This window comes from Geitlerinema sp. PCC 9228, from assembly GCF_001870905.1.
Classification (GTDB): Bacteria; Cyanobacteriota; Cyanobacteriia; order Cyanobacteriales; family PCC-9228; genus PCC-9228.
Window position 1 is genome coordinate 1 of the sequence record NZ_LNDC01000173.1, and the last position, 50,324, is coordinate 50,324.

The window sequence follows — 50,324 nt, forward strand, 5'->3', positions numbered from 1 at the left end:
ACGGAGTCTGCTACGAGACCAAGGCTGGACGAACCGAACGCAATCAACACGAATGTCGATTTTTGTCCAGTGATTGGGTTAGTCCTTCTGGCAATGGTTTGCGTTTCTCAATTAAGTCAATAGCGCGACGTACGCTTTCCGGTAAAATCACCACCAAACTGCCTTCCGAAGCCTCATCCAGAGCCACTTCGATCGCTCGCGTTTCTTCTAAAATCGACTCGTATTTCGCATCTGGATTTTCTTCGCGAATCCCCTGACAAATCAGGTCGGCAACCTCACCGCGATCGCGACCGCGGGTATCGTCGTCTTCTTTCACCAAAATCCAATCAAAAATTTGCGCCGACAAATGCCCCAACTCAATAAAATCACCATCGCGGCGATCGCCCGGGGCACCTACCACACCAATACGCTGGCCAGACCAGCTTCTGACAAACTCACCCACCGCCTGATAGCTAGCGGGGTTGTGAGCGTAATCCACCAAAGCGTGGAACTTGCCCAAATCGAACAAATTCATCCGACCCGGGGTTTGACTGGTGGAAGCCCGGAACGTGGTCAAACCGAGGCGCATTTGCTCCCAAGTAACCCCTTGTACGTAGGCTGCCCCACATGCCGCCAATGCATTTTCAATCATAAAACCAGCTTTGCCACCCATGGTAAGCGGAATATTTTCCACCTTTTCAATGCGTAGCAACTGATTTTCCTCTCTAGGGGGAGCAGGAGGTTGCAAAATCGATAAATAACCATTTTCGTAAACCACAGCCGTCCCACCATTGGCCACAGAATTTTGAATAATTTCGCTATCCAAATGGCGACTAAAAAATATCACTTTCCCCAAAACCTTCTCCGCCATTTTAGCGACCCGAAAATCATCCGCGTTCAAAATGGCATAACCGTTGCGGTGAACTGCCTCTGCCACCACCGCCTTCAAGTCCGCCATTTGTTCGATAGTATTAATATCGCCAATCCCCAAATGGTCGGCACTAACATTGAGGACCACCCCCACATCGCAGCTTTCAAACGCCAATCCAGAACGCAAAATCCCACCTCTCGCCGTTTCTAAAACCGCTACTTCCACCGTGGGGTCGCGTAGAATCAAATGGGCACTTTGGGGTCCGGTATTATCCCCCGGTTCCACCAACCAATTCCCAATATAGGTACCATCTGTGGTGGTATAGCCCACCGTTTTCTGGGTTTGTTTCATCATGTGAGCGATCAACCGGGTGGTCGTGGTTTTGCCGTTGGTCCCGGTAATGGAGATAATGGGAATTTGGCAAGGCGTTCCCGGTGGAAACATCATATCCACCACCGCACCACCTACATTGCGGGCCTGGCCGTGGCTGGGACACGCATGCATGCGAAATCCCGGCGCTGCGTTTACTTCAATAACCACCCCATCCACTTCCCGCAGTGGTTTGCTAATGTCCTGGGTAACCACATCAATACCGGCAATATCCAAACCAATTAGCTTGGCGACCCGTTCAGCTAGCCAGACATTTTCGGGATGGATTTGGTCGGTACGGTCGATGGCGATGCCGCCGGTACTGAGATTAGCAGTGGCGCGCAAATAGCACACTTGCCCTTCTGGGGGAATGCTGTCGAGGGTATAGCCTTGTTTTTCTAAAATGCTGGTACTGGTGCGATCGACTTTTAGTTTGGTCAGAACATTATCGTGACCTTCGCCGCGTCGGGGATCGCGGTTGGTTTCTTCGATGAGTTCGGTGATGGTTGATTGGCCGTCTCCCACCACATGGGCGGGGACTCGTTCCGATACGGCTATGACTTTGCCGTTGACCACCAAAATCCGATGGTCGCTGCCGAAGTGAAAGCTTTCCACAAGAATGGAGCGGGTTTTGGAAGCTTCTTTGGCTTGGTCGTAGGCAGCTTCGGCTTCCTCCATATTGTCGATGTTAATGGTAATGCCGCGTCCGTGGTTGCCATCTAAGGGTTTGATCGCCACGGGAAAACTGCCCACTTCTTCAACGGCATCTTCAAGGTCTTCAAAGTAGTGAATGACAGTGCCCCGGGGAACCGGAATGCCGGCTTCTGCGAGGATGCGTTTGGTGCCTTCTTTGTCGCAGGCGAGTTCTACACCGAGAATGCTACTGGTGTCGGTGAGGGTAGCTTGTAGGCGTTTTTGGTAAATGCCATAGCCCAACTGCACCATGGAGCGAGCTTTCAGGGGCATCCAGGGAATGCCTCTGGCTTCAGCTGCGCGAATAATGGTTTCCGTACTCGGTCCTAGGGCGGCTTCCTGTCGTAGTTCATCTAAATCTTGTAAATCCTGTTTTAGTTCGCTTTGCGGGTAGCGACCGGTATCGACAATGCTTTGACACATGCGTACGGCTGCCCGCCCGGCGTAGCGACCGGCTTTTTCGTATACGTATTGAAACACAACTTGGTAAACACCTGGTTCGGAGGTTTCGCGGGTGCGTCCAAATCGAACGGGCATCTGTGCGAGTTGCTGCAGTTCTAGGGCTACGTGTTCGACGATATGCCCCATGAGCGTTCCTTCTTTCAGACGTTCTAAAAATCCGCCCCGATACCCGCGGGAACACTTGTGTTCGTCCAAACTAGGCAGCGTTTCTTTGAGGGCTTCGTAGAAACCGGGAAGGTCGCTAGAGCGTTTGTGCGCCAAATCTTCTAAATCCAGGCGCATCACAATGAGTTTGCCATAGCGAATACTCCAGTAGTTCGGACCGCGTAAAGTTTGGACTCTTAGAATTCTCATGGGTGACTCCGGCAATGTAATGCTTGAAGCAAGCGATCGTAAACGAAATTAAGCATTATTCAATTAGTCTGAGCTGAGAGGGAATGGTAAAACTGTTCGCTGCGAACAATTTCCCCTACTTAGCGCCTGTGGCTCGATTTGGTTCTGGTAGCGGCTGGGGGATTCAATCGCCGGAGAAAGAGATTTCGCTGGGAACGACGCGCCGTTCTCGCCAGTGGTAGCGATCGCCGTGGGTGAGAATGTGAACGCACAGGTTAGCGAGGCTGAGGGGGTCGCTGGCGCTAACGCGCGGTTCGTTGGTGTGGGAAAGTTCCAATGCGTCGATAGCGGTTACCGTTCCCCGACCAACCACTTGCAAAACGCCGTCGCCTTCAAACATGGCACAGGTATCTTCATCGATGCCAATGCCAATGCGATCGCGGTGGCAGGCAATGGCACTGAGCAATCGGGCCATGCGGTTGCGGTTGTGGAAGTGTTGGTCCACAATCACTTCTGGAATAATTCCCAATCCCGTAGTCATATCCACCAGAGAACGGCAGGGAGATTCCCCAGAACCGCCACCAGCAATCATGTGATGCCCCATCACGGCTGCCCCAGCACTGGTTCCTGCCAAAATGACTTCTCCCCGATGTACTTTCAAGCGAATCTTTTCCATAATGGGAGTATCGGCCAAAATCGCACACAGACGTAGCTGGTCGCCGCCGGTAAAAAAAACGCCAGTTGCTTCTTCTAGTTGTTCTTCCCAGATTGGATCGGCAGCGCGATCGCGCTCGCGAATATCCAAAATTTCGGCCGATTTAGCTCCCATATCTTCAAAGATGGTGCGATATCTTCCCCCGGTTGCTTGGGGTTCCCGGGATGCGGAAGGGAGGATGGCTATTTTGGCATCTCTACCACCGGCACGAGTAAAAAATGTCGATAAAATTTCCCGTCCGTGTACTTTATCTTCAGCGCCGCCGATTGCCAGAATGGTGCGTTTGAGGGAGTTGGGATTGTCGGCAAGCATAGGGTTGGTTTCTAGCTGCATCATTGTACGAACTCCGTAACCGGGGGTTGTTTCCACATAAACAGTTGGCGAGCGAGCAATGTGTTCTCAAGACCAAGTGGGCTGGACTGAAAAGCCATTTCGCTGGCCAAGTACCAACAGAATGACTATTTTATTATGGGGAGTCCCCTCTAAATGTTTTCTAGTTTACCGGGAAATGACCGTAGGTTTTGAGGAAAGTTGATGGTTGCCTTCTGCGACGTCATAACCAATTGGCAATCGGGGTATGGGAAGATAGAAAAATGGATCCCAAACATGGCAGACGTTGGTTGTCTGTTTCTTAGGTGTATATTAGACCAAAACCCAGCTATGGCAAACATACTCGACCAACAGTGGCCAAACCATGCCCCAGCGACCCCCGTCGTCAAGGTTGAAATTCAACTGCCAAAATGCATCCACGGGCAAGTATTGGTTTGTCACTGACCTCAACGAGAAGTTGGGGCTTGGAGGATTGAGATGAAACCAACGAGCAACCCGACAAAAACGACTTTTGATGCAATGCCTTGAGGGAAACCAGCTCCACCCACATGGGGCGTTTGCCCGCTAGCTAACATACGGGAATGGCAAATCAAGCCCCCGCAAATTTGCTAGTTTCCCAGTTAGCAAAGTACAATCCCTTTCGGCTTTCTTACTGTTTTCGCTCCCTTTTCATTTAATTGGCGTTCCATTTCAGAAAACTATCCGTGCGTATAGACATAATCACTATATTTCCTGACTTTTTTCAGTCTCCCTTACAAACCGGACTTCTAGGAAAAGCTTTAAACCGACAAATTGCGCAAGTGAATTTGGTCAATCCTCGCGATTTTACCCACGATAAACACCGGCGGGTGGATGACGAACCCTATGGCGGTGGGGCGGGTATGGTGATGAAGCCGGAACCGGTCTTTGCGGCTATCGAATCGTTGCCGGTATGTGCGCCGCGCGAAATTATTTTGCTGTCTCCTCAAGGGGAAACGGTCAACCAACCTTTGCTGTGGAAACTTGCCAGCAGTTACGAACAGTTGGTGATTGTTTGTGGCAATTATGAAGGGATTGACGAACGCATTACCCACATTGTCACCCGGGAGGTTTCTTTGGGGGATTTTGTGCTGACCGGCGGCGAAATTCCGGCTTTGGCGATTGTGAATGGGGTGGTGCGATTGCTACCAGGTACGGTGGGCAAGAAGGAATCGCTGAAAGCAGAAAGTTTTGAGGGTGGATTGCTCGATTATCCCCAATATACCAGGCCGGCTGTTTTCCGCGGTTGGGAAGTGCCACCAATTTTGCGTTCCGGCGACCACAAGGCGATCGCGCGTTGGCGGCGACAAAAACAAATCGAACGCACCCGCCAGCGTCGCCCGGATTTGTGGGAAAAAATAAAACTTTACATCGACCCTAAGGACAACTCGTCTTAAATTACGCTATGAATGAGACAGCTTTGTATTCAGAAAAATAATCACCTTCAAAGTATGTATTGAAAATGAAACGCAAATTTCCAGTTTGGCTGTCGGTGGCGATCGCTTTGGTATTTTTTGGAGATATTTCGCGAACCCCAAACCCATCTCCCTCTGGTGCGATTTCCTTAGAAACGCCCGCAGCATCCGCTCGCAGCAGTGGTGGGCGCTCGCGCGGGGGTTCATTCCGACGCAATTCTTCCCCCTCAACCAGTTCCGGTTCCAGCCCCCAGGGCACTTCTTCTTCCTCGAATTCCTCCCACAGCCCTTCCCAAAGGTCTACTTCCGGATCGAGCCTACGAGGTGGGTCTTTCCAAGAAAGTTCTCCTACCCCCAATCGCAGCAGTTCGACGTCAGAAAGCGACAGTCGCCAAAATCCTACCAATTCCCAAACTTCCCCTCAGCGCACTCCTTCACCAAACCGTTCCACCACGCCCACCTCCCCCCTACCGTCTTCGCCGAGTCAGAACCATTCGCCCACCCAGACCGTTCCCAACCGCGATCGCGCGATTGACGAAGCCGAAACGCGATCGCAATCGCCGAACACCCACACTTCCAGAACGGGGAGTTGGATCTTTCTTGCTGTAGGAGGTGGCTTGTTCGCAGTTGTATTTTTGGCGATCGGGCGCGGTTTTCTCGTTTCCCTCACCAGCAATTCTGAAAATACAGATGGGGAAAGCGGTCCATCAGAGTTAGAAAACGAAGTGGTTACCGTGAGCAAACTGCAAATTGCTTTGCTCGCGATCGCCCGAGACGTGCAGCAATAACTCACAGAAGCCAGCAGCAAAGCCGACCTAGAAACCCGAGAAGGACTGGCAAATTTCCTACAACAATCGGCTCTGACCCTGCTACAAGCTTCCGAATACTGGCGCTATGCCCGCAGCGAATCCCAGACATTTCCCAACCGCAGCGCAGCAGCAAGATTTTTTGAAGAATTATCCATCGCCGAACGCAGCAACTTTTCCCAAGAAACATTTCGCCACGAAGGGGGTGAAATTGAAACCAAAGAAGTACAACCCGACGCCGAAGAAGGTCCCAGTGCTTACATTGTGGTAACCTTACTCATCGGCACGGAAGACGACCAACCCTTATTCGATACAGTTTACTCGCCAGAAGACCTAGAAACTGCCTTGAAAAAGGTAGCCGCCACCACTCCCGAATATTTATTGGTATTTGAACTTCTTTGGTGCCCACAAGATGCCAGCGATAGTCTGACTTACGAGGAACTCCTGACCGAATATACCGACATGCTGCAAATTGCTTAACCCACTTCTTCGCCTTCTATAGAGGCATTTTGGTTGGTGGAATACCAGAATCGCCGCAACCAACTGGCGACCACGTAAGTAGCCCGACAATCGTCTTCGTTGTAGCGTACGATCGCATCCAAAGCCTCGCGATCGCCGAGTTCCAACCACCGGTCGTACCAGCAGATACATTGGGCACCATTGGCTTGATTGGCGCGCCAGTCAAACCCCATCCAACGGGCGATCGCTTTTAAAGCATAGCTCTCCACCGGTAACACCACCGTTTTCGTCACCCACTTGTGTACGTCTACACAACGCTCCACCAACGGCGACCACCACTGCACCGGCGTATGGTAGCGTTTGGCTAATTTTTTAATAATTTGCACTTCGTACTCGCAAAAGTGAAAAATAGGTGCTTGGGGATACCGCCAAGCCAGCTCCAAAAATTGCTGCCAACAATCTCCCTCCTCAGCTGGCGTTTTGGCAATACAAGCATGGAACGTTTCCGTGTTGGTTTGCGTATTGACCACCAACACCCCGTGCAAAAAAATTAAATCCCGTTCCGGTTCTGCCTCCACATCAAAATAAAATTCTACCGGTGCGTGGGGAAAATGGCTGGGATGAAACCCCGGCACCGAAGGCAGGGAAATGGGTTGCTGGTGTAAAATCGATTGGGCTTGGCGCACAATGGAAGCCGCCACCTGTGTGGCAGCAGCGGGATTTTTGCCAGCGGTCTCCTCCAGGCAAGGGGCAATGGTTTCGGGATTGGCGGTTGCCAAACGTTCCAGAGTCGAAATATTGAGGGTTTTTAAATACTGGTAGCGTTTGGGGGTTACCCCCGGAACCAACGAAAGGTGGCGCGATTGGCTGGCTACAGCGTAGCAACTGCTGTACCAACGACAGGTATCGCAAGGGTAGCGGGCCATAAAAACTTCTGGAACCTGGGATTGATTTAAACTAGCAAGACAGGCATCCACCAATTCCCGTACCTGTGGCAACCAGCGGCGAACAGCTACTCGGTAGTAACCGCGATCGCGCAGCAGCAACCAAGCCTCATCAATCGCCGTCTGTTGAATAGCATCTAAAATAGAGACTTGATACGCTAGAATCGTGCGATATTCCCGTTTGGGACGCCTGCTATACTTAATTTCTAATGGAACGTAGTACCACTCGCCAAAAATAGAAGGTCCTGGCTGTTTGATTAAGACATCCGGACAACCAGCTAGAGGGCTTGCGGTTGACGCTTGCCAAAGAATAATGCCACCGTAGATGCGTTCTACCCCTTGACGCATCAAGGCAACAGTTGCATCTGCTCCTGCCCACCAATCACCGTCGGGATATACTGGTCGTACGGCGGACATAGCACGTACGTGTTCTTGACGATGTTTCTGGGAGGCTTTTTGCAGCCTGCGTACCCACTCATTTTCTGAGTCCAGGCTATTGCGATCGCCGTACAAATTTAAAAACGAACGGCGAGAGCAGCGTTGGTAATCAACTAGAAGGTCGTCAGTGAGCATTGGCCATCCCGACCGGGGATTATATCTGAAGTTTCCATTTTCCAGCAGTATGCTATTTAGTATCGTGACGCACTCCCGACGCCGATGCAAGTCAACTACCTGACGCCGACCCGAACGGATAGGGTGCGAGCTGGAAAAAGTCCGAAAGTTGACCAGGCTGAGTCTTTAACAGATGCCGCCATCAAGCTGAATAGCTAGGATATAGCTCTCGGTGAAGAAGTTCGTTTTTGCAAAAGCAGCAATCTTTTTTTGGGATGGGATAGGGGGGTGGTTTGGTTCTATGGTTTTCCCAAAAAGAAACAAACCAGCTATACAGAATTGTTGCCGATGGCTGCACATCCTTAATTGCTCCCTGCTACGCTATGTGAAGAACTGCTCGTATTTACCAGAAATCTAGCAAAGATTACTAATTTTAATTGCACTTGGATCGAGATATGCCCAGGTCATACCCGAACAATCCCATGCGTTCTGCCCAGATTTTACAAACTCGTGCCCATCTAGCAATTTTTACCGCAGTGGGGCTGGTCGCGATCGCTACGGCTGTAACCGTACAAAAACTGGCTTGGCAGCTGTCGAAAAGTTCCCAAATTATCGAACAAATCAACGAACAGCAGCAAAACGCCCAGCAGCTCAATCAAGCCATGTTGGCTTTGCAGGCAGCTTCCAATCCCTCGGAAAAAGAAAATACCATGTCCCAGCTCCAGGATGTCTACGAAAAGTGGCAATTTCCGCAGGAACCTCCGCAGGGATGGCGTCAACCAACGGTTTCCTGGCAAACCCTCGATCGGAGTTACCGCAGCATGGTTCAAGAAGCCGAATCCGCTTATTTTTCCGTCAAAACATCGGAAACCATGCCGCAACAAATGAATTTTTCCGATCGCATCGCCAAAATTGCCCAAAATCAATCTCAGTTCGACCGAGCTTTAGAAACGTTAAAACAAGAACACCAACAATCCATTCGCATCAACACCCGCCGCTTGCAAATTTTAGGGGGAACTGGCAGCGGTTTGATTTTACTACTCCTCGGCGGGCATGCTTGGTGGTTTTCCCGGAGAACCCACAGCCAGTTACAAGATTATCTCACCACCTGGCAAGCGGAGTACCAAAGTACTCGCGAGAAAGCCGATACCCTTGAAGAAAAGGTAGACGAACTGGAAGAGCAACTACAAAACGCCCAAACCGCTACTCAATTAAAATCCGATTTTATCGCCAATATGAGCCACGAACTGCGTACTCCCATGAACGCAGTCATTGGTATGACCGGGCTGTTGCTGGAAACCGACCTCAACGCCACCCAACGGGAATTTGTAGAAACCGTACGTAGCAGTGGCGAAAGCTTGCTTGCCATTATTAACGATATTTTAGATTTCTCCAAAATTGAAGCCGGTAAATTAGAGCTAGAAAACCAACCTTTTAACCTGCGCGATTGCGTGGAAGAATCCTTGGATTTGGTGGCACCCAATGCTTCTAAAAAAAATCTAGATTTGGCTTATTATATTTCCGAAGATACACCCAAAATGGTGGTTGGGGATATTACCAGAGTACGGCAAATCCTGGTGAATTTACTGAGCAACGCCGTGAAATTTACCGAGCAGGGAGAAGTGGTGGTCAATGTTTCTGCGGAATGTTTGGGCAATTGGTCGCTACAATTGGAAGCCGGTAGAACATCGAGCAATCAGGAAGAAGAAAACAGCGAGCAACCGCAAGAGAGTACCCGGGAAAATACCCTCAACCTGCACAATACGTACTATCAAATTACCTTCTCAGTGCGGGATACGGGCATTGGTATTTCTAAAGATAAAACCAATCGCTTGTTTCGATCGTTTTCCCAAATTGACGCTTCCACCACGCGCAAATACGGCGGTACAGGGTTGGGATTGGCAATTAGCCAGCGCCTTACCGATTTAATGGGCGGCAGAATGTGGGTAGAAAGCGAACTCGGTAAAGGTTCGACTTTTTACTTCAATATTGCTGTAGCGCGCGCACCCAACCAACCCGAATCGGGGGATGATAAAAATCCCCCGCAATTGGAAGGCAAAAATTTGCTCATTGTAGATGATAATATCACCAACCGGCGCATTTTGAGCATGCAAACGGCGAAATGGGGGATGAAAAGCTTGGGCGTGGAAAGTGCTTCGGAGGCGCTGAACTGTTTGCGACGCGGCGATCGCTTTGATGTGGCGATTTTGGACATGCAAATGCCGGAAATGGACGGCATTACTTTAGCCAAAGAAATTCGCAGTTTGGAAGCAAATGGCAAGCTCCCCCTAGTGATGCTGACATCGCTGGGGCATCCCAGCCAAACCGATAAAAGGAATTTTGCTGCCTTTTTGCTCAAACCCATCAAACCATCGCAGCTTTATAACATTTTGATGGGGATTTTTGCCGGGCAAGCCAGCCAAAGCAAACCCCAACCTTCCCGGGTGGATAGTCAACTTGCCGCGCGCTTGCCTTTGCGAATTTTACTGGCGGAAGACAATGTGGTCAATCAAAAAGTGGCTTTGCGCATGTTAGAACGCATGGGCTATCGCGCTGATGTGGCCAACAACGGTAAAGAAGCCCTCGAAGCTTTGCAGCGCCAGTCCTACGATGTGGTCTTGATGGACGTGCAAATGCCGGAGATGAGCGGTTTGGAGGCAGCACAACAAATTTGCCAGCGCTGGCAAGACCAAAGGCCGCGCATTATTGCGATGACGGCCGGGGCTATGGAGGGCGATCGCGACCGTTGTTTGGAGGCAGGCATGGATGATTATATCAGCAAACCGGTCAAAGTTGAAATTTTGCAGCAGGCTTTGTTGGCTTGTCGTTCTGCCGCGGCTGACGACGAAGTTCAAGGAGAAGCGGAAGTGGATGAGAGCATGCTGGAACGATTGCGCGATAGTTTGCAGGAAGATGGCGAACCCGATGTGGTTACAGAACTGATTCGCCTGTTTGTCCAGCATACCCCCCGCATGCTGCATTCTATGCGAGAAGCGATCGCCCAACAACAGGCAGAAACCGCTTTAAAAACCTCCCATGCCTTGCGCGGCAGCAGCAGCAATTTGGGCTTGACCGGTATGGCGAAATTGTGCAGTCAGCTCGAGGAAAAAGTGCAAGTCCAGCAATACAAAGAGGCTACGGAATTGCTCAATCAGATCGAGCAGGAATTTGCCCGGGTTCATAGATTGCTGTAATGGGATAGACAACCATTCTTTTGCGCGGCCAGGTTCCCAATTCCTATAAACTAGAAAGAATATGCTTGCAGTTTTTTCTATTCCATAGCGGTCAATTTTCTTCATGAGTGCTATTTCCTTTTTAGAACAGCAAAGAGAACAATTTCCAGCTTTAGCCAACAAAGCCTATTTCAACTATGGCGGTCAGGGACCGCTACCGCAACCGACTCTCGCAGCGATCTACAATGCTTACGAACAAGTACAGCGGACGGGACCTTTTTCCCAAGCCACCAACAGTTGGGTTGGCCAGCAAATTCGGAAAACACGGGATGCGATCGCCAGGGAACTCGGTGCCAACACGGAAACCATTGCCCTCACCGAAGACGTGACCGTTGGGTGCAATATTGCCCTGTGGGGATTGGACTGGCGCGCGGGCGATCGCCTTTTAATCACCGACTGCGAACATCCCGGCGTCATCGCAGTGATTCAAGAAATCCAGCGTCGCCATGGCATCCAGATCGATACCTGCCCCATCAAAGAAACCCTCAACGAAGGCGATGCCGCAGCCCTCATCTATGCTCACTTAAAACCGCAAACCCGATTAGTGGTTTTGAGTCATCTCCTGTGGAACACCGGACAAATTTTACCCCTGAAAGAAATTGTGAGAGCCTGCCGGGAAAACAGTTCGGATACCCAAGTTTTGGTAGATGGTGCCCAGTCTGTAGGATCCATGCCGTTGAATTTGCCGGAAACCGGGGTGGATTTTTACGCCTTTACCGGTCATAAATGGTGGTGCGGTCCTGCCGGTGTAGGGGGATTGTACGTCAGTGCGGCAGCGCTCCAACAACTTTCACCAACTTTTATTGGCTGGCGTGGAATTACCCTAGACGCCACCGGGCAACCCACCGGCTGGAAATCGGGTGGGCAACGCTACGAAATTGCCACCTCCGCCTATCCTCTGTATGCCGGTTTGCAAGAAGCGATCGCATTTCACCACCAATGGGGAACCCCCCAACAACGCTTCCAACGCATCCAACAGCTCAGCAGCTACCTTTGGAAACGCCTCAGCCAGCTTCCCCAGGTGACCTGCTTGCGAACTTCGCCACCGGAAGCAGGATTGATATCTTTTCAACTTACCAACGGGCGATCGCACCAAGAATGCGTAGAATATTTAGAAAAACATCGAATTTTCGTACGAACCCTCCGCGACCCAGACTGCATTCGCGCTTGCGTGCATTATTTAACTTTAGAGTCAGAATGCGATCGGTTGGTGGAAGCGATTGAGCGTTTTTGAGCAGCATACCGAGCATGGAAACATTCGGGCATGGGGGCATCGGGGGGTGAGAAACAACGATGAATTATAATTCCATAATTTACGAAATAAAGACGGGAGCTTGCAGGCCCTGCCTCTTTCCTAGCAGAGAGGAAAAGCGACCCGTGCGGCGGTCGCCACCGTCAAAAATATACTACAATTGCATGAAAAGTACGTCCACAATAGGGCGGAAAAACGCTCGCCGAGGGTCCCTGTGCGCCGGGAATGGGCTAGTTCTCTTCGCGAATCCACCTAGGTACACCCAACGAAGCAAGAATCTCACGAATAGAATTCGTGAGAGCGTCAACAATCTCCCACCCTCGACACGCTCGGTACGCTTTCCCTAATACCGAATCCGAGGGTCAATCAGAGCGTTGAGAACGTCGATAACAATAGAAGCAACCACCACAATGGCGGCAAAAAATACCACAATCCCCTGTACCGTGGGATAGTCGCGTTGGGTAATTGCTTCGTAGAGACGGCTTGCCAGACCCGGCCAGGAAAACGTGACTTCCGTGAGCACCGCCCCCCCCAACAAAGCCGCAAAGGTTAATCCCAATACGGTAATCGCCGGAATGAGGGCATTTTTGAGAGCGTGAGCGATTACAATGCGCCGTTCGGGAATGCCCCTGGCTCTCGCTGCCTCTACATAGTCCGCTTGTAAGGTTCGCCGCAAATTCACCCGTATAATGCGCTCGAAAATTCCGCCAATCAATAATCCCAGGGTGAGACTGGGAAGTGCCAAATAGTGTAGGGAAGTCAATAATTTCTCGATATTGCCCGCTAGCAGACTATCCACCACATACAACCCTGTAATGCTCTCTGGCGGTGGCATAGTGGCGGGAAATCGCGTTCCTAAGGGAAACCAACCTAAGTTGACCGCAAATACAAACTGCAACACCATGCCAAACCAGAACATGGGAATAGAATAAGTAACGATGCCGTAGAGGCGACCGAAAAGGTCCGTTTTGGTATTGGGATGGGAAGCGGCAAGGGCACCAATGGTGGTTCCAGCAATTACAGCAACCAGCATCCCCGCAATCGCAAGTTCTGCCGTGGCGGGGAAATAGTCACCAACAATTTGCCAAACAGTTTCGCCGCCGCTGGTGGCAGATTCTCCCAAATCCAGTTTCAGAAGATGGCCCATGTAATCAACATACTGCTCCCACAAAGAACCCGCCAATCCCAACTGTTCCCGCATCTCCTGTTTAAAATTGGCTGGCGCGCGCGGCCCTAAAATTGCATCGACGGGATCGCCGGGGGTGGCTCGCAGCAATAAAAAGACCACAGTGGTAATTACCCACAGCATCAAAGGGGCTAACAGCAGGCGCAGCAGAATGTAAGATTGTAAGGCTTGGCTACGGGACATGGCATTTTTGGGTTAGCGGCGAGCTGAGGTTTTGCGAATGGTCCACATGGGCAGGGGTTGGGTTGGTTCCAAGCGTACGCCACGGATGTGGTTTTGTGCAAAGGCGTAGTCTTTATTTTGCCAGAGGGGAATAAAAGGGACGTCGCGGGCTAGGATTTCTTGTAGTTTGGCGAACTGTTGCTGTCGCTGTTTGCGATCGAGGGTTTGGCGCGATCGCTCGATGAGTTGGTTGGCGCGGCGGTTGTAGTAAAACGATCCTTGGTATTGACTGGCACCTCTGGTACATCCGGTTTCCGGGGAACCTTCCTGACAGGAGAGAAAGGGTTGGATATAGTTATCCGGATCGAAAAAATCCGCATACCAACTGACCAAAAAGGTGGGATAGGCACCTTGTTCTAAATAACCGTAGCCAGTGGCGGCATCTACATTGGAAACTTGAATTTTTAGCCAACCATCTAGGTCGCGTTCGGCAATTGCTTGGATGGTTCTGGCAGCAAGGCTACGGGCAATAGAACCGGTAGGATACCAAACTTCTAATTGTAGGGGATTGTCCCGGGAAAAACCAGCTTCGGCTAGCAGTTGCTTGGCTTTTTTACTATTGCTATTTCTGTATTTTTCTTGGAAGACCGGTTGGTAGGCGTCAAATTTGGTGGGAATTAGGCTGTAGAGGGGATCGGCTTGTCCGTAAAATACCCGTTCGGTTAAAATTTGACGGTCGATGGCGGCTGCGATCGCCCGTCTGACAGATATTCGATCCAATGGTGGTTGGTTGATGTTCAGGGTCATGTAGGTGATGGTGGTACCATCAGCTGCGATCGCTTGCCACTGACCTGCCTCGGCTTTGGCTATTAAACTGCGAATTTGTTCTGGGTCCAACGATTGATAGGCCACATCCACAGCCCCAGTCCGAAATGCACTGTATAGGTTGGCTGGGGTGGAAAATCGCTGCACCACCACCCCCTGATTTTGGGGCGGATCCCCCCAATATTGCTCGAATGCTTCTAACCTCACCCCATCAGTGGCAAAATTAGCTAGTTGGTAAGGACCGGTTCCCACCAGGGTTTGGGGTTGAAATTTCCCCGGACCAATTTCATAGGCTTGGGGAGAAACAGCACACATGCCGGGAAAGGTCAACAAAGCCGGAAACGCCGCAAACGGCCTTTTTAGGGTGATTTTGATTTCGTATTTTCCCGTTGCTGCGATCTTTTCCACATCTTCCGCTAGCAAAAATGACGGACGCCCTTGATTTTGGATAAATCTTTTCAGGGAAAAGACCATCGCTTGGGCGTCAAACGGCGTGCCATCGTGAAAAACTACGTCTTGGCGCAAAGGAATCGTGTAGGTAAGACCACTAGCACCAATTTTGGGCAAATCTGTCGCTAGCTGCGGTTGCAATTCGGTGGTTCCCAGTTTATAGGTATAGAGGGTCTCACATAGGTTGTTTAAAACGATCGCCGAAGAAAGTTCGTAAGCATCAGCGGGATCGAGGGTACGCGGGTTTAGCGTGGTTCCAATGGTAATACGACGATCTTGCGCCGCAGTAGCGGCAGCACCATCGCTGCTTGGTGGGGAACTATGTTCGCTGATATCTGGCGTACAACCCACCGAAAAACCACCCATACAAAGGATGATTCCCCATAGGCAAATTTCCCGCCAGGAACTTTTCCATGTTTTCCAGAATTTCCCCACTAAACTTCTATTGGCTAGCACGAAACTTTTCATCTTGTCCTATAAGTTTGCTTGGAACAGTTTGCAGGTATCAAACTAGGTATTTTGAGGTACAGTACCAGGAGGGAGGCCATCGCCAGTCCGGTAAAATTATGCGATCGCTGCCAAAAGCAGGATAAACCAGCATAATACGATACCTCGCCCCCATTCAACCAGGCTTCGCCGTTTCTCAAACTAGAAAAATTTTCTCAGCGATCGCTGCGTTTGGCATACGTAAAAATAGACGAAACTATACCAGTTCTAAAGGAAACCAATCCATGAATAGGAGTTAGAAGCACAACCAAGACTTCTCCGTTCTATCTTAATTGCTTAAAATTTTGTATAGTACGAGGTCAAAGCAATGGATATTTGTGGATCTGCTACCGCCAGCTTTCAGCCGCAAGCTTGAGATCCGCAATTAGGCGTATTTTAATTCGGCCAAATCGCCGATTTCATTTATCTCTCACCTAATCTATCTTCTTGAAAAGAAGGTACTGAGGATCGCGCTATTTATCGTTTTATGTAGCAGATATTTGTTGGCAACTGCAGTTCAACATTCGTATCTTGCTTAGCTAGTCAAGCCCAATGGGGCCATCTCCTGGTCAAACTTTTTTCTCCAACGACTGTATTCCATAGGGAGTTGCTTCTAGGGAACCTAAACTTACAAGTGCCGTGTCATTACCTTATGCTGTCTCGTTTGCAGCTATTTTCAGGAGTGCCAATCATTCAATCGCGCAAAACTATTTATTGAGACAATCTACTAGTCTATCCCAGCACCAGCCGCCAAGGGAAGGCAGGTAGTTAAGTCAACTTCAGTTAGTATTGGAGGTTTCTACGGTGCATTCTGCCAATCTAGACATTCACTCTACCTACAAACTCAGTTACAACTACCATCACTCTCTCTATGGGAGTTCTAAAGCTAGAAAACGCCGTCTGGGAAAATGGAAGCCAACTTGTGGCTGTGAATGGCCCGACCGTCATAAGTGCGGTTCTTGCCCTTACCTACCAGCTTACGAAGTAATGATAGGCAGGCGGAAAGAATACTATTCGCACCACGCTTTTACCGTTTCCAAATTAATTTCACCCATTGAATGTGCCGAGTACATTCAAAACAGCGAAGATTTGGGGTATCAACCTGCCAATTTAGGTGACGAGTCTGCTGAAACTGACCATTATTCTCAAATCCATAACTACCAGCAAGCAGTTTATCAGGATGTGGAATTCGCTAATTTGCTTTGGCAGCGAATTTCCCCTTATATTCCGATAGCTATGAACGGACGTTGGGCAGTTGGTATTCACGAACGCTTGCAATTTTTACGCTTTGACAGCGGTCAGCGTTTTGCTCTACATCCCAACGAACTGGTCGAAAGAACCAATGGGGAAAGCAATTTACTAACGGTTTTGTTTTTCCTCAATCAAGATTTTGAAGGTGGTACCAGTCGCTTATTGGAGTTGTATCCCTGGGCAGAAAAGTCTACAATTCATGCTATCGAGCCGGAAGCACAAATGGCTTTATGTTTTCGGCGGGAATTGCTACAAGAAAGCGATACAGTGGTTCAAGGGCAAAAATATGTTTTGCGAGCACAGGTGATGTATTCGCCGAAAGATACGGAAACCCCGTAAATTGATGGCAAATTTCGTCGAAATTTGGACATTTCAATATTTCACTGGCTCGTCGCAGCCATTTTTAAGGTTTTTTAAGTGCAAGAGCCCTGACCGGCGAACTTTTGTTTTTATAAAGTTTTATAGTTGTATAAACATGTAATCATTATAAATAATTTTGCGATCGCCTGGCACCATGTAGTAAATTTTAGCAACAATTGTACAAAAAATATAAAATTTTATCCCTTTTCCTTAACAATCTATAAATTGCCTACAAAAACTGAAATTGTATTCATATATATTTTTTATTCCATTTTAAATACTTTTATACCATTTCTGAAAAACAACGATTGTATGGTATTTGCCAATTGCCCTGGTAGGGGCGCTCACGCGTTGCGCCCCTACAAAATATATTATCTCTTGCAGATTATTAAGGAAATGGTATTAGGGGGTAAAGAAACGGGTTGCCTCCTACATAATCCTAACCATTTTTCTCTGGTTGAAAATTTTATATATACTTTTAGCAAAATTTAAGCATTTTTCTCTACACGTACATTCGGAAAAAATATAATATTAGTGCCCCTTATAGAGATTTTCAAACACCTAGGAAATCTCAAAAAAACAATTTCGCAGGGAGCTAAGCAATTGTGTCCACTTCTAATCGTGCTAACATCCACCAAAAAGCCTCCTCCGCAACCACGTGGCTTTCTGACCCCGCAATGCGCGACTTAGTTATATCGGTTGCAGGATTCTTTGTACTTTTCTGGTTAGCCCAACGTATCGAGCTAGTCGAGCAGTTGCACAATCTTACGCGGCAACACGAAGAGTGGGAGCTCGATGAGTTCCTGCTTGTCTTTTTAGTTTCTCCGATTTTTCTAGGCTGGTTTGCAGTTCGCCGATGGCAAGAATCACGCGTAGAACTTCAACGACGCCAACGCCGAGAGCAACAGCTCCAGGAGCGTACCCTCGAATTAGAAAATACCCTCAAAAAACTGCAAGACACCCAATCCCAACTCATACAGCAGGAAAAAATGTCTAGTTTGGGACAATTGGTAGCTGGCATTGCTCACGAAATCAATAATCCCATCAACTTTATTACTGGAAATATTGCTTGTGCCACAGAATACACCCAAGATTTACTGCTCAGACGGAAGCCATCAATATGGATCGCATTGCTATCCACATTCGCGACAATGGTGTAGGAATTCCCAAAGAGCAACAAGGGAAAATTTTCGAGCCTTTCTTCACCACCAAACCGGTGGGAAAAGGAACTGGTTTGGGGCTGTCGATTTCCTACTCAATTGTGGTTGACCAACATGGTGGAGAAATCACCTGTTTCTCCCAGTCTGGAAAAGGTAGCGAATTCACAATTGAGATTCCCTGCTGCCTTTCATCAGATGCAAATGGGGTCAAACAGAATTCAAGGCCTCATCGGTAGCCAAGTTCGACAAATTGGGAATACAATTGAGCAACCAATCGCTCCTACTTTTTTGCATGAAAGCAATGGAGCTTGTGGTTTGTGTTTGTCAAGCCACAGTTTAGGGAACTGAGTTTTGCATTTGAGCGCAATAATTGTATGCACCGTCGAACTTTGATGCAAAGTATAGTCGCTGGTAGTATTGTTGCTTTGACTGGCTGTCACCGAACGGATAGCCAATTTCAAAATCCTTCTATTTCAGCCAAGGAGGGCATGCCAGCTATTTCTGCCTCTGCCTCTCCCTATATTCGCTGGCGAATGGCAACCAGCTGGCCGAAATCCCTGGAAATTGCTTTTGGCACGGCAGGGAAAATTTGTCAGTTGGTGGGCATGATGACCAACGGTCGGTTTGCCATTACGCCTTATGCTGCCGGAGAAGTGGTTCCTGGTTTGGAGGTTTTGCATGGGGTTCGTTCCGGTACGGTGGAATGCGGGCATACTGCCAGCTATTATTATACCGATCGCAATCCAGCCTTGGCTTTTGGTACTTCTGTCCCTTTTGGTTTCAATGCCCAACAGCAAAATGCCTGGTTGTATGGGGGTGGGGGATTGGAACTCATGCAACGGCTGTATGCGGATTTTGGCGTTATTACCTTTCCTGCCGGCAATACAGGGGCGCAGATGGGAGGTTGGTTTCAAAAGCCTATTCAATCGCTAGCAGATTTGCAAGGTCTAAAAATGCGAATTCCTGGGTTGGGGGGTCAAGTGATGGCTCGTTTGGGGGTAGAAACGCTCACTTTGGCTGGCGATGAGGTGTTTCCGGCGCTGGCATCGGGAAAGATTGATGCGGCGGAATGGGTAGGGCCTCACGAGGACGAGCGTTTGGGATTGTATAAAATTGCTTCTTATTATTACTATCCGGGATGGTGGGAACCGGGAACTACGTACGAGTTGCAGGTGTCTCGCGCTGCCTGGAATAAATTGCCTGGGGAGTATCAAGAAATCCTGAAAGCGGCAGCGATGGTTGCAAATATGGATATGTTGGCTCGATACGAGGCAGCTAATGGTGAAGCTTTATATCGTTTGCTTCTGGGGAATGTTCAACTGAAAGAATATTCGCCAGAGATTCTTCAAGCAGCTCGTCAGGAGGCATGGGATCTTTATGCAGATATCGCCCGGGGTAATGCGACTTTTAAGCAAGTATACGAGCAGTGGCGTTCCTATAGAAAACAAATTTTGCAATGGCATCGAATTAATGAACTCAGTTTCGCTCGTTTTGCCTTTGCAAAAGTATAAAGACTTAACGTGTCACAATTGGATATAATTCAAAGGATAGAACTGTGAAATAGCCAGGATAGCCATTTTCAACCAAATAAATGCCTTCAGGTTGCGATCGCGTATATCGCGTGTAGGCAAACGGTTTCTCTTGAGCTGGTCGAAAGGTATTTGCCCAATCGCTAGAAGTACTCACCATTTCAATGAAAACACTATATGTCTGTTCGAGAAAATAAAAAACTTCTTCCTTTTTATCTGCGAAAATATTTTCCGACGTTTTTCCATTGGATGGAACGCGCCAACCATCTAAGCATTCGCGATAAGCTCAGTTTGGGGTTTGGCTTGTTGGTGGTGGTGACTTTTTTGGTGGTGGGTCGCAGCTACTTGGCTAGCATACAAGCGAACAAAACCATTAAACAAACTCAGGAATCTTACGCCCCCGCCGCGATCGCTTCTTCTACAGCTCAAAAAAATCTCTTGCGCATGCTTTCTAACTTACGCGGCTATCTCGCTACGGGTAAATCTTCTTTCCGCGATCGCTATCAAGATGCCCGTCACAACTTTGAAAGGGACATTGCTGAACTGCAAACCCTGTTGTCTCAATCTCCCGCATCTTCAGAAAAACAAAACTTACAGGAACTTGCCGATACCTACAAAACTTGGTCGAAATTACCGGAACAACTATTTGCTCTATATGACAATACCACCAACAACCAACCGGCGTTCCGAGTACTCCAGCAACAGGGAACGCCCCTGATTTCCAGAATTACTAGGGATACCAGCCAACTCATTGCCCTTCAAGAAAATAAAAATCTATCTACTTCCAAACAAGCCAAGCTTTTACAAGATTTGATTCAATTTCGCAGTGCTTTTTTGATTTCTGTTTCTTCCATGCGAGGATATATCGTTACTCGCCATCCCTTTTTTCGTTCGGATTATATAACCCATATCAAAGAAAATCAAGAAATTTGGCAACGTCTGCAAAACCAGCAGTCGCTTTTCAATCCTAGCCAACAAAAACAATTTAAAAAGCTCACCCAGAACTGGAATCAATTGCGGGATTTAGAAGATACCATATTTGCAATTGTAGAAAGTGAAAAACATCGCCGGGATTTGTTTCTTCTCCGCACGGAAGCCGAACCTCAAGCTGAGAAAATGCTGGCACTTTTGGATAAAATTGTGACGATCCAGCAAACTACACTAACGCAAGAACTACAATCCGGTAGCAATGCTTTGTTTGCAGCTCAGTGGCAAATTTTGCTAGCCAGTATAGTCGCTTTTCTATTTGGTGGCAGCATGGCTTTGGTTTTACGACGGCGTATTGCCCATCCCATCGAACGTTTAACTGAGATGACGGCTTCCATGATGGGGGGGAACTTTCAAACACGCATTGATATCGAAACCCACGATGAGATTGGCAAACTAGCGGCAACCTTCAATAGCATGAGCGAGTCTTTGGCTCGTTCCCAAGCCCAACTCCAAGAATACAATCAAACCCTGGAAACCAAGGTTGTGGAGAGAACCCAGCAACTTGAAGCTAAAAACGTTCAACTTGCTGAAACCCTCCAAGAGTTGCAAAACACGCAAATGCAACTCATCCAAGCCGAAAAATTATCTGGTTTGGGGCAACTGGTGGCTGGGGTTGCCCATGAAATTAACAATCCCATCAATTTTATTCACGGGAATGTTATTCATACTCAGCAATACACCCAGGATTTGCTGGCACTTGTGGAGCTATATTGCCAGACCTATCCCGATGGCAATGCAGAAATTGAAGCGTTTGTGGAGGAGATCGATCTTCCGTATTTGCGCGACGACTTGCCCAAAGTGCTATCTTCTATGCAAGCTGGTACCGAACGCATTCGCAACATTGTACGTTCTTTACGGGTGTTTTCCCGTCTTGACGAATCGGAAATTAAAGATATTGACCTTCACGAAAGTATTGATAGCACGTTGGCGGTTTTCCAAAGTCGGTTGCAAAAAAATCGTACGGGGCTTCCCATTGATGTGGTTAAAGACTACGGTATGCTGCCATTCATTCGCTGTTATGCCGGTCAGCTCAACCAAGTATTTGCTAATATTCTCAATAATGCCATCGATGCCTTGGAGGAAAAATTTTCCCGACCAGCTTTCGCCGATGCTCAGGCTACTTGGGAAGATTTCCCTATGATTCGGATCTATACGCGGGTAACAGATAGCCAATACGTTACCATTGGTTTTGTCGATAACGGGATTGGCATTCCCGAAGAAATCCGCCACCGTATTTTCGATCCCTTTTTTACCACCAAAACTGTGGGGAAAGGTACGGGATTGGGGATGTCAATTAGCCATCAAATTATTACTCAACAACACCAGGGGCAACTTCTTTGTTCTTCCATACCGAAACGGGGAACGGAAATTACGATCTACTTGCCGATCCAGCAGACATAATCCCAGCAACGCCATCAAATAACAGTGCTTGCTCCCAAGAAATAAGAAAAAGTGCAGCTGCTATTTGTTTCGGTCTTGATGGCTGGACTTTGCTAGTCTGCATAATAGAAATGGCGGTTTTCCAATCCCCAAGTCAGGAAGAAACGAGAAGAGGTGCAACTTTTTTTTAATTTCGGTCTGCTTGCCGAAGTCCCACTTGCACCGTATTCGATCGATCTCTTCTCGTAAACTGTTACCTACAATAGAGTTTAAGAGATTGGAACCGCCATGCCCTCAGCAGATAGATCGTGGTTGTGCCCTAGCAGGTTTTCCTGGTGAGAAAGTATTTTTTTCTAGGAAAACAGCTATTCGGATTTACTGAAGGCGGGGTTGTGGAAACCCCGTTGCTTCAGTCAGAGGTGCTACAACAGCGATCGCACCCCATGGGGAGCTGGCAACACCAGATTAGTAGAGAGCTTCTTCTTGGTGGGTTTCGATTTTGCAGTTAGAACGAGGATAGGCAACGCAAGTCAAAACAAAGCCAGCCTCGATTTGGTCGTCGTCTAGGAAGGATTGGTCGGACTGATCGATTTCTCCTTCTAGGAGCTTGCCAGCACAGGTGGAGCAAGCACCGGCACGGCAGGAGTAAGGTAGATCGAGACCTTGCTCTTCAGCCGCATCAAGGATGTATTCGTCTTCGTCTACCTCGATAGTGGTGTTGAGACCTTCATCTTCGTTAACCAGGGTAACTTGATAGGTTGCCATAGTTTTGTTCCTCTAACGTAATTGGTTACAACAGTCGTCTGACAACGGTTGTCTATCCAGACAGAAAGCTAACTTAGACCTGCTACTTCTTAAGCAGGCGGTTCTTTTGTCCTCTCTATTTTGATACTAGGGGAAAATTTGCAATTTGCAATCCTCTGGATCGAAATTTCCTCAATGGTTTTTATAATATTTTCTGTTATTTTCATCCTAATTACTTATAGATGGATCGTTCAATCCCACGGAAGCAACCAATGCTACCAACCGGCGATCGCCCACGATCTATCCCTTGCTGGCGGGCATGCGGTGGGTTTTTCCTGGCAGAGTTTTCTAGAAGGATTTTTTTGGCACCATCCCTGAGAAATGGCTGGTGGTGGTTCGGTGGACTCTCTGTCAACCGAACCTAGAAATATTTATTCTTAATCGTTGTCGATCGCAAACATAAGTAGAAATCCACCTATTATTAGTAATAAACGTCCCCAATCGTGGTAAAATAATCAATTCAATGCTCCTATTTTTGATGGTTCTTTCAAATATTGGCAGCCACCCCCGAGGGCAAGCAGGCGCTCCCAGCTTTGTTGCCGGAGGTGGGGGCTGGTAGGTTTGCTCCTGGGAGGTTTCTCATGACCAATGACATCCAATGGTCCATTTCACCCCCGGTTCGGGTGGGCCTGGTGGGAACTGGATATGCCGCTAAAGTGAGGGCCGAAGCTTTGCAAGAGGATGGGCGATCGCAGTTGGTCGCTGTCAGCGGGCACACCTGGGAGAACACGGTCAGCTTCAGTCAAACCTACGCCACCACCCCAGTGGGGTCGTGGCAGGAACTGGTAGAACGCTCGGATATTGATTTGGTGGTGATTTCCAACGCCAGCCAGGCACATGGTCCCATTGCCAAAGCTGCCCTGACCAACGACAAACATGTGGTGGTGGAATATCCCCTTGCCCTGGATGTGGCTACGGCGGAAGAGATTTTGCAATTGGCCAGGCAAAAACAAAAATTGCTCCACATAGAACACATCGAACTACTGGGGGGCTGGCATCAGATTACCCAGCAATATTGGGATGCGATCGCTGATGTCTTTTATGTGCGCTACAGCACCATCAACCCGGGCACTCCCACCCCCAACAAATGGAGCTACAACCGCCAGCTATTTGGTTTTCCCCTGATTGGTGCCCTTTCCCGCATCAATCGTTTGGTTTATTTTCTGGGTCCTGTTGCTACTGTCGCTTGCGAAGAAAAATACTGGCCCCTTTCCCAAGCTTCGCAAGATGTATATACAGCCTGCTTGGTTAGCGCTACCCTTAAATTTGACAGCGGTGCGATCGCCCACATTACCTACGGCAAGGGCGATCGATTTGCCCGGGCAGAACGCCAAATCCAACTCGACGGTGAAGGCGGTACGCTGATTGTAGACCGCGATCGCGCTTTTCTGGTACGAGGAAACGAACCCCAACCCCTGGAAATCGGTAGCCGTCGGGGATTGTTTGCCAAAGATACCCAAATGGTCCTCGACCGCCTGATCCAGGGAACGCCCCTCTATATTGATGCCGCCACCAGCGTGTACAGTTTAAAAGTGGCTGATGCTGCGCGTCGCGCCGCCGAAACTGGGCAAACTATGTCTGTAGACCCCGCTTTTAGCATCCAGCTATTATCCTAAAGTCCTATGCCCAGCGATCGCGTCTCCAGAAACAACGGTTCCGTCTTCAGCATTACCGCCAGTGGCGATTTGACCGAAGGAGGTACTTTATTTCCTTCTTCCCAGGGCAATACCGGTTTGTTCGTTATTTCCCGTGCCCCCGAAACTTCTCCTGCCGTCACCGTCAGCTTTGATATCTCCGGTAGTGCTGTTTTGGGCAGGGATTATACGCTAAAAAACGCCGACGAAATTACCGGCGACACCATCGAAGCCACGGTTCCTGTAGATGAAGACAACCCCGCCGGAGAAGTGAATTTGGTTCCGGTGAGATTTGAAGGGTCTGGCAGTGTCTCCCTCCCCAACGGTGCCACCAGCGCCACCCTTGCCATTACCCCCGTTGATGACCAAGAAGCCGAAGCCAGCGAAACCATTTCTATAGAATTGCAACCCGGTGCCAACTATGCGGTGGGAACCCCCAGCAGCGCTACCATATCCATTAGCGACGATGATATTGCCAATCGCCCCGATGCTAGTACCATCGATAATTTTATTACAGGCAGTGCCAACAAGGATACTTTACAGGGAACTTCCGAAAGCGATCGCATCAATAGCAACGAAGGCAACGATGTGCTAATTGGTGGTAGCGGCAACGACGAACTCAACGGCGAGGAAGACAACGACCAGTTATTCGGCAACGATGGCGATGACTTCCTTGACGGTGGCGATGGCAACGATACCCTGCTGGCGGGTCGCGACGACGATGTGTTGGTTGATAGTGCCGGCAGCAACGTTTTGATGGGGGATTTGGGGAACGATACGGCCAGCGGTGGTGCTGATGAAGACTTGCTGTTTGGTAATGGCGGCAATGATGTTTTGGAGGGAGACGCCGGCAGCGATACCCTTTACGGCGGTCAAGACCGAGATGTTTTGCGCGGTAGTGGCGAAAACGACTGGTTGCAAGGCGATCGCGGCAACGATGCTGTGGAAGGGGGCATCGGGAACGATACGTTGTGGGGGAATGACGGCAACGACTTGTTAGATGGTGGCGACGGCGACGATACCCTCTATGGTGGTGAAGGAATGGATACTTTGCTGGGCAATGCCGGCGTGGGAGTTCTGGTGGGAGAAGGCGGCAGCGATCGCTTGTTGGGCGGCAGCGAAAATGATTTGCTCTTTGGCAACCAAGGGGAAGATACGCTAGGCGGCGAAGGGGGCAACGATACCCTTTACGGCGGGGCTGGCAACGATTCCATTGCTGGTGGCGAAGGAGATGATGTTTTGGCAGGCAATACGGGTACTGCCGATACCCTGACTGGCGGCCCGGGAGAGGATTTCTTTGCTTTGCAACCTTTTGGCGGTCGCGCCGTTCTAGCAGATTTTACCGATGGTGAAGACCTGTTGCAGCTAACGGAAGGGTTAACCCGCGACCAGCTGGTTTTGGGGTTGGAGGGTGATTTCCCTGTGATTTACTTTACTGGCAGTGGCCAGGTTTTGGCAGAGTTGCCCACCCTGGAAGATATTGATGATATTGACAATAGCGATTTTGTGGTATAGAGGCGATTTTTATTTTGTAAATAAATGTAAATATACGCGCCAAAAGCACGTATTTGGGATATCATAAAAGATGACATAGGGTGAGTTTCCTCGCCGTAAAAAAGGGGGAGTTTAATAGGACACTCCAACCCAAACATCTAGCCTGCGCGAAAATATTTTTATTATTTTTGCCCAGATTAGATGTTTGAGCGAAACGTCCTCAAAAAAATATGTTTCCCCTACGGTGCAGAACAGAAAAAATTTTTCCTTTGCACCAACGAGTTATTAAATTTTCAATATACCGATAGAATACCAACAAAAAGGAATTTTGTCAAGAAAACCTTTTACCGAAATAGCTAGCGACCCAACAAATTAGGAATATCCTGACAGCCGCCGGGAATGGTTTTCCTAGTTTTTTCACCGCCGAAAGCGCAGCAATAATACCGTTGAGCTGCCGATAAATTCTGGACGCCTGTTAAATCAGCATTTTCCACCACTGCCCCCGTGCAGTTCCCGCTTTGGTAGTTGGGAGCATCTGTGCGAGTGCGGGGAGTAGCATGTTCTGGGGAACCGTAGAATAGGCGAGTGCTGTTTAAAGACCCCCAACCAAGCCAACCAGATGCCCAGTTGTGGCGCTGCGGTAAATCCCACCAACATGAGCAGCAAAGCCCCTGCGATCGCAACGAGTTGGCTGCGCTGCCATACATTTTGCCAGGATCGGGGGAACCATCCACCGCAGCGAGGTGCCTGATGGGTGGCGTCGGTTGGTACACTGGGTATGCGATCGCGATCGGTCATGCCGTTATTTTCTATGGTTTCTTGTGGGGATAGAGGCGATCGCTGGGAATCGGAGTTCATAAACCGTTGCTACCGAACGTCATGCGGTTGCAAGTTGCTGGCTACTACCATAGCAGGTTCTCCGAAGCTGGTACGACCAAATCACCCCCAAATAAAAAGGCCAGCTTCTCCCACCAAGCTGGCTGCCAACATTGCCAAACAGCAATATCTAAAAAACCGATGTCGTCTTTTCCCAGAGAATTCTGCTGTGCGTTCGCAAGGGAACGGAAGTTCTCTGTCGTTACGAGGGCTTATTGTAACAGAGAATACACCCTTTTTTTGATAAAACTTCACTTTTTCCAGAAAAGCCAAAAAAACCGCCATGGCAAGAAACTGAGCTTTGTCGCCCCAGGCAAACGATGGGGAAAAACAAATTTGACCGACGCGATCGGCAAGCAGCAGAGATGGGAACCTATCTTTGATGGTGACGGATAGAGTGGGCAAACTATAAACTAATAAAGTACATTGGCATCAAAAGACTTTCAGGACATTCGTTTCCTTTCTACAGTCTTGACAGTTGCCATTGCTGCAAACCAACCATCGCCTCATCTCATCAGAGGGGCACTGCATTGGGGATAGACACTATGCACCAAACTGCCACCCAAAATCAAGCTTCCCATCTAAGCGAAAGCCTGCTCGATGTGGAATTACGCAAAGTCTTCAAAGTCTTTAACGGAGAAACCGCCGTTCGTGCCGTCGAACTGAGCGTCCAGCAAGGGGAATTTTTTAGTATTTTGGGACCGTCGGGATGCGGCAAAACCACCATCCTGCGTCTCGTTGCCGGTTTTGAAACCCCTTCTGCTGGAGAAGTACTGATTCGCGGACAAGCAGTCAATCACATACCGCCCTATCGCCGTCCCGTCAATACCGTATTTCAGAGTTACGCACTATTCAACCACATGACCGTGCGAGAGAACGTGGCCTTCGGCATGCGTATCAAAGGCCACGGCAAGAACGAAATTGAATCAAGGGTGCAGCAGGTTTTGGACTTGGTAAAAATGCAATCCTTTGCCAATCGCTATCCCGCCCAGCTTTCGGGAGGGCAGCAGCAACGGGTTGCTTTGGCGAGGGCGCTGGTGAACCGTCCGGCGGTGCTTTTGTTGGACGAACCTCTGGGAGCTCTAGATATGAAGCTACGCAAAGAAATGCAGATGGAACTGTCCAACTTGCACCGGGAGTTGGGTGTTACCTTCATTATGGTCACCCACGACCAAGAAGAAGCCCTCAGCCTCTCGGACCGCATTGGGGTCATGCGGGAAGGGAAAATCGAGCAAGTGGGGTCCCCCAGCGAAATTTACGAATACCCGCAAACCTCTTTTGTGGCTGATTTTATCGGCGAAACCAATCTATTGCAGGGACGGACCCAACACATCGATCGCACCAGCTTGGAAGTGCTCACCGATTCGGGAGTGCCGTTGCTGGTGCAGTCAGAACAACCCTGGAACGCCGGATACAAACAGCTGGAAGTGGTTGTCAGCGTACGACCGGAAAAAGTGCAATTGAGCCTGTACCCACCGCATGTGGAGGCAAATTGTTTTGAGGGTCGCCTGCGCAACGTTATGTATATGGGAACCCACGTATACTATGTGGTGAGGTTGAACTCTGGCGACGATATTACCGTGTGGCAACCCAACACGGTCGGGGAACTGCCAGGGGAAGATACCCCTATTTACGTGTATTGGGCAGCCACCGACTGTATTGCTCTGCCAGCATAACATCCAAGCACTGGTCTGGGATGGATGGATTTTGAGAATCTCATGGGCGAGCCAATTTCGCTCTTTCTTTGCCAACGGGAATGCTGGAAGCCATATCCATTGTCCCTTGCGTTCTTCTTTTCCTGTAGCGATCGCTATAGGCCATATTCGACGATCTGCGAATTTTTGCAACCGAAGCCAAGAGCAAGCCGTGCCTGACAATTCCTACCTTCCATTGCGCAAACGCCCCAATCGGCGTCAATTTTTGAAAACTTCGGCCGCCGCTTTATCGGGTTTGGCCCTATCCAGTTGCGGTTGGCGATTGGCTCAAGTGCGACCCAATCAAAGCCGAGATAGCGACAAACTGTATATTTACACCTGGGCAGGCTACACGGACGATGCCCTGTTGGAGGAGTTTACCGCACGCACTGGGGTTGAGGTGGTGGTGGATGTCTTCTCCGACAATGAGTCCATGCTGGCAAGGATTCAAGCCTCTGGCGGTGGTGGCTACAGCATCATTTATCCATCGGATTACATGGTGGAGAAAATGATTAACCTGGATTTGCTCCAGGAGTTGGACCGCGCTCGCCTGCCGGATTTGGACAATTTATTTCCCCGCTTTCAAGACCCCAGTTACGACCCAGGCAACCGCCACAGCGTGCCCATCAGTTGGGGGACCAGCGGTTTTGTTTACAATAAATCCAAAGTACAACCGGCCCCCCAGGATTGGAGTTATGTTTGGCAGTACAAGGAGGAGCTAGAACGGCAATTTACCCTGGTCAACGATGTGCGGGAGGTCATGGGGGCTACCCTGCGCATGTTGGGATATTCTTACAATTCCACCGACCCAGAAGCGATCGAACAAGCTTACGAAAAATTGCTGGAATTAAAACCTGCGATCGCTTCTTTTGACTCGGATAGCTGGCGTCCGCGGGTCTTGCGGGGCAGTTTGTCCCTGGCGATGTGCTACTCTTCCGATGCCAACGAAGTCATGAAGGAAGACCCCACCCTCGACTACGTACTTCCCGCCAGCGGTTCTTCCTTGTGGACGGATACCTTGGTCATTCCCAAATTTGCTCCCAATCCCGAGGCTGCCTACCAGTGGATTGACTTCATGCTGCAGCCGGAAATCACCGCCGAAATTGTGAAGCGGTTGAGCTTTGCCACCCCCAACAAGGAAGCCTACAAACTGCTTCCCCCAGAAATCCAACAAAATAATGCCCTGTTTCCCCCAGAATCAGCTTTGGCGCGCACGGAAACCATTAGCCCCCTGCCGCCTGACATTTTGGAACTGTACGATAAATATTGGACGCGATTGAGTAGTGGCTAACCAACGCTCCCCTTTGATTGCATTGCTTCGGAGGTACTACCTTGGCTGTTTCGAGCAAACCAGCTGACCGCAAATCCGATCCAGAACCCACTCCCCCCACCAAAGCGCGGCATCGTTGGCAGGTAAAATGGTTGGGACCCTTGGTTTTACTAGGTCCCCCGGGATTGTGGCTGCTCTTGCTGTTGGTGTTTCCTACCCTGGTGATTTTGGAACTGAGTTTGGTTCCAGACATTCGTCCGGGGGATTTGGTCAATCCTTCTGGGTTTGACAATTACCTGCGGGTTTTCAATAGCGTGAACCTCAAGGTCATGGGGCAATCTCTAATGTTTGCCACAGGTACCATGCTAATTTGCCTGTTTCTAGGATTTCCCGTGGCCTACAACATTGCTTTGAATTCTCCCAAACAGTGGCAAAACCTATTGCTGCTAGGCTTTGTGTTGCCCCTATGGACTTCTTCTTTGTTGCGTTCCTATGCCTGGGTAACGATTTTGGAAGGACAGACGGGGGTTCTCGATACGCTGTTAACTGGTTTGGGATTGCCTGCTTTGCGGCTGCTCAACCAACCTATGGCGGTGATTATTGGCATGAGCTATAGCTATTTGCCTTATATGGTGCTGATTTTATACGCTACGCTAGAAAAGCTGGACCACCGGGTTTTGGAAGCTTCGGCGGATTTGGGGGCGACCCCTTTTCAAACCTTCTGGAAAATTACCGTACCCATGTCGTTTAAAGGCATTGCTGCCGGGTCGCTGTTGGTGTTTATTACGGCTTTGGGAGATTTTGTGGACCCGGAACTGTTGGGTGGCGCTTCCAGTATGACCATTGCTCGTTTGATTTACAATCAGTTTCTCGGTCCTACCCAAAATTGGGGTTTTGGATCGGCGTTGAGCATGGTATTGATTTTGCTTGTTAGCATTGCGATCGCGTTATTGCTTCGCTATGGCGATTCCAGACCGCAGAAATCTTAAATTAGGATCTTTCAGTTATGACCACGGAACCCACAGTACGTTCCCCGTCAGTGGAGGAGGAAGAAGAAGTGGCTGTATCGGATTCCAAGCCTAAATTCCGTCTATCCGCACAATTTTTCTACATGGGATTGATGTTCTTTCTCATGTACCTACCCATTGGTGTATTGACGTTTTATAGCTTTAACGATTCGGCTTACAGTGCGGGATGGCAAGGTTTTACCCTCAAGTGGTACGTCGAGTTAAGTCAGGATTCGCGCATTATTGGTGCTTTGGGCAACAGTTTGGTGGTGGCGTTGGTGTCGGTGGTGGTTTCTGCTGTTTTAGGTACGCTCATGGCGGTGGGTCTGGCGCGCTATAAGTTTTTGGGAAAAAATCTCTATCTGGGCATTTCCTATCTCCCTCTCATTGTCCCCGATATCGCGATCGCGGTGGCCACATTGGTCTTTTTGGCGGCCATTGGTATTCCCTTGAGCCTGTGGACCATCATTGGCGCTCACGTGGTCTTTTGCCTCGCCTATATTGCCATTGTGGTTTCGACCCGTCTGGGAGATTTAGACCCCAACTTGGAAGAAGCTGCCATGGATTTGGGTGCTACTCCCATACAGGCTTTTATCAAAGTCTTGCTGCCCCAACTTACGCCTGGCATTATTTCCGGCTGCCTGTTGGCTTTTGTTCTGAGTTTGGATGATTTCTTAATTGCTAGTTTTACTGCCGGTACGGGTGCCACTACCTTACCTATGGAAATCTTTAGCCGCATCCGTACGGGAGTCAAACCCGATGTGAATGCTTTGAGTGTTATTCTTATTTTGGCATCTGGTTTTATTGCTGCGGCAGGGGAATACATCCGCTACCGCAGCGAACGGGGCAAAGAATCTTGACATTTTCCCTTCCTTTCACTTCGAGGGGAAAGAGTCACCTTTTCCCTGACTTCGACCATTTCCTGAAAATTTTCCAATAGACAAGCTGGGCGTTTTTGTAGAGAAACTTAGCAAAGCTTCCCTACCAGGGTAAATGAAATCACCGCATTTCCAGACCGGCTTCGATAACTCACTATTTTTCTTGGGTAGAAGTTGGTGGCGTTTCGGAAGGAAGCTTGGTTCCTGGTTGTTCTAACAAATACGCACCGCCCACGGATAAAACTGCTAACACCAAAAGCAAGATAGTAAGAAATAGAATGTTGCCAGTTTTGGTGAGAGGATGCTGTTTTTTTTCCTGTAGCCGCCTTGGTTGGTGGCGCTTTTCTTTGCCGGCAAGCAGCACAAAATAGAATCCCCGAGGAAAAAAAGGTACTGTCAAACGCAAATCCACAGGATGTTCCCGGGATGCTCTAGCGCGATAAGCTTGCTTGAGGGCTTCCAACTGTTCGGGGGTAAAGGTAACGGCGGTTTGAATGGGAATGCGGGCAAAAAAGCGTTGGTAAAAGGGGTCGTTTTCCGTTCGTTGCTGGTTGTGGGTAAGGTTGCGTTTGCTTGGTGCTTCCATATTTGTCATCTTCCTAATTCTTTACTGAAAAATATAATGATGCTTCAAAACCAAGGATGGTGTTCGCTATCCCAGCATTTGCTCTCTAACTGGCTCCAAGTGCGACCGGTTTTTTCGCATTCTTCTTGGGTAGTCAGCCAAGGAATGCTGGTGGGGTGGGGGTGGCTCACCGCACGGATGGGAGATTTCAAAAGTGCCAAAATCACCCACATGATGACAATGGGAACTGAGCAAAATCCGAATAAAACGGCAATGTTACCTGGTTTCCACACAGGATGCCATTCCCGTTCCTGGCGCAAGCGATCGCGCGATCGCTTTTCCCTGCCTGCTAAAATTACTAAGTAGAATTTCAGCCCGACTAGAGAAATGGTGGTACGAATATCGACGGGATGTTGCTGCCATTGGTCATTGCCAAACGCTTGTTTGATGGCTTGCAGCTGTTCGCTAGTGAAACTGGCAGTTATTTCAGGAGGGAGTTGCTGCAAAATACGACTATTGTAAGTTGGTTGGGATCGAAGGAATTTCATAGCTTTGCTTTTCCTCAATTGTAGCTATGGAAAATGAGATGATATCGATTGAAATCTAAGTATTGGTAGATGCGATCCCAGAGGGTTGGTTGCTCACTTATACCATTTCCTTAATAGTTTGCAAGAAACAATAGGGGCATTTTTGTAGGGGCACAACGGGTTGCACCCCTACAAGGAAAATCGGAACATCCCAAAGAATCATTATTTTTCAGAAATAGTATTACAAGATGGCAATACGCCCTATCGTCCCTCCTTGCATTTAAACAGCCCTTGCTTCCGCTTGTCAAGCTGACAGTCCCTGGTTTTGGATTTGCGAAAAATAGATAGGCCAGGAAACCGATCCGTTCAATACCATGTACTCAACCCTAAGTTGCTATTTTTCCTAGCTCTACTGCCCCTTTAAAAAATTTATGGCTGGGATAAATACAACATAAAAAAATTTGGAAGCTGGTCAAACTACTCAAAAATTGCGAAACTTAACGTAGATGCACATTTTTTTCTGTTTCATATAGCAATAGAGTAGAATTTTTCCCTTGGTACTGCCATCCGTATGACTGCTTAATTTTTGTAAATTTTTTCTCCGCCATTTAGCGGATAATTTGCAACAGCCAGTAACCATCGCACAAATGGCCAGATCGCCCAACCAAGAGTCATATAAAGCTTCTACCTGCTTTTGCTTTTTGCGATCCCCTTCAAAACACGTACGTGAATTTACGGTTAGTATTGACTGGTGGTCATAATATAAGTATTTTTTATCCAAAAGCGGCTAACTATATTTTTAAACAATATAAAAATCAAGATAAGGATCGACCACCTACCAAGGCAAATCCGACTGAGGTTCGCAATCAAATCCTCGTTCCTGCCAGCGTTCCATATTGACTGTACTCAGAGCTTGCAAGCGATCGCATTTTGGTGTATAAAGCTGGCTAACCACAGCCCACAGCAGGCTACGGGTCACATCCAAAATGGTTTTGAGGGTACTTTCCTGATTGGCGGGAATTCCAATTTCTTTTGCTAAATCCACTTCCACCCAGATTCCTTGGGCAGCAAATAAAACCTTAGCCAACCAAGCAGCGCGAGGCAAATGCGTCTCGGAGGTTATAAGTTTAATTTTCCGCGCTTGCCATTGTTTAATAATAGGAACGGAAAAATAAAAATTATCGAATGTAGATGTGGCACATTTTTCCAGCCATACATTCTCCTTGGGAGCATCAAATAAATGAAAAACTTTTACAGTGCAAGGTGGGTCGGAACCTCCTGAAATGAGAATGGGTATAGTACGATTGGATGTTTGCCAATCCCTAGCTAGTTGGGCAACATAAACTTCCCGACGAATGCTACCTCCCAAAACCAAGACCGCATCCAACTGGGCGTTGGCAGCTGCCGGCAAAGCCGACAAGTGAAACAACAGGGGAACGCCAAAAATACTGAAAATGCCCAACAATGCGATCGCAAGCCTACGTATAATTGTCCGTTTCCACATAAATATATATCCATTCTTCTTAAAATTATAAACCATGCTTAGTGTAGAGAAAAACACCACAAGCAAAACTCATAGTCTTCCATGGCTTCCCTGCTAATTTTTTGATTTTACCCTTCTTAACCTGGTAGAAAATATATATTTTATCGAGAAATTAAGAAAACCAGTTGCAGCTTTGGGGGAACAAAAACAACCCAAACACGGTCGTATTTTTTGCCTCGTTAGTAACTGGTTTTCCCTAACATAAAACCTTCAGGGGAAAACTGGAAGCTATCTCGGCCAATAAAACCAATCATACTATCGATTTAGCTGCCTGGTACCTACCAAGCGATCGCAGAGCAGTTGGGAGCTTCGACAATATGTTAAAATTTATTAAGCAAGCCGACCCACCTAGGATCGGACATTACACAATTCAACGAAACAACCGACAAAATTTAGCGGATTTTAGCGATTGTTCGTTGGATAGCGGGGACTAGAATAGAAGTAATGGAAGCTGCAATCGGCAATGTAGTTCCTTCAAGCGAACATAAAGCCCTATGCAACGGCCAAAAAGGTACCCGCTCCTCCCTGTTGAAACATCTTATTCAAAACGGAACCTGCCATGTTTGCGAATTGTTCTCCCCGCCAACGTCGAGCCGATAAATTCTTACACAATCTCGACCATCTTACCGAACGTGTAGGGCGTCACGTGCCTCCTATTGCCGATATTCACTACCTACGTGAGTTGCCCGAAGGCACGTTTGGCCGCGCTTGGGCCGACCATATCGACCGACACCAACTTACGCCCTTCCCCGAAGGTCCGCGCCGCAAGCAGCTTCACGATGGAATCCATGTTTTGACTGGATACGACATCGATGCAGTAGGAGAAGCAGAAGTTCAAGCCTTTTTGCTCGGAACGGAATTTAAAATCGCTAATGTTCTGCTGTTGTTGGGATTGCTGTATTTCGCTCCCAAAGACAGTCAGATTAGGGAACGCCTATGGCGAGCCTACCAACGTGGTCGTCACTCCTATTTCAACGCAGATATTTGGCAACCAGAGCGTTTGTGGTTCGTTTCTCTAGAAAAAGTCCGACGTGTTTATCGCGTTTGAGCGATCGCACTGCAAATCTAAAAATCCCAAACAAATGCCCGCTACCGCCAGTGGGCATTTGTTTTTTTTGTACGAAATCCCCCCAACGAAGATCCGAAAAATTGCCCTACCTCACCACCGAGATCGTTTCCTTAAAAATTTGCAAAAGATCATCGGGGGGATTTGGTAGGGGTAGTTTTTAGATTTGTAGAAGAAAGGAACTGTTTTTTTAACAGAGAGTATCTCTATAAAGATAGCATACCTAGATCCTTGTGGTTTCCTTCAGCTGCTGGTAGATATTTTTGAAAATTCGCTGCTGTTCTTGGTGATTCACAATAGGAGCTGGATAGCCACAAGCTTGTAACTCTAAGGGAGGAATTTTACCAGTCACCAACTGTTCCGTATCGAGCGATCGCAATTCCGGCAACCAGGAGCGAATGTATTCTCCTTCCGGGTCAAACTTTTGTGCTTGGGTATTGGGATTGAAAATCCGCAACGGTTTGGGGTCCATACCGCTGGAACTGCTCCACTGCCAGCCACCGTTGTTCGACGCCAAATCCCCATCAATGAGTTTTTGCATAAAATATTGTTCTCCCCACTGCCAGTTCAGGCGCAAATCTTTGGTCAAAAAGCTAGCTACAATCATGCGACAGCGGTTGTGCATCCATCCCGTAGCATTTAACTCGCGCATGGCAGCATCTACAATGGGATAACCCGTTTTTCCTTCACACCAAGCTTGGAAATGTTCGGTATCTTCTCGCCAGGGAAAATTGTGCCAGGGGGCACGGTAAGGACCATCGGCCAGTTCGGGGAAATGATATAGCACATGCTGGTAAAACTCCCGCCACGCCAGTTCTTTTTGCCAAGTTTGCACGCTGGTACTGTCTTCGTCGCCGCGACATAGTTCGCTCACCGTTTCTGTAGCTTGCCAAACCCTGCGAATGCCAATGGCACCAAATTTCAAAGCCGCACTCAAACGGGAAGTGCCGTTGATGCTGGGGAAGTTGCGTTGTTCTTGGTAGTTGAAAATAGCGCGATCGCAGAAATCATCCAACTGTTCCCGAGCTGCTTTTTCCCCTGGTTCCACAATCAGCGGCTCTTCCACGCTCACCCCCAAATCCCGATTGCTGGGAAGAGGAATGACACCGGCTGTTTGGGCTGTTTCCATCTCTTCTGGTGACAATCCCTGCAAGGTTTCCGGTTGCGAATGTGGTTTGGCTTTGGCATGGCGGCACCAATTTTTCCAAAAAGGGGTATAAACCGTATAAGGTCCTTTCGTGCCGGTCAGAATCTCTTGGGGAGCGTGCAGGAGATGGTCCCAAAACGTAGAAACGTCCACACCCTGCTGCTGTAATTGTACCGTGACCCGTTCGTCGCGATCGCGCGCGTAAGGTTCCACATCTAAGTTCCAGAAAACTGCCGTTGCCGATAGAGCTGTGGCTAGCTGGGGAATCCTTTGGCTGGGTTCTCCACGTACAATCAGGAGCTGACTGCCTGCCGCAGCGTAGCGTTCCTGCAACTCCCGCAGGCAACCTAGCATGTAAGCAATGCGTACGGGAGCTGCCTGTTTGCCATCGAGCAAATGGGGATCGAGACAGAAAATGCCTACCACCCGGGAGCTGCGTTGGCTGGCATGGAACAGACCTACGTTGTCGTTCAGGCGCAAATCGCGTCGGTGCCAAAATAACAATAATGGTTCGATCATGGGAATTCTCAGGAATTTGGCGATGTTGGAAAATCCACGAAGAACAGCAAGCGTTTAAAATAGGAAATTTGGATTGGCAAACCATACAAAAGGTTCTATGACTTGGCTTCTTTCCAACGATGATGGTATCGATGCACCGGGAATACAAACGTTACAGGAAGTGGCGACGGCTTTGCAATCGCCAGCGGTCGTTGTTGCTCCCAAGTCGGCTTTATCGGGATGCGCCCATCAGGTTACCACAACCCAACCTATTCATGTGGAAAAGCGATCGCCGCAAGCCTACGCTGTTGATGGGATGCCTGCCGATTGCGTTCGTTTGGCGTTGCAGTATTTTTGCCCCCAACCCAGCTGGGTGCTTTCTGGGATCAACGCCGGTGGCAATATGGGCGCGGATATTTACATTTCCGGTACCATTGCTGCAGTTCGGGAAGCGGCTTTTCACGGCATTCGGGGCATTGCCATTTCCCAATACCGCCGTCGGGATTTGCCCCTGGATTGGGAAAGAGCCAGTCGCTGGCTGCGTTGGTTGCTGCCGAGGTTAATGGCCAAACCCACACCAGCAGGAACGTTTTGGAATGTTAATTTGCCCTGTTTGGCTGCTGGCGATCCGGACCCAGAGATGGTGATTTGCCCTTTGAGTAAGGAACCTTTGCCCAGCCAGTATCGCGTGGAAGGGGATTGGTATGCTTATATGGGGAACTATCAAAATCGCGATCGCACCCAGGGAACCGATGTGGATGTTTGCTTTTCCGGTCAGATTGCCGTTACGCAAATTTCCCTTTAATTTTTAGTTCCTGGTTCTATCATTTCTAAAAAACAATGATTTTCTGGAGTTTTCTAATTGCCCTCGTCGGGGTGTAACGGGTTGCGATCCTACAAAAAACACCCCGATTCGGGATGGCAAACTTTTAAGAGAATGGTGTCAAAACATTTTTTCTATCTCGCGGAAGTCCTTTTCCACTTGTAACCATAAAGTACGGTTGTGGGGGTCGGTGCGTAGGGCTTTTTTGAGATAAATTCTGGCTTTTTCTAAATGTCCTTTTTGTAAGAGTTGGTGCCCCCAACGCTGGTAGACAATTGCTTGCCACTGGCGGACTTCCTTGTCTTGGGGCAACCGTTGGGCCAATCCCTCTGCCAATGCGATCGCTCTAGGAAATCGCCCTCGTTTTAGCAATCCCTGTAACTGTTCGTAGGATTGTTGCTTGAGCTGTTTTTCCAGGGGAGATAGTTCTGGGGCATCTTCAAATTGAATTTTCTGCGATTTTCCCGATCTTGGGACTTTTTCTCCCTGCCGCCGGTGTTTGACTTCAACTTTCACCTTACCAGGGGGTGGAGAAGTGGGGGATTGGCTCTTTTGAGAAGAGGAAGGGGATGGGGGTGACGATTTGGCTGCCGGGACGATTTCCAAAAGCCGTTTGTATGCCTGGTGAATGGCAATAAACTTTTGATGGGCCTCGGAATCATCAGGATTGAGATCGGGATGGTATTGCCGGGCCAGACGGCGGTAGGATGCTTTTACATCCTCAAGATCGGCTGTTTCCGGCAGATTTAAAACGCGATAGCACTCCTTGACATCCATGCTGCAGTCAGTGGTTGACAAACAAAGAAAAATCCGGCAATCGCTTACAGCTGCAGCTGCCAGCAACGAGCGCGATCGCCGGATTTCGGTCAAATAGCCACCCTGAAACCAAACCTATCGGTCGCTGACAGCGGCAATTCCATCAAACTCCCAACTTTAGGGACGTTCTTCAATCACGCGGTCGATCAAACCGTATTCTTTGGATTGTTCTGCCGACATGAAGAAATCCCGGTCCATATCCTTTTCAATTTTCTCCACCGGCTGGCCGGTAAAATCGGCGTAAATTTCATTGAGCTGCTTGCGGATGCGCAGAATTTCCTTGGCTTCGATATCGATATCCGTAGCCTGTCCGCGGGTACCGCCAGAGGGTTGGTGAATCATAATCCGGGAGTGGGGCAACGCCAGGCGTTTGCCTTTGGTACCTGCCCCCAGCAAAAACGACCCCATGGAAGCCGCCAAGCCCACGCAGATGGTCACCACGTCGGATTTGATGTGCTGCATGGTATCGTAAATCGCCATGCCAGATGTAATGATACCGCCGGGGGAATTGATATAGAGCATAATATCTTTACCCGGGTCTTCCGAATCCAGGTAAAGCATAATGGCAATCACTTGGTTAGCCAGTTCATCATCAATATCCCGACCGATAAAAATAATTCGTTCGCGGGCCAGGCGATCGTAAATGCTAATCCACTGCGTGTATTGTCCCCCCGGCATGCGGTAGGGAACTTTTGGTACACCAATTGGCATAGAACCAGACTCCTATCAGTGATGGTTTAAATGGTCGGTTAGCTTTGCGAAGAACTTTCCGACTTTTGATCTTGCAATTCTTTGGGAACGCTTTGGTTGCTTTCTAGGACCCGATCGATCAAGCCGTACTCCATGGCTTGGTAGGGTGTCATGTAGAACAAACGGTCCATATCTTTGTTAAGCTGTTCCCGGCTTTGCCCCGTATTTTGGGACAAAATATCCACCATGGTGGTTTTGTTGGCGATTACTTCTTGGGCACGAATTTGGATATCCGTGGCTTGTCCTTGCGTGTAGCTTTTCGGCTGTTGCAAGACAATGGTGGCATGGGGAAGGCTAGCCCGAGACCCCTTGGTCCCAGCACTCAACAGCATGGCCGCGGTTCCCATCGCTGTTCCTAGACAGATGGTTTGTACGGGAGGCTTAATGTAGCGAATGGTATCGCAAATAGCAAACGCTTCTGTTTCCCAGCCGACGGGGTCGCCGCTATAGCTGGAAGTTCCCGTGGAATTGATATAAATCTTGATGGGTTTTTCCGGGTCTTCGTACTGCAGGTACAGCAACTCAGCGATGATCAGTTCTGTTACCTGGGGGACCAAAGGCATTCCCAGGTAGACAATTCTTTCTTTGAGAATGAGCGATTCCAAGTCTGGCGGGGGCGTTCGCATGTCCCCGCCCCCTTCGTAGTAAGGAGCTTGTACTGCCCGAATTGGTGATTCCATAAGCTTCACTGCTTCTTTGATTTATGATAGCCTTTCTTTTAACTTAACAGGAAATGAGGGGTAGCTGGGCAATGGGATATTGGGGAAACTAGAGTTGGAATGTGCACTTATCCAATTGGGGAGCTCGTTTATGAAAATTAACTTACAACCTGCTCTTAGCGATGCTAATCTAGATGCCAATACTAGTGGCAACCAGCGGCAGCTATCGGTTTCGGTCAGTGCGGTGCCCGATGAAAACGATCGCACAGCCCCGTTAAATTTAACTTTAATTTTAGACCATAGCGGTTCGATGGACGGACGTCCCATCTCGCGGGTGAAGCAGGCTGCCGAACAAATCATCGATAGTCTTGCGGAAGGCGATCGCTTGTCGGTGGTGGCTTTCAACCACAAAGCCAGCGTTATCCTACCCAACCAAGAACTCAGCGATCGCGACGGGATTAAAAACCAAATCCAAGACCTACAAGCTACCGGCGGCACTTCCATTGACGAAGGCATGAAAGTGGGGCTAGATACCCTCTTCCAAGCCAGCGGCAACTACATTTCCCAAATTTTCCTCCTTACCGACGGCGAAAACGAACATGGCAATAACAACCGCTGCCTGAACCTGGCAGAATTTGCCACCAGCAACAACGCCACCATCAACAGTCTGGGCTTTGGCAGCCACTGGAACCAAGACGTATTGGAAAAAATTGCCGACAGCGGTGGCGGTAGCCTAGTTTACATCGAGACCCCTGAAACGGCCGTCGAAGAATTTGCTCGCTTGTTCCGCCGAGTACAATCGGTCAGCCTGACCAACGCCTATTTGCTGATTGGTTTGATGCCGCCAACCCGCCTGGCAGAAATGAAACCCGTTGCCCAAGTGGCCCCAGAAACCATCGAACTCACTGGCGAAATGAAAGATAGCTGCTACGAAGTCCGTTTGGGGGATTTAATGAAAGACGATCCCCGGGTCATTGTCGCCAATTTGTACATCAGCCAGCTACCCGAAGGAAAACAGCCCATCGCTAGCTTGCAGGTTCGATACGACGATCCGGGTTCGGGGGAAACGGGGATTTTTTCCGACTCAACGTCGGTAGAGGCCAACGTTCTCAAAAGCTTCCAACCTGCCCCCAACGACGAAGTGGTCCAACATGTGTCGGCTTTGGCAAAATACCGGCAAACCCAAATCGCCGAACAAAAATTGCAACAGGGCGATCGCGCGGGGGCAGCCACCATGCTGCAGTCAGCTGCCAAAACCGCCTTGCAAATGGGCGATAACAACGGTGCTACGGTCTTGCAGGAAAATGCCACCCGCCTGCAATCCGGTCAAGACCTCTCCGAAACCGACCGTAAGAAAAGCCGCATGGCTGCCAAAACCAAACTAGGGGGTCAAAAATCCAATTCCGAGTAATCCCCTAGGAAAAGTTGGCCATCCCCTTTGGTGGTGCTGGGGATGGCTGTCTGAGAAGTGGTCAATGGCTTAAACCGTAACTTCCTCCGCACTGACAGGTTTGGCAAAAATCATCCGCCCGGCAGAGGTTTGCAAGGAACTGGTCACTACCACCTGCAACTCATCTCCAATGTAGGGGCTGCCTTCTTCCACCACCACCATGGTGCCATCTTCTAGGTAGCCCACTCCCTGTTCCGGTTCCCTGCCTTCTTTAAGAATTTTCAGTTCGATGCGATCGCCCGGTAAATACAAAGGACGCACCGCGTGGGCAATATCGTTAATATTGAGAACGGGCACCTTTTGCACCCCCGCCACCTGGGACAGGTTGTAATCGTTGGTCAGTAGGGTAGCATTGATTTCCTGGGCCAAACGCACCAACTTGGCATCGACGGTGGTCAAATCCTCGTAGTTCGCTGAGTGAATCAAAATGCGATTGGGATAGTTTTCCTGCATGCGGTTGAGAATTTCCAATCCCCGGCGACCGCGGCTGCGTTTTTGTGGATTGGGGGAATCGGCAATTAATTGCAACTCTTGCAAAACGCACTGGGGCACCAAAATTTGCCCTTCAATAAAACCAGCTTCCAACAGCGGTTCGATGCGACCGTCAATGATGCAGCTGGTATCCAAAACTTTGGTAGCAGCCGGTTTGAGCGTCCCTTCCACCACCATCATCATTTCGGCCGAATTGGGGTTGATGAGCCGCAAAAAGGAACGACCGTGTGTATCCGCGATCGCAATGCCCAACACCGCGAACATAATGCTACCTACCACCGCCACCAAAGGTTTGATAAAACTAAACTCTTCGGGAATGGGTAGCAAAAATAAAGGTGCTAGCATTAAATTAGCTACCAGCAATCCCACCACCAAACCAATGGCTCGGGTAATCAGCATTTCCACTGGCATCTCGCGAAACCGATCTTCCAAACGGCGGTAAGCCATCTGGACCCGCAACCCAACGACACCAAAGACCAAAGCACCAAAACCGCCGGTTACCCAACCCAATCCCTCGGGGTTGGTTATCTGCGCGCGCGTGCTTTCCGGGAGCAAATCGACGCTGTAAAAGCCGATGCCAGCTCCTGCTACGATAAAGGCAATGATAATAATAGTATCAATCATAACAAGAAACGTTTTTTGAGCAACGGAATGTATGGATAATGGCTATGGGGAAACTTCTTTTAGAATCCTGCTAAGAAACCAAAACCAAATGGAAGCAAATAGATTCCATTTATTATATCGTTCCAGCCTAGCACCCCACTAAGGTGGGAAAATTAACGAAAATTTGCAAGGCAGAATGAAAAAAAATCCTCAACAAACCTACCTGGGGAATCTTTTCGGTTGTTGGCAAACAAATAGGAGCCATATGGTTGCTGTTGCTATGGAGAAAATGCCTCGCTGTGCTTACCTTCACATTCCTTTCTGCCGTAGGCGTTGCTATTACTGCGATTTTCCGGTTTCCGTGGTGGGCGATCGCAAACATGGGGACAATTCCGGTACCATTCAAAAATACGTAGATACGCTGTGTCGAGAAATTCAAGCCACCCCAGCCACCGGTGTCCCCCTGCAAACGGTTTTTTTCGGTGGCGGTACACCTTCACTCCTTAGCCTAGCGCAAGTAACCCAAATCTTGGAGACCCTTAAAGCTGCTTTTGGGATCGAACCCGACGCGGAAATTTCCATGGAAATCGACCCGGGCACCTTCGACCGCCAGCAACTAGAAGGGTTCCTACAAAGAGGAATCAACCGTTTTAGCTTGGGTGTCCAAGCCTTTCAAGACCCCCTGCTACAAGTTAGCGGGCGATCGCATTCTGTGGCGGATATCCACACCGCCATCCAGCTGATCCACACCACCGGCATCTCCAACTTCAGCATCGACCTCATGGCCGGACTTCCCCATCAAACCCTCGCCGACTGGAAAGAAACCCTCCATCGAGCGATCGCAACCCAAGCCACCCATATTTCCGTCTACGACCTCATCGTAGAACCTAAAACCCCCTTCGCCCGCTACTACCAAAGCAACACCGCCCCCCTGCCTCCAGAAGCCACCACCGTCGAAATGTACCGACAAACCTGCGCCCAACTCACCGCCGCCGGCTACCAACACTACGAAATTTCCAACTACGCCAAACCCGGCTATCAATGCCTTCACAACCGCGCCTACTGGGAAAACCAACCCTACTACGGCTTCGGCATGGGGGCCACCAGCTACCTCTACCGACGCCGCCTTACCCGCGGGCGAACCCTAAAAGCATACAAAACCTGGGTGCAAAATTGGGAAAACCACAACGTAGAACTACCACCCCCCGATTCCCTCCAAGACCAACTGTTGGAAACCGTCATGCTGGGATTGCGCCTGGCTGAAGGCATTTCCCTACCCGATATCGCCCAAAAATTTGGTGAAGAAGTGCCCAAGGCCATCTGTCGTAGCTTGCAAACCGACGGTTGGCACCATTGGGTAGAACTCACCACCGCCGACAATCAACTGCTTTCTCTACCCGACGATCCTTGCCATCCCCTCCCGGAAAACGCCACGCATCTGCGGCTGCAAGACCCAGAAGGCTTTTTGCTCTCTAACAGCATTCTCGCCAGCTTGTTTCGGCACTTAAGCGTTCCTGCCTAGCATTTCTGCAAGCAACCTGCCTACAATAAAGAACAAGCGCCCCATACCAGGACAAGGTAGTCCGAAAAAAAAACAATTGGTTATGCAAGTTCGATTTCGCATCCTGCGCCAAACCCAAAATACCTCCCCGCGGTGGCAAGACTATTCCCTAGAAGTCAATACCGGCAGCACCATTCTGGATGCCCTCAACCGCATCAAATGGGAACAAGATGGCAGCTTGGCTTTTCGCAAAAACTGCCGCAATACCATCTGCGGTAGCTGTGCCATGCGCATTAACGGTCGTTCCGCTTTGGCTTGCAAAGAAAATGTAGAGCGGGAATGGCAGCGGCAGCAACAAATTTTGCAGCAGCAAGGCAGCCCCATACCGGAAATTCCGCAAATTTTGGTAGCCCCCATGGGGAATATGCCGGTTATCAAGGATTTGGTGGTGGATATGAGCCGTTTCTGGAACCATCTGGAGGCGGTGGACCCCTATGTGAGTACCGAAGCCAGGCAGCTACCGGAACGGGAATTTCTGCAAACGCCCCAACAACGCCAAAAGCTAGAGGCTACCGGCAACTGTATTATGTGCGGTGCCTGTTATTCTGAGTGCAATGCCCGGGAGGTGAATGAAAATTTTGTGGGTCCCCACGCTTTGGCGAAAGCCTATCGTATGGTAGCTGATTCGCGAGACGACCACACGAGCCAAAGGTTAGACGAGTACGACAATGCCGACAGCGGTGTGTGGGGGTGTACTCGGTGTTACTACTGTAACGAGGTGTGTCCCATGGGGGTGGCACCTCTCGACAGAATTACCGATATCAAACAGGAAATTTTGCCCCGGCGGGAGAAAACTGACAGCCAACCGGTACGCCACCGCAAATTATTGGTGGATTTGGTACGGGAAGGAGGATGGCTCAACGAGCGCAAGTTTGCCATTCAGTTGTATAATTATTCTTTGCAAGGGTGGAAAACGTTACTGTCGATGGGGCCGTTGGGATTGCGATTGTTGGCTCGACGCAAGTTGCCTTTGCAGTTTCATCCTTCGCAAGGAACCGACTCCGTGCGATCGCTGGTGGATCGAGTGCGATCGCATACCCACAGCCATCAGGAACATCCGTAAGCGATCGCAGTACTTGGAGCTATGGTAGTGGGTTTTAGCCGTTAAAAGCTTCTACAGATGCCGTTTTTGAGCTATAGTAAGATTGTATGGGAAACTGAGTATAAGGTCTGCAGTTGCTTTCTAATAGAATATTAGTGGAATTATTGTTATAGATGAAATTGAGGGAGTTTTCCTGAAGTCACTTTCTATAGCTGGGACAACAACTGTTGGGTCCACTGTCAGGCAAATTCTGAGGAAAAACCAAAAGATTTTCCTGGCTCCTGAATGCTTGAGGAACATTGGTAAACCTTATTCAATACGTAAATGCGAGTACTGTTGGAATGAAGGGAACAAATGCACAATTGCAAAAAGAATTACTTCTCGTTGATGACGACCCCAACTTAATTTTGTTAGTCAAAGACTACTTGGAATTTCGAGGGTACAAAGTCATCACGGCAGAAAACGGCCGGGAAGCTCTGGAGGTGCTGGAAACGCAAGTTCCGGATCTGATTGTCTGCGACATTATGATGCCGGAAATGGACGGGTATGCTTTGGTCAAACACATCCGGGAAAATCCCCGTACTAGCTGGATTCCCGTTCTGTTTCTTTCGGCAAAAGGCCAAAGCCAAGACCGGGTGAAAGGTTTGAACATGGGGGCAGATGTGTACATGGTGAAGCCCTTTGAACCAGAAGAATTGGTGGCGCAGGTAGAGTCTTCCCTCAAACAAGCTTCCCGTCTCATCCAGCATAAAACCCAACAAGGTCAGCAAGCTTCCCATTTAAAAGTGCCGCAAAATATCGAACTGACTCCCACGGAACTGAAAGTGGTTCAGTTGGTGGCTAGGGGCATGGCCAACCGAGAAATTGCGGAAATTATGGATGTTAGCCAGCGGACCATCGAAAGCCACGTCAGCAATATGCTGGGCAAAACCGGTTTGCACAATCGCACCGAGCTATCCCGCTGGGCAATTGAAAGCAGCAAAGTCTGACGGTTTTGGTGGTGGTAGCCTACAGGTTAGGAGCTAGCCGTGAAACACGCTAGCTACATCTGCGGTATGTCTTTTTTCGGACCTACCGACGGTTGCTGCTGGCAACGAAATTTTCGATGGCAACACCTAACCAGGACAATGGCAAGCCCCGAGCTGGCTAAATATATTTCAAACAAAATCAATCCACAATCGACTTATAATAAAGAATTGTCCTAGCTATCAATAAAAAAATACCTCCCAACTTTCTAGGATATGGGGCAACTCCTAGGCAGGAGGGTACTATTTATAAAACTAAAAGTTATGTTAGCATGGCATAAATTTTTTTTATGTGTAGAGGGAGATTTCCTCCCTAAAACGGGAAAAATAGGGGGTTGAGCCACCATCGTTGGCTGTTGGTGGCTGGTCCGCATCGCGATCGCGCCCCGAGGCGACCGGTCGTTGTTGCCCCACCTTTTTTTGGCAACATGGCAGAAAAAATTCTCGATTCTATTTTCTTTGAATAGCAAAAATGTTATTTCTAGAATTGTTTTTTCTAGAAAGTAAAGATGATTTCCATATTTCTTCTATAGCTGTCAAGGTTTCTACACTTGGTATAAGTTTTTATGATGTACACCCAAAACCGTCTATCTGTATTTGTAGACGGAAATAATATGTTCTACGCGCAACAAAAAAACGGATGGTTTTTTGACCCAAGAAGAGTTCTAGAGTATTTCGTAAAAGGAACAAATACAGCCCTGGTCAACGCCTTTTGGTACACCGGCATCAAAGACCCCCAAGACCAACGCGGTTTTCGTGATGCGCTAATCAGTCTAGGCTATACCGTGCGTACAAAAGTTCTCAAAGAATATTACGACGACGTTTCCGGGCGTTACTCGCAAAAAGCCAACTTAGATATAGAAATTGTCATTGACATGTTCAATACCGTAGAACAATACAACCACGTGGTCTTATTTAGCGGAGATGGAGATTTCGAGCGAGCCATCGAACTGTTGCGTTCCAAAAACACCCATATTACCGTAGTGTCTACAGAGGGCATGATCGCGCGGGAGTTGCGCAACGCCACCGATCGCTATATCGACCTCAACGACATTCGCGAGTACATCGAGAAAGTAGACATGCGAGATACCAGTAGCATGGAAAGGCTGGCCTACTAGCGATCGCGCCTTCAATTTGGCTGCATAAAAAATCCCAAAAAAGATACAGTATTATCAAGATATTGCAGTTGCAGTTGCAACTTATCGTCGGCAAGCAGATGCTAGCGAAGCGTCTGGAGGTAAACACATGATGACGCCCAACCCAGACAGAATCCTTATATTTGATACCACGCTCCGCGACGGAGAACAATCTCCCGGGGCTAGTTTAAACGTAGACGAAAAAGTCACCGTTGCCCGCGCCCTCAACCAATTGGGCGTGGATATCATTGAAGCCGGCTTTCCCTACGCCAGCCCCGGAGACTTTGAAGCCGTACAAAAAATTTGCGAAACCGCATCCGAACCGGAAAGTCCCACCATCTGCGCCCTCGCCCGGGCGGCGCGCAAAGATATTGAAAAAGCTGCCGAAGCACTGAAACCAGCCGCCAACCGGCGCATCCATACCTTTATTGCCACCTCCGACATTCACCTGGAACACAAACTCAAGCGAAGCCGCAAAGAAGTCCTGGAAATCGCCGAAGAAATGGTGGCTTACGCCAGAAACTTCGTAGACGATTTGGAATTCTCCCCGGAAGATGCCACCCGTACCGATCCGGAATTCCTCTACGAAATCATCGAACGCGCCATCAACGCTGGGGCAACCACCATTAACATTCCCGATACCGTGGGCTACATGATGCCCAGAGAATTTGGTGCCATGATTCGCGGCATCAAAGAAAACGTCCCCAACAGCGATCGCGCCATTATTTCCGTCCACGGTCACAACGACCTGGGCTTGGCCGTTGCCAACTTCCTAGAAGCGGTGAAAAACGGTGCCCGACAGCTGGAATGCACCATCAACGGCATTGGCGAACGGGCGGGCAACGCAGCCCTCGAAGAATTGGTCATGGCCTTGCACGTACGGCGTCAGTATTACAATCCCTACTTAGGCAGACCGGAAGACTCCCAAGAACCCCTCACCAACATCGATACGCGCCAAATCTACAAAACCTCGCGCTTGGTCTCCAACCTCACCGGCATGATGGTCCAACCCAACAAAGCCATCGTCGGTGCCAACGCTTTCGCCCACGAATCCGGCATTCACCAGGATGGCGTCCTGAAAAACCGCACCACCTACGAAATCATGGATGCCCAGTCCATCGGATTGACCGACAACCGCATGGTTTTGGGCAAACTTTCCGGTCGCCACGCCTTCAAAACCCGCTTGCAAGAGCTGGGCTACGACCTGTCCGAAGATGCCCTCAACAAGGCCTTTCTCCGGTTTAAAGCCTTTGCCGCCAAGAAACGGGAAATCACCGATTGGGACCTAGAGTCCATTGTCAACGACGAAATCAACCAGCCCCCCGAATACTTCCATTTGGAACTGGTGCAAGTCTCCTGCGGCGATAGCGCCCGTCCAACGGCAACGGTTACTTTACGCACCCCCAGCGGCGAAGAACTCACCGATGCGGCCATTGGCACCGGACCGGTGGATGCTGTTTACAAGGCGATGAACCGGGTGGTCAACGTTCCCAACGAACTGATTGAGTTTTCGGTCCAGTCGGTAACGGCAGGAATCGATGCCATTGGCGAGGTGACCATTCGCCTGCGGCACAACGAACGCATTTTCTCCGGTCACGCTGCCAACACAGATATTATCGTTGCGGCGTCCAATGCGTATGTCAATGCCCTCAACCGACTCTATGCAGCTTTACCGCAGGAAGAAGCCGACCGTGCCCAAGCTACGGCAGAACCAGCAGCAACTCGCTAGCTAGGTAACAGCAGAAAGGGGCGATCGCAGCCGCCCCTTTGTTTGGCATTTTTTGCTCGATTGAAAATAAAATATGGTCAGCGCCTGGGAGTCATAACCGTGCCTTCAAACCCAAATCGTCCTTCCGAACCCGATCCGCAAGCTACCAACAGTCAATTTGACCGTAGCAACACAGCAACGCAAACGCCCCCACCCGAATCGCAACCGGAAAACCATACCAACGACGAAACGGACGACGAACTCCCCGACGATGTGGAAATGTCCCTGTTCGACCACTTGGAGGAGTTGCGCCAGCGGATTTTTTATGCTCTGATTGCTGTATTTGTAGGGATTGTGGTTTGTTTTTTGGGCGTGGAACCCCTGGTTAATATTTTGCAGCGACCGGCACAAGGGGTGAAATTTTTACAGCTGGCTCCTGGAGAGTATTTCTTTGTTTCGCTACAGGTCGCCGGATACAGCGGTTTGTTGCTGGCAACACCGTTTATTATTTACCAAGTGGTCAAGTTTGTGTTGCCAGGGTTGAAGCGATCGGAACGCAAACTGCTGGGACCGGTGGTGTTTGGATCGAGTATTTTGTTTGTGCTGGGATTGGTGTTTGCCTATGTGGCAGTAATTCCGGCGGCGTTGAAGTTCTTTATTAATTACGGAGAAGGTGTGGTGGACCAGTTGTGGTCCATTGATAAGTATTTTAAGTTCGTATTGCTGCTGATGTTCAGTACGGCAGTGGCTTTTCAGGTGCCGGTGATTCAGATTTTGTTGGGTTTGTTGGGGATTGTGTCTTCCCGACAAATGCTTTCTGGATGGCGGGTGGTGGTGCTATCCGCGGCAGTGGCTGGGGCGGTGGTAACGCCTTCTACAGACCCACTGACCCAAAGTTTGCTCGGCGGTGCGATTTTGAGTTTGTATTTTGGCGGTGTTGGCGTGGTGCGATTGTTGGGTCGTTAGCTTAATTGGCGGGAAGCCCCACACTCTGCCGAAGGCGAGCGTCGGGATGAAAGCCGAGGCCATGGAGTGGAACGGAGTCA

At 49.1% G+C, this 50,324-nt stretch carries 41 protein-coding genes and 2 pseudogenes; 26 read left to right on the top strand and 17 right to left on the bottom strand.

The genetic code is table 11. From position 1 onward, the window contains the following. Positions 1-43 precede the first annotated feature (43 nt). Together cphA and AS151_RS18165 are read right to left on the bottom strand one after the other, a co-directional pair. Positions 44-2,728, bottom strand: a complete 2,685-nt coding sequence (gene cphA / locus AS151_RS18160; protein ID WP_071518487.1) for a cyanophycin synthetase — start codon at positions 2,726-2,728, stop codon at positions 44-46. Between the two features lie 163 nt (positions 2,729-2,891). Beyond that, complete coding sequence (locus tag AS151_RS18165; protein ID WP_071518488.1) at positions 2,892-3,758, bottom strand: cyanophycinase; 867 nt, start codon at positions 3,756-3,758, stop codon at positions 2,892-2,894. Positions 3,759-4,456: 698 nt separating this feature from the next. On the opposite strand from AS151_RS18165, the gene trmD reads away from it, so the two are divergent. The 3 genes and pseudogenes from trmD to AS151_RS20995 all read left to right on the top strand — a co-directional run. Then, the gene (gene trmD, locus AS151_RS18175) at positions 4,457-5,167 is read left to right on the top strand and encodes a tRNA (guanosine(37)-N1)-methyltransferase TrmD (RefSeq protein WP_071518490.1); all 711 of its coding nucleotides are present in this window, start codon (positions 4,457-4,459) and stop codon (positions 5,165-5,167) included. Between the two features lie 65 nt (positions 5,168-5,232). After that, positions 5,233-5,973: a hypothetical protein gene (locus tag AS151_RS18180; protein ID WP_071518491.1), complete on the top strand. Its 741-nt coding sequence runs from the start codon at positions 5,233-5,235 to the stop codon at positions 5,971-5,973. A gap of 12 nt (positions 5,974-5,985) precedes the next feature. Next, positions 5,986-6,471 (top strand): annotated as a pseudogene (locus tag AS151_RS20995) (DUF1517 domain-containing protein); the annotation flags it as partial. Here AS151_RS20995 and AS151_RS18190 read toward each other — a convergent pair. After that, the gene (locus AS151_RS18190) at positions 6,468-7,967 is read right to left on the bottom strand and encodes a TM0106 family RecB-like putative nuclease (RefSeq protein WP_071518493.1); all 1,500 of its coding nucleotides are present in this window, start codon (positions 7,965-7,967) and stop codon (positions 6,468-6,470) included. The pseudogene AS151_RS20995 and the gene AS151_RS18190 sit on opposite strands and share 4 nt — an antisense overlap. A 434-nt stretch (positions 7,968-8,401) precedes the next feature. On the opposite strand from AS151_RS18190, the gene AS151_RS18195 reads away from it, so the two are divergent. Both AS151_RS18195 and AS151_RS18200 read left to right on the top strand, forming a co-directional pair. Further along, a complete protein-coding gene (locus AS151_RS18195) occupies positions 8,402-11,140 on the top strand; it encodes a response regulator (RefSeq protein ID WP_071518494.1) in 2,739 nt (912 codons plus the stop codon). A gap of 103 nt (positions 11,141-11,243) precedes the next feature. Then, the gene (locus AS151_RS18200) at positions 11,244-12,413 is read left to right on the top strand and encodes an aminotransferase class V-fold PLP-dependent enzyme (RefSeq protein WP_071518495.1); all 1,170 of its coding nucleotides are present in this window, start codon (positions 11,244-11,246) and stop codon (positions 12,411-12,413) included. 361 nt (positions 12,414-12,774) lie between these two features. On the opposite strand, the gene AS151_RS18205 is transcribed toward AS151_RS18200, so the two are convergent. After that, positions 12,775-13,800, bottom strand: a complete 1,026-nt coding sequence (locus AS151_RS18205; protein WP_071518496.1) for an ABC transporter permease — start codon at positions 13,798-13,800, stop codon at positions 12,775-12,777. Between the two features lie 12 nt (positions 13,801-13,812). Next, the gene (locus AS151_RS18210; protein ID WP_139240761.1) at positions 13,813-15,420 is read right to left on the bottom strand and encodes an ABC transporter substrate-binding protein; all 1,608 of its coding nucleotides are present in this window, start codon (positions 15,418-15,420) and stop codon (positions 13,813-13,815) included. 924 nt (positions 15,421-16,344) lie between these two features. On the opposite strand from AS151_RS18210, the gene AS151_RS18215 reads away from it, so the two are divergent. The 4 genes from AS151_RS18215 (at position 16,345) to dctP (ending at position 19,822) form a co-directional block, all read left to right on the top strand. After that, a complete protein-coding gene (locus tag AS151_RS18215) occupies positions 16,345-17,130 on the top strand; it encodes a hypothetical protein (RefSeq protein WP_139240763.1) in 786 nt (261 codons plus the stop codon). Positions 17,131-17,756: 626 nt separating this feature from the next. After that, positions 17,757-18,311 (top strand): hypothetical protein, encoded by a 555-nt coding sequence (locus tag AS151_RS23260; protein WP_343327441.1) that lies wholly within the window; start codon positions 17,757-17,759, stop codon positions 18,309-18,311. After that, on the top strand, positions 18,272-18,547 hold the full coding sequence (locus AS151_RS23265) for an ATP-binding protein (RefSeq protein ID WP_343327442.1): 276 nt from the start codon (positions 18,272-18,274) through the stop codon (positions 18,545-18,547). The genes AS151_RS23260 and AS151_RS23265 overlap by 40 nt, the downstream gene beginning before the upstream one ends. Before the next feature lie 138 nt (positions 18,548-18,685). Further along, positions 18,686-19,822 carry a TRAP transporter substrate-binding protein DctP gene (gene dctP, locus AS151_RS18225; RefSeq protein ID WP_071518500.1) on the top strand — a complete coding sequence of 379 codons (1,137 nt, stop codon included), beginning with the start codon at positions 18,686-18,688 and terminating at the stop codon, positions 19,820-19,822. A 4-nt stretch (positions 19,823-19,826) separates the two neighbouring features. Here dctP and AS151_RS22290 read toward each other — a convergent pair whose 3' ends face one another. After that, the gene (locus AS151_RS22290) at positions 19,827-20,000 is read right to left on the bottom strand and encodes a hypothetical protein (protein ID WP_211517644.1); all 174 of its coding nucleotides are present in this window, start codon (positions 19,998-20,000) and stop codon (positions 19,827-19,829) included. Positions 20,001-20,017: 17 nt separating this feature from the next. Between AS151_RS22290 and AS151_RS18230 the strand changes: the two genes are divergently transcribed. Next, complete coding sequence (locus AS151_RS18230; protein ID WP_071518501.1) at positions 20,018-22,231, top strand: ATP-binding protein; 2,214 nt, start codon at positions 20,018-20,020, stop codon at positions 22,229-22,231. Between the two features lie 444 nt (positions 22,232-22,675). Here the strand turns inward: AS151_RS18230 and AS151_RS18235 are convergent, their stop codons facing one another. Continuing rightward, complete coding sequence (locus tag AS151_RS18235; protein ID WP_071518502.1) at positions 22,676-22,975, bottom strand: ferredoxin; 300 nt, start codon at positions 22,973-22,975, stop codon at positions 22,676-22,678. Positions 22,976-23,595: 620 nt separating this feature from the next. On the opposite strand from AS151_RS18235, the gene AS151_RS18245 reads away from it, so the two are divergent. After that, positions 23,596-24,630, top strand: coding sequence for a Gfo/Idh/MocA family oxidoreductase (locus AS151_RS18245; protein WP_071518504.1), 1,035 nt, complete (start codon positions 23,596-23,598; stop codon positions 24,628-24,630). A gap of 6 nt (positions 24,631-24,636) precedes the next feature. Beyond that, positions 24,637-26,163 carry a calcium-binding protein gene (locus AS151_RS18250; RefSeq protein ID WP_071518505.1) on the top strand — a complete coding sequence of 509 codons (1,527 nt, stop codon included), beginning with the start codon at positions 24,637-24,639 and terminating at the stop codon, positions 26,161-26,163. Positions 26,164-26,498: 335 nt separating this feature from the next. Here the strand turns inward: AS151_RS18250 and AS151_RS22910 are convergent. Next, a pseudogene (locus AS151_RS22910) lies at positions 26,499-26,738 on the bottom strand (pentapeptide repeat-containing protein); the annotation flags it as partial. Further along, positions 26,623-27,000 (bottom strand): hypothetical protein, encoded by a 378-nt coding sequence (locus AS151_RS22295; RefSeq protein WP_170861448.1) that lies wholly within the window; start codon positions 26,998-27,000, stop codon positions 26,623-26,625. The gene AS151_RS22295 and the pseudogene AS151_RS22910, both read right to left, overlap by 116 nt. A gap of 563 nt (positions 27,001-27,563) precedes the next feature. Between AS151_RS22295 and AS151_RS18265 the strand changes: the two genes are divergently transcribed. The 4 genes from AS151_RS18265 (at position 27,564) to AS151_RS18280 (ending at position 31,849) form a co-directional block, all read left to right on the top strand. Next, positions 27,564-28,694: an ABC transporter ATP-binding protein gene (locus AS151_RS18265; RefSeq protein WP_071518508.1), complete on the top strand. Its 1,131-nt coding sequence runs from the start codon at positions 27,564-27,566 to the stop codon at positions 28,692-28,694. A gap of 190 nt (positions 28,695-28,884) precedes the next feature. Continuing rightward, entirely contained in the window at positions 28,885-30,003 is a 1,119-nt protein-coding gene (locus tag AS151_RS18270; RefSeq protein WP_071518528.1) for an extracellular solute-binding protein, read from the top strand. A gap of 131 nt (positions 30,004-30,134) precedes the next feature. Further along, positions 30,135-30,971 (top strand): ABC transporter permease, encoded by an 837-nt coding sequence (locus tag AS151_RS18275; protein ID WP_343327444.1) that lies wholly within the window; start codon positions 30,135-30,137, stop codon positions 30,969-30,971. Between the two features lie 17 nt (positions 30,972-30,988). Then, positions 30,989-31,849 (top strand): ABC transporter permease, encoded by an 861-nt coding sequence (locus tag AS151_RS18280; RefSeq protein WP_071518509.1) that lies wholly within the window; start codon positions 30,989-30,991, stop codon positions 31,847-31,849. Between the two features lie 172 nt (positions 31,850-32,021). On the opposite strand, the gene AS151_RS18285 is transcribed toward AS151_RS18280, so the two are convergent. The 3 genes from AS151_RS18285 to AS151_RS18300 all read right to left on the bottom strand — a co-directional run bounded on the left by AS151_RS18285 (position 32,022) and on the right by AS151_RS18300 (position 34,463). Beyond that, positions 32,022-32,453 (bottom strand): hypothetical protein, encoded by a 432-nt coding sequence (locus tag AS151_RS18285; protein ID WP_071518510.1) that lies wholly within the window; start codon positions 32,451-32,453, stop codon positions 32,022-32,024. A gap of 44 nt (positions 32,454-32,497) precedes the next feature. After that, complete coding sequence (locus tag AS151_RS18290) at positions 32,498-32,980, bottom strand: hypothetical protein (RefSeq protein ID WP_071518511.1); 483 nt, start codon at positions 32,978-32,980, stop codon at positions 32,498-32,500. An 814-nt stretch (positions 32,981-33,794) separates the two neighbouring features. After that, the gene (locus tag AS151_RS18300) at positions 33,795-34,463 is read right to left on the bottom strand and encodes a YdcF family protein (protein ID WP_071518513.1); all 669 of its coding nucleotides are present in this window, start codon (positions 34,461-34,463) and stop codon (positions 33,795-33,797) included. A gap of 598 nt (positions 34,464-35,061) precedes the next feature. Here AS151_RS18300 and AS151_RS18305 point away from each other — a divergent pair. Next, positions 35,062-35,550: a hypothetical protein gene (locus AS151_RS18305; protein WP_071518514.1), complete on the top strand. Its 489-nt coding sequence runs from the start codon at positions 35,062-35,064 to the stop codon at positions 35,548-35,550. A gap of 241 nt (positions 35,551-35,791) precedes the next feature. Here AS151_RS18305 and AS151_RS18315 read toward each other — a convergent pair whose 3' ends face one another. Further along, the gene (locus tag AS151_RS18315; protein WP_139240765.1) at positions 35,792-37,231 is read right to left on the bottom strand and encodes an FAD-binding domain-containing protein; all 1,440 of its coding nucleotides are present in this window, start codon (positions 37,229-37,231) and stop codon (positions 35,792-35,794) included. A gap of 100 nt (positions 37,232-37,331) precedes the next feature. Here AS151_RS18315 and surE point away from each other — a divergent pair, with 100 nt between their 5' ends. After that, entirely contained in the window at positions 37,332-38,018 is a 687-nt protein-coding gene (surE, locus tag AS151_RS18320; RefSeq protein WP_071518517.1) for a 5'/3'-nucleotidase SurE, read from the top strand. A 138-nt stretch (positions 38,019-38,156) separates the two neighbouring features. On the opposite strand, the gene AS151_RS18325 is transcribed toward surE, so the two are convergent. From AS151_RS18325 to AS151_RS18335, 3 genes are all read right to left on the bottom strand, one after another. Further along, a complete protein-coding gene (locus tag AS151_RS18325) occupies positions 38,157-38,834 on the bottom strand; it encodes a J domain-containing protein (protein ID WP_343327443.1) in 678 nt (225 codons plus the stop codon). 135 nt (positions 38,835-38,969) lie between these two features. After that, on the bottom strand, positions 38,970-39,563 hold the full coding sequence (locus AS151_RS18330; RefSeq protein ID WP_071518519.1) for an ATP-dependent Clp protease proteolytic subunit: 594 nt from the start codon (positions 39,561-39,563) through the stop codon (positions 38,970-38,972). A 38-nt stretch (positions 39,564-39,601) separates the two neighbouring features. Then, positions 39,602-40,282 (bottom strand): ATP-dependent Clp protease proteolytic subunit, encoded by a 681-nt coding sequence (locus AS151_RS18335; RefSeq protein WP_071518520.1) that lies wholly within the window; start codon positions 40,280-40,282, stop codon positions 39,602-39,604. A 130-nt stretch (positions 40,283-40,412) separates the two neighbouring features. Here AS151_RS18335 and AS151_RS18340 point away from each other — a divergent pair, with 130 nt between their 5' ends. Beyond that, positions 40,413-41,672, top strand: a complete 1,260-nt coding sequence (locus AS151_RS18340; protein ID WP_071518521.1) for a VWA domain-containing protein — start codon at positions 40,413-40,415, stop codon at positions 41,670-41,672. A 69-nt stretch (positions 41,673-41,741) separates the two neighbouring features. On the opposite strand, the gene AS151_RS18345 is transcribed toward AS151_RS18340, so the two are convergent. Next, positions 41,742-42,827: a PIN/TRAM domain-containing protein gene (locus tag AS151_RS18345; protein ID WP_071518522.1), complete on the bottom strand. Its 1,086-nt coding sequence runs from the start codon at positions 42,825-42,827 to the stop codon at positions 41,742-41,744. Between the two features lie 244 nt (positions 42,828-43,071). Here AS151_RS18345 and hemW point away from each other — a divergent pair, with 244 nt between their 5' ends. The 7 genes from hemW (at position 43,072) to tatC (ending at position 50,244) form a co-directional block, all read left to right on the top strand. Then, the gene (gene hemW, locus AS151_RS18350; protein ID WP_071518523.1) at positions 43,072-44,328 is read left to right on the top strand and encodes a radical SAM family heme chaperone HemW; all 1,257 of its coding nucleotides are present in this window, start codon (positions 43,072-43,074) and stop codon (positions 44,326-44,328) included. 82 nt (positions 44,329-44,410) lie between these two features. Beyond that, a complete protein-coding gene (locus AS151_RS18355) occupies positions 44,411-45,430 on the top strand; it encodes a succinate dehydrogenase/fumarate reductase iron-sulfur subunit (RefSeq protein ID WP_071518524.1) in 1,020 nt (339 codons plus the stop codon). Between the two features lie 320 nt (positions 45,431-45,750). Beyond that, positions 45,751-46,398 carry a response regulator transcription factor gene (locus tag AS151_RS18360; RefSeq protein ID WP_071518525.1) on the top strand — a complete coding sequence of 216 codons (648 nt, stop codon included), beginning with the start codon at positions 45,751-45,753 and terminating at the stop codon, positions 46,396-46,398. Positions 46,399-46,769: 371 nt separating this feature from the next. Further along, the gene (locus AS151_RS23160; protein WP_275528006.1) at positions 46,770-46,901 is read left to right on the top strand and encodes a hypothetical protein; all 132 of its coding nucleotides are present in this window, start codon (positions 46,770-46,772) and stop codon (positions 46,899-46,901) included. Positions 46,902-47,000: 99 nt separating this feature from the next. Further along, positions 47,001-47,552: an NYN domain-containing protein gene (locus AS151_RS18365; RefSeq protein WP_071518526.1), complete on the top strand. Its 552-nt coding sequence runs from the start codon at positions 47,001-47,003 to the stop codon at positions 47,550-47,552. A 130-nt stretch (positions 47,553-47,682) separates the two neighbouring features. After that, positions 47,683-49,299, top strand: a complete 1,617-nt coding sequence (locus AS151_RS18370) for a 2-isopropylmalate synthase (protein WP_071518527.1) — start codon at positions 47,683-47,685, stop codon at positions 49,297-49,299. A gap of 93 nt (positions 49,300-49,392) precedes the next feature. Continuing rightward, positions 49,393-50,244: a twin-arginine translocase subunit TatC gene (gene tatC, locus AS151_RS18375; RefSeq protein WP_084639732.1), complete on the top strand. Its 852-nt coding sequence runs from the start codon at positions 49,393-49,395 to the stop codon at positions 50,242-50,244. The last annotated feature ends 80 nt before the right edge of the window (positions 50,245-50,324 follow it).

What these genes read in the sequence shown, in the direction of transcription:
- cphA (WP_071518487.1), bottom strand. Translation starts at nt 2,728, where the DNA reads ATGAGAATTCTAAGAGTCCAAACTTTACGCGGTCCGAACTACTGGAGT.
- AS151_RS18165 (WP_071518488.1), bottom strand. Translation starts at nt 3,758, where the DNA reads ATGATGCAGCTAGAAACCAACCCTATGCTTGCCGACAATCCCAACTCC.
- AS151_RS18180 (WP_071518491.1), top strand. Translation starts at nt 5,233, where the DNA reads ATGAAACGCAAATTTCCAGTTTGGCTGTCGGTGGCGATCGCTTTGGTA.
- AS151_RS18190 (WP_071518493.1), bottom strand. Translation starts at nt 7,967, where the DNA reads ATGCTCACTGACGACCTTCTAGTTGATTACCAACGCTGCTCTCGCCGT.
- AS151_RS18195 (WP_071518494.1), top strand. Translation starts at nt 8,402, where the DNA reads ATGCCCAGGTCATACCCGAACAATCCCATGCGTTCTGCCCAGATTTTA.
- AS151_RS18200 (WP_071518495.1), top strand. Translation starts at nt 11,244, where the DNA reads ATGAGTGCTATTTCCTTTTTAGAACAGCAAAGAGAACAATTTCCAGCT.
- AS151_RS18205 (WP_071518496.1), bottom strand. Translation starts at nt 13,800, where the DNA reads ATGTCCCGTAGCCAAGCCTTACAATCTTACATTCTGCTGCGCCTGCTG.
- AS151_RS18210 (WP_139240761.1), bottom strand. Translation starts at nt 15,420, where the DNA reads ATGGGTGGTTTTTCGGTGGGTTGTACGCCAGATATCAGCGAACATAGT.
- AS151_RS23265 (WP_343327442.1), top strand. Translation starts at nt 18,272, where the DNA reads ATGGATCGCATTGCTATCCACATTCGCGACAATGGTGTAGGAATTCCC.
- dctP (WP_071518500.1), top strand. Translation starts at nt 18,686, where the DNA reads ATGCACCGTCGAACTTTGATGCAAAGTATAGTCGCTGGTAGTATTGTT.
- AS151_RS22290 (WP_211517644.1), bottom strand. Translation starts at nt 20,000, where the DNA reads ATGGTGAGTACTTCTAGCGATTGGGCAAATACCTTTCGACCAGCTCAA.
- AS151_RS18230 (WP_071518501.1), top strand. Translation starts at nt 20,018, where the DNA reads ATGTCTGTTCGAGAAAATAAAAAACTTCTTCCTTTTTATCTGCGAAAA.
- AS151_RS18235 (WP_071518502.1), bottom strand. Translation starts at nt 22,975, where the DNA reads ATGGCAACCTATCAAGTTACCCTGGTTAACGAAGATGAAGGTCTCAAC.
- AS151_RS18245 (WP_071518504.1), top strand. Translation starts at nt 23,596, where the DNA reads ATGACCAATGACATCCAATGGTCCATTTCACCCCCGGTTCGGGTGGGC.
- AS151_RS18250 (WP_071518505.1), top strand. Translation starts at nt 24,637, where the DNA reads ATGCCCAGCGATCGCGTCTCCAGAAACAACGGTTCCGTCTTCAGCATT.
- AS151_RS22295 (WP_170861448.1), bottom strand. Translation starts at nt 27,000, where the DNA reads ATGAACTCCGATTCCCAGCGATCGCCTCTATCCCCACAAGAAACCATA.
- AS151_RS18265 (WP_071518508.1), top strand. Translation starts at nt 27,564, where the DNA reads ATGCACCAAACTGCCACCCAAAATCAAGCTTCCCATCTAAGCGAAAGC.
- AS151_RS18280 (WP_071518509.1), top strand. Translation starts at nt 30,989, where the DNA reads ATGACCACGGAACCCACAGTACGTTCCCCGTCAGTGGAGGAGGAAGAA.
- AS151_RS18285 (WP_071518510.1), bottom strand. Translation starts at nt 32,453, where the DNA reads ATGGAAGCACCAAGCAAACGCAACCTTACCCACAACCAGCAACGAACG.
- AS151_RS18290 (WP_071518511.1), bottom strand. Translation starts at nt 32,980, where the DNA reads ATGAAATTCCTTCGATCCCAACCAACTTACAATAGTCGTATTTTGCAG.
- AS151_RS18300 (WP_071518513.1), bottom strand. Translation starts at nt 34,463, where the DNA reads ATGTGGAAACGGACAATTATACGTAGGCTTGCGATCGCATTGTTGGGC.
- AS151_RS18305 (WP_071518514.1), top strand. Translation starts at nt 35,062, where the DNA reads ATGTTTGCGAATTGTTCTCCCCGCCAACGTCGAGCCGATAAATTCTTA.
- surE (WP_071518517.1), top strand. Translation starts at nt 37,332, where the DNA reads ATGACTTGGCTTCTTTCCAACGATGATGGTATCGATGCACCGGGAATA.
- AS151_RS18330 (WP_071518519.1), bottom strand. Translation starts at nt 39,563, where the DNA reads ATGCCAATTGGTGTACCAAAAGTTCCCTACCGCATGCCGGGGGGACAA.
- AS151_RS18335 (WP_071518520.1), bottom strand. Translation starts at nt 40,282, where the DNA reads ATGGAATCACCAATTCGGGCAGTACAAGCTCCTTACTACGAAGGGGGC.
- AS151_RS18340 (WP_071518521.1), top strand. Translation starts at nt 40,413, where the DNA reads ATGAAAATTAACTTACAACCTGCTCTTAGCGATGCTAATCTAGATGCC.
- AS151_RS18345 (WP_071518522.1), bottom strand. Translation starts at nt 42,827, where the DNA reads ATGATTGATACTATTATTATCATTGCCTTTATCGTAGCAGGAGCTGGC.
- hemW (WP_071518523.1), top strand. Translation starts at nt 43,072, where the DNA reads ATGGTTGCTGTTGCTATGGAGAAAATGCCTCGCTGTGCTTACCTTCAC.
- AS151_RS18355 (WP_071518524.1), top strand. Translation starts at nt 44,411, where the DNA reads ATGCAAGTTCGATTTCGCATCCTGCGCCAAACCCAAAATACCTCCCCG.
- AS151_RS18360 (WP_071518525.1), top strand. Translation starts at nt 45,751, where the DNA reads ATGAAGGGAACAAATGCACAATTGCAAAAAGAATTACTTCTCGTTGAT.
- AS151_RS18365 (WP_071518526.1), top strand. Translation starts at nt 47,001, where the DNA reads ATGATGTACACCCAAAACCGTCTATCTGTATTTGTAGACGGAAATAAT.
- AS151_RS18370 (WP_071518527.1), top strand. Translation starts at nt 47,683, where the DNA reads ATGACGCCCAACCCAGACAGAATCCTTATATTTGATACCACGCTCCGC.